Origin of the sequence: Thioalkalivibrio sp. AKL6 (assembly GCF_000376905.1) — a bacterium.
Lineage (GTDB): Bacteria > Pseudomonadota > Gammaproteobacteria > Ectothiorhodospirales > Ectothiorhodospiraceae > Thioalkalivibrio > Thioalkalivibrio versutus.
This window is the reverse complement of the sequence record NZ_AQXS01000007.1, coordinates 111,584-169,254: the sequence shown is the minus strand read 5'-3', so window position 1 is coordinate 169,254 and position 57,671 is coordinate 111,584. Positions and strand designations below refer to the sequence as shown.

General features: G+C 64.4%; 49 protein-coding genes, 1 tRNA gene and 2 pseudogenes (2 of these 52 running past the window's edge). 37 read left to right on the top strand and 15 right to left on the bottom strand.

What is annotated here, in order from left to right; translation table 11 throughout:
• Positions 1-1,357 carry the 5' portion of a DNA mismatch repair protein MutS gene (gene mutS, locus D575_RS0102365; protein WP_019612106.1) on the bottom strand. It extends 1,241 nt beyond the left edge of the window, so only the first 1,357 of its 2,598 coding nucleotides appear in the window; the start codon lies at positions 1,355-1,357; the stop codon falls past the left edge of the window.
• Between the two features lie 562 nt (positions 1,358-1,919).
• Here mutS and D575_RS0102360 point away from each other — a divergent pair.
• The 9 genes from D575_RS0102360 to D575_RS0102320 all read left to right on the top strand — a co-directional run bounded on the left by D575_RS0102360 (position 1,920) and on the right by D575_RS0102320 (position 13,190).
• A complete protein-coding gene (locus D575_RS0102360) occupies positions 1,920-2,222 on the top strand; it encodes a PilZ domain-containing protein (protein ID WP_018144308.1) in 303 nt (100 codons plus the stop codon).
• A 7-nt stretch (positions 2,223-2,229) separates the two neighbouring features.
• Positions 2,230-2,763 carry a CinA family protein gene (locus D575_RS0102355; protein ID WP_018144307.1) on the top strand — a complete coding sequence of 178 codons (534 nt, stop codon included), beginning with the start codon at positions 2,230-2,232 and terminating at the stop codon, positions 2,761-2,763.
• 450 nt (positions 2,764-3,213) lie between these two features.
• On the top strand, positions 3,214-6,669 hold the full coding sequence (locus D575_RS0102350) for a mechanosensitive ion channel domain-containing protein (protein ID WP_018144306.1): 3,456 nt from the start codon (positions 3,214-3,216) through the stop codon (positions 6,667-6,669).
• A gap of 228 nt (positions 6,670-6,897) precedes the next feature.
• The gene (gene recA, locus D575_RS0102345; protein ID WP_018144305.1) at positions 6,898-7,944 is read left to right on the top strand and encodes a recombinase RecA; all 1,047 of its coding nucleotides are present in this window, start codon (positions 6,898-6,900) and stop codon (positions 7,942-7,944) included.
• Positions 7,919-8,407, top strand: coding sequence for a regulatory protein RecX (locus D575_RS0102340; protein ID WP_026182017.1), 489 nt, complete (start codon positions 7,919-7,921; stop codon positions 8,405-8,407). Before recA ends, D575_RS0102340 begins: the two co-directional genes overlap by 26 nt.
• A gap of 127 nt (positions 8,408-8,534) precedes the next feature.
• Positions 8,535-11,144, top strand: coding sequence for an alanine--tRNA ligase (gene alaS / locus D575_RS0102335; RefSeq protein ID WP_018144303.1), 2,610 nt, complete (start codon positions 8,535-8,537; stop codon positions 11,142-11,144).
• Between the two features lie 292 nt (positions 11,145-11,436).
• Positions 11,437-12,681 (top strand): aspartate kinase, encoded by a 1,245-nt coding sequence (locus tag D575_RS0102330; RefSeq protein WP_018144302.1) that lies wholly within the window; start codon positions 11,437-11,439, stop codon positions 12,679-12,681.
• Between the two features lie 68 nt (positions 12,682-12,749).
• The gene (gene csrA / locus D575_RS0102325) at positions 12,750-13,004 is read left to right on the top strand and encodes a carbon storage regulator CsrA (RefSeq protein WP_018144301.1); all 255 of its coding nucleotides are present in this window, start codon (positions 12,750-12,752) and stop codon (positions 13,002-13,004) included.
• A gap of 95 nt (positions 13,005-13,099) precedes the next feature.
• Positions 13,100-13,190, top strand: a tRNA-Ser gene (locus D575_RS0102320).
• A gap of 350 nt (positions 13,191-13,540) precedes the next feature.
• Here the strand turns inward: D575_RS0102320 and cydC are convergent.
• The 3 genes from cydC to D575_RS0102305 form a co-directional block, all read right to left on the bottom strand.
• Positions 13,541-15,226: a thiol reductant ABC exporter subunit CydC gene (gene cydC, locus D575_RS0102315; RefSeq protein WP_026182016.1), complete on the bottom strand. Its 1,686-nt coding sequence runs from the start codon at positions 15,224-15,226 to the stop codon at positions 13,541-13,543.
• Positions 15,219-16,838 (bottom strand): thiol reductant ABC exporter subunit CydD, encoded by a 1,620-nt coding sequence (gene cydD, locus D575_RS0102310; protein ID WP_026182015.1) that lies wholly within the window; start codon positions 16,836-16,838, stop codon positions 15,219-15,221. The genes cydC and cydD overlap by 8 nt, the downstream gene beginning before the upstream one ends.
• Before the next feature lie 102 nt (positions 16,839-16,940).
• Positions 16,941-18,326 carry an NAD(P)/FAD-dependent oxidoreductase gene (locus tag D575_RS0102305; RefSeq protein WP_018144298.1) on the bottom strand — a complete coding sequence of 462 codons (1,386 nt, stop codon included), beginning with the start codon at positions 18,324-18,326 and terminating at the stop codon, positions 16,941-16,943.
• 368 nt (positions 18,327-18,694) lie between these two features.
• Between D575_RS0102305 and D575_RS0102300 the strand changes: the two genes are divergently transcribed.
• The 5 genes from D575_RS0102300 to D575_RS0102280 all read left to right on the top strand — a co-directional run bounded on the left by D575_RS0102300 (position 18,695) and on the right by D575_RS0102280 (position 24,386).
• Entirely contained in the window at positions 18,695-20,101 is a 1,407-nt protein-coding gene (locus D575_RS0102300) for a cytochrome ubiquinol oxidase subunit I (protein WP_018144297.1), read from the top strand.
• Between the two features lie 3 nt (positions 20,102-20,104).
• The gene (gene cydB / locus D575_RS0102295) at positions 20,105-21,109 is read left to right on the top strand and encodes a cytochrome d ubiquinol oxidase subunit II (RefSeq protein ID WP_018144296.1); all 1,005 of its coding nucleotides are present in this window, start codon (positions 20,105-20,107) and stop codon (positions 21,107-21,109) included.
• 151 nt (positions 21,110-21,260) lie between these two features.
• Entirely contained in the window at positions 21,261-22,742 is a 1,482-nt protein-coding gene (locus D575_RS0102290) for a sigma-54-dependent Fis family transcriptional regulator (RefSeq protein WP_018144295.1), read from the top strand.
• A gap of 173 nt (positions 22,743-22,915) precedes the next feature.
• Positions 22,916-23,578: a hypothetical protein gene (locus D575_RS0102285; RefSeq protein ID WP_018144294.1), complete on the top strand. Its 663-nt coding sequence runs from the start codon at positions 22,916-22,918 to the stop codon at positions 23,576-23,578.
• 181 nt (positions 23,579-23,759) lie between these two features.
• Entirely contained in the window at positions 23,760-24,386 is a 627-nt protein-coding gene (locus tag D575_RS0102280) for a peroxiredoxin (RefSeq protein ID WP_017941735.1), read from the top strand.
• 127 nt (positions 24,387-24,513) lie between these two features.
• On the opposite strand, the gene gloA is transcribed toward D575_RS0102280, so the two are convergent.
• The 5 genes from gloA to trxB all read right to left on the bottom strand — a co-directional run bounded on the left by gloA (position 24,514) and on the right by trxB (position 30,265).
• On the bottom strand, positions 24,514-25,014 hold the full coding sequence (gene gloA, locus D575_RS0102275; protein ID WP_018144293.1) for a lactoylglutathione lyase: 501 nt from the start codon (positions 25,012-25,014) through the stop codon (positions 24,514-24,516).
• A gap of 321 nt (positions 25,015-25,335) precedes the next feature.
• Positions 25,336-25,911 carry a lysozyme-like domain containing protein gene (locus D575_RS0102270; RefSeq protein ID WP_231367501.1) on the bottom strand — a complete coding sequence of 192 codons (576 nt, stop codon included), beginning with the start codon at positions 25,909-25,911 and terminating at the stop codon, positions 25,336-25,338.
• 714 nt (positions 25,912-26,625) lie between these two features.
• Entirely contained in the window at positions 26,626-27,381 is a 756-nt protein-coding gene (aat, locus tag D575_RS0102265; RefSeq protein ID WP_018144291.1) for a leucyl/phenylalanyl-tRNA--protein transferase, read from the bottom strand.
• A 486-nt stretch (positions 27,382-27,867) separates the two neighbouring features.
• Entirely contained in the window at positions 27,868-29,145 is a 1,278-nt protein-coding gene (locus D575_RS0102260) for a GNAT family N-acetyltransferase (protein ID WP_018144290.1), read from the bottom strand.
• Positions 29,146-29,149: 4 nt separating this feature from the next.
• Positions 29,150-30,265, bottom strand: a complete 1,116-nt coding sequence (gene trxB, locus D575_RS0102255) for a thioredoxin-disulfide reductase (protein ID WP_018144289.1) — start codon at positions 30,263-30,265, stop codon at positions 29,150-29,152.
• 436 nt (positions 30,266-30,701) lie between these two features.
• Here trxB and D575_RS0102250 point away from each other — a divergent pair, with 436 nt between their 5' ends.
• Both D575_RS0102250 and D575_RS0102245 read left to right on the top strand, forming a co-directional pair.
• Positions 30,702-33,596, top strand: coding sequence for a ribonucleoside-diphosphate reductase subunit alpha (locus tag D575_RS0102250; RefSeq protein ID WP_018144288.1), 2,895 nt, complete (start codon positions 30,702-30,704; stop codon positions 33,594-33,596).
• 97 nt (positions 33,597-33,693) lie between these two features.
• A complete protein-coding gene (locus D575_RS0102245; RefSeq protein WP_018144287.1) occupies positions 33,694-34,932 on the top strand; it encodes a ribonucleotide-diphosphate reductase subunit beta in 1,239 nt (412 codons plus the stop codon).
• Between the two features lie 171 nt (positions 34,933-35,103).
• Here D575_RS0102245 and D575_RS0102240 read toward each other — a convergent pair whose 3' ends face one another.
• Positions 35,104-36,075 carry an integron integrase gene (locus tag D575_RS0102240; RefSeq protein WP_018144286.1) on the bottom strand — a complete coding sequence of 324 codons (972 nt, stop codon included), beginning with the start codon at positions 36,073-36,075 and terminating at the stop codon, positions 35,104-35,106.
• A 239-nt stretch (positions 36,076-36,314) separates the two neighbouring features.
• Between D575_RS0102240 and D575_RS13825 the strand changes: the two genes are divergently transcribed.
• The 15 genes and pseudogenes from D575_RS13825 to D575_RS0102180 all read left to right on the top strand — a co-directional run bounded on the left by D575_RS13825 (position 36,315) and on the right by D575_RS0102180 (position 46,964).
• Entirely contained in the window at positions 36,315-36,959 is a 645-nt protein-coding gene (locus D575_RS13825) for a DUF4145 domain-containing protein (RefSeq protein WP_081612084.1), read from the top strand.
• An 89-nt stretch (positions 36,960-37,048) separates the two neighbouring features.
• On the top strand, positions 37,049-37,636 hold the full coding sequence (locus tag D575_RS13820; RefSeq protein WP_081612083.1) for a hypothetical protein: 588 nt from the start codon (positions 37,049-37,051) through the stop codon (positions 37,634-37,636).
• 118 nt (positions 37,637-37,754) lie between these two features.
• The gene (locus tag D575_RS0102235) at positions 37,755-38,117 is read left to right on the top strand and encodes a hypothetical protein (protein WP_018144285.1); all 363 of its coding nucleotides are present in this window, start codon (positions 37,755-37,757) and stop codon (positions 38,115-38,117) included.
• Positions 38,118-38,300: 183 nt separating this feature from the next.
• Positions 38,301-39,134 carry a hypothetical protein gene (locus tag D575_RS14355; RefSeq protein WP_155985169.1) on the top strand — a complete coding sequence of 278 codons (834 nt, stop codon included), beginning with the start codon at positions 38,301-38,303 and terminating at the stop codon, positions 39,132-39,134.
• 186 nt (positions 39,135-39,320) lie between these two features.
• A pseudogene (locus tag D575_RS0102230) lies at positions 39,321-39,716 on the top strand (transposase); the annotation flags it as partial.
• A gap of 175 nt (positions 39,717-39,891) precedes the next feature.
• Positions 39,892-40,653, top strand: coding sequence for a hypothetical protein (locus D575_RS14350; protein ID WP_155985168.1), 762 nt, complete (start codon positions 39,892-39,894; stop codon positions 40,651-40,653).
• A 181-nt stretch (positions 40,654-40,834) separates the two neighbouring features.
• On the top strand, positions 40,835-41,860 hold the full coding sequence (locus tag D575_RS0102225) for a transposase (RefSeq protein WP_018144283.1): 1,026 nt from the start codon (positions 40,835-40,837) through the stop codon (positions 41,858-41,860).
• Between the two features lie 25 nt (positions 41,861-41,885).
• On the top strand, positions 41,886-42,131 hold the full coding sequence (locus tag D575_RS0102220) for a DUF4160 domain-containing protein (protein WP_018144282.1): 246 nt from the start codon (positions 41,886-41,888) through the stop codon (positions 42,129-42,131).
• Positions 42,103-42,360 carry a DUF2442 domain-containing protein gene (locus tag D575_RS0102215; protein ID WP_026182014.1) on the top strand — a complete coding sequence of 86 codons (258 nt, stop codon included), beginning with the start codon at positions 42,103-42,105 and terminating at the stop codon, positions 42,358-42,360. Before D575_RS0102220 ends, D575_RS0102215 begins: the two co-directional genes overlap by 29 nt.
• Before the next feature lie 60 nt (positions 42,361-42,420).
• Positions 42,421-42,696: a BrnA antitoxin family protein gene (locus tag D575_RS0102210; RefSeq protein ID WP_018144280.1), complete on the top strand. Its 276-nt coding sequence runs from the start codon at positions 42,421-42,423 to the stop codon at positions 42,694-42,696.
• A gap of 179 nt (positions 42,697-42,875) precedes the next feature.
• A pseudogene (locus tag D575_RS14510) lies at positions 42,876-43,312 on the top strand (transposase); the annotation flags it as partial.
• Between the two features lie 207 nt (positions 43,313-43,519).
• Positions 43,520-43,693, top strand: coding sequence for a hypothetical protein (locus D575_RS14435; RefSeq protein WP_018144278.1), 174 nt, complete (start codon positions 43,520-43,522; stop codon positions 43,691-43,693).
• A 98-nt stretch (positions 43,694-43,791) separates the two neighbouring features.
• Positions 43,792-44,529, top strand: a complete 738-nt coding sequence (locus D575_RS0102190; RefSeq protein WP_018144277.1) for a transposase — start codon at positions 43,792-43,794, stop codon at positions 44,527-44,529.
• A 630-nt stretch (positions 44,530-45,159) separates the two neighbouring features.
• Positions 45,160-45,651 carry a diguanylate cyclase domain-containing protein gene (locus tag D575_RS0102185; protein WP_018144276.1) on the top strand — a complete coding sequence of 164 codons (492 nt, stop codon included), beginning with the start codon at positions 45,160-45,162 and terminating at the stop codon, positions 45,649-45,651.
• Positions 45,652-46,271: 620 nt separating this feature from the next.
• Positions 46,272-46,964: a class I SAM-dependent methyltransferase gene (locus D575_RS0102180; protein ID WP_018144275.1), complete on the top strand. Its 693-nt coding sequence runs from the start codon at positions 46,272-46,274 to the stop codon at positions 46,962-46,964.
• Between the two features lie 215 nt (positions 46,965-47,179).
• On the opposite strand, the gene D575_RS0102175 is transcribed toward D575_RS0102180, so the two are convergent.
• Positions 47,180-48,298 carry an alpha/beta fold hydrolase gene (locus D575_RS0102175; RefSeq protein WP_018144274.1) on the bottom strand — a complete coding sequence of 373 codons (1,119 nt, stop codon included), beginning with the start codon at positions 48,296-48,298 and terminating at the stop codon, positions 47,180-47,182.
• Positions 48,299-48,661: 363 nt separating this feature from the next.
• Here D575_RS0102175 and D575_RS0102170 point away from each other — a divergent pair, with 363 nt between their 5' ends.
• Together D575_RS0102170 and D575_RS0102165 are read left to right on the top strand one after the other, a co-directional pair.
• Complete coding sequence (locus tag D575_RS0102170) at positions 48,662-49,441, top strand: nuclease-related domain-containing protein (RefSeq protein ID WP_026182013.1); 780 nt, start codon at positions 48,662-48,664, stop codon at positions 49,439-49,441.
• A gap of 62 nt (positions 49,442-49,503) precedes the next feature.
• Positions 49,504-50,220: a nuclease-related domain-containing protein gene (locus D575_RS0102165; RefSeq protein ID WP_018144272.1), complete on the top strand. Its 717-nt coding sequence runs from the start codon at positions 49,504-49,506 to the stop codon at positions 50,218-50,220.
• Positions 50,221-50,344: 124 nt separating this feature from the next.
• Here the strand turns inward: D575_RS0102165 and D575_RS0102160 are convergent, their stop codons facing one another.
• On the bottom strand, positions 50,345-50,818 hold the full coding sequence (locus tag D575_RS0102160; RefSeq protein WP_018144271.1) for an SgcJ/EcaC family oxidoreductase: 474 nt from the start codon (positions 50,816-50,818) through the stop codon (positions 50,345-50,347).
• 527 nt (positions 50,819-51,345) lie between these two features.
• On the opposite strand from D575_RS0102160, the gene D575_RS0102155 reads away from it, so the two are divergent.
• Both D575_RS0102155 and D575_RS0102150 read left to right on the top strand, forming a co-directional pair.
• Positions 51,346-51,684 carry a hypothetical protein gene (locus D575_RS0102155; RefSeq protein ID WP_018144270.1) on the top strand — a complete coding sequence of 113 codons (339 nt, stop codon included), beginning with the start codon at positions 51,346-51,348 and terminating at the stop codon, positions 51,682-51,684.
• A gap of 262 nt (positions 51,685-51,946) precedes the next feature.
• Positions 51,947-52,267, top strand: coding sequence for a hypothetical protein (locus D575_RS0102150; RefSeq protein WP_026182012.1), 321 nt, complete (start codon positions 51,947-51,949; stop codon positions 52,265-52,267).
• Positions 52,268-52,383: 116 nt separating this feature from the next.
• Here the strand turns inward: D575_RS0102150 and D575_RS0102145 are convergent, their stop codons facing one another.
• Positions 52,384-53,166 (bottom strand): class I SAM-dependent methyltransferase, encoded by a 783-nt coding sequence (locus D575_RS0102145; RefSeq protein WP_231367499.1) that lies wholly within the window; start codon positions 53,164-53,166, stop codon positions 52,384-52,386.
• 1,086 nt (positions 53,167-54,252) lie between these two features.
• Here D575_RS0102145 and D575_RS0102140 point away from each other — a divergent pair.
• Together D575_RS0102140 and D575_RS13585 are read left to right on the top strand one after the other, a co-directional pair.
• On the top strand, positions 54,253-55,155 hold the full coding sequence (locus D575_RS0102140) for an EamA family transporter (protein ID WP_018144267.1): 903 nt from the start codon (positions 54,253-54,255) through the stop codon (positions 55,153-55,155).
• Positions 55,156-55,315: 160 nt separating this feature from the next.
• Positions 55,316-55,876: a hypothetical protein gene (locus tag D575_RS13585; RefSeq protein ID WP_038031874.1), complete on the top strand. Its 561-nt coding sequence runs from the start codon at positions 55,316-55,318 to the stop codon at positions 55,874-55,876.
• 258 nt (positions 55,877-56,134) lie between these two features.
• On the opposite strand, the gene D575_RS0102130 is transcribed toward D575_RS13585, so the two are convergent.
• A complete protein-coding gene (locus D575_RS0102130; protein ID WP_018144265.1) occupies positions 56,135-56,467 on the bottom strand; it encodes a cupin domain-containing protein in 333 nt (110 codons plus the stop codon).
• A gap of 43 nt (positions 56,468-56,510) precedes the next feature.
• A protein-coding gene (locus tag D575_RS0102125; RefSeq protein ID WP_018144264.1) for a hypothetical protein crosses the window boundary here: on the bottom strand, positions 56,511-57,671 show its 3' portion. The gene runs 114 nt beyond the window's last position; 1,161 of the gene's 1,275 nt are visible here — the last part of the coding sequence; the start codon falls outside the window, past its right edge — the gene reads right to left on this strand; it ends in the stop codon at positions 56,511-56,513.

Here is a 57,671-nt window from a genome sequence, read left to right as displayed (position 1 = left end):
GCTCGCGCGCCTCGATCTCGCGCAGGAACGAGTCGGCATCGTTCTCCAGTGCGCGCAGGCGATCCAGCTCGGCATCGAAGCCGGCGCGGATCATGCCGCCGTCGGTGACGCGCAGCGGTGGCTCCTCGACTAGGGCGGCGGCCAGGGTCGCGCTCAGCTCGTCTTCCGGCGCCAGGGCCTCGTACAGCGCCTGCAGGGAGGCTGCGCTGGCGGCCAGCGGAGTCAGGGTCTGGTGCAGGGGCGGCAGGCGTTCGAGACTCGCGAGCAGGGCGGTCAGATCGCGCGGCCGGGCGCTGCCGAGGACGATACGCGACAGGATGCGTTCGACATCCGCGCTGCCGGCCAGGGCCTCGCGCAGGGGCGCGGTGGCCCCCGACTCCAGAAGTCCGGTGATCGCGGTCTGGCGCTCGCGGATGATGGCGCGGTCGCGCAGTGGCTGGTGCAGCCACTGCAGCAGCCGGCGCGAACCCATCGCCGAGCGGGTGGTGTCCAGCAGGGCCAGCAGGGATCCGTGGCGTTCGCCGCCCAGGGTGCGGGTCAGCTCCAGGTTGCGGCGGGTGGCCGGGTCCAGCACCAGCATCTGGCTGCGCAGCTCGTGCGCCAGTCCGGTGATATGCGCGAGATCCCCGCGATGGCGGTTTTGCACGTAGGCGAGCAGGGCGCCGGCCGCAGCGATGCCCAGGTCCAGGCCGTCGCAGCCAAAGCCGGAGAGGTCGCGGGTGCCGAAGTGGGTGGTCAGGACCCGGCGGGCCGAGACACCGTCGAAATGCCAGTCCGCGTGGCGCTGGGGGGCGAAGCCCTCGATCCCGGGGATGGGCGCGGCCTGGTCGGGGATCAGGCATTCCACCGGGTCCAGCCGTGCCAGCTCGGCGGCCAGTTCGGTCGCGTCGCGCACCTCCAGCAGGCGGAACTGGCCGGAGGCGAACTCCAGGCTGGCAACCCCGTAGCCCTCCTTGCGGCCCTTGATCGCGGCCGAGCCGGCGGGGCACACCGCGACCATCCGGTTGATGCTGCGGGCCTCCAGCAGGGCCTCTTCGGTGACCGTCCCGGGGGTGACAATGCGCACGACCTCGCGCTTGACCGGGCCCTTCTGTTCTCCGACCGCGCCGGTCTGCTCGCAGATGGCCACGCTCTCGCCCAGCTTCAGCAGGCGCGCGAGATAGCTTTCCAGGGTGTGCACCGGGATCCCGGCCATGGGGATCGGTTGTCCGGCCGATTCGCCACGCCGGGTCAGGGTGATATCGAGCAGTCCCGCGGCGCGCTCGGCGTCATCATGGAACAGCTCGTAGAAATCACCCATGCGGTAGAGCAGCAGCGTATCCGGGTACTCGGCCTTGATACCGAGGTACTGCTGCATCATCGGGGTGTGTGCGGAAAGTGGCGTCTTGTCAGTCACTTGTTAGCGGCTGTCCAGAAAATCGGGATTCGCAATCAGACATTTGTCCAATACTCGGCGGTTCGCCGCGCACGGTATCACGCGCGCGGCGGCATCGGTTGGCAATCCCCCGTGCTCCCGTGCGGGCTCCGTACCCCAACGAGAAACGCCCCGGCCTCAGGGGGGGAGGCACGGGGCGCCGAGCACACAGGGGGGCGGTGCTCTTCAGTCACGCTATCCCGCGCCCATGCGGACCGCAAGCAGGCCAACTAACGCTCCATACCCCTGCCTGTAACGCCCTCAAGCAGGGGGCCGGCGCTCGCGCGGCTGGCATGGCCCTGTGGCGTGGCCTGCCCGCGATTTGCCCGGCTAATGCGACATCTGATCGGCGTATGGGCGGCGGCGCTCATCGGTCCGGCGGCGCTCGATCCGGGCAGACGCGCAGTATACGGATGCAGTGCCCGACATGGCAGCTGGGTCAGGTGCGGGAGTTGTGCCACACTCGGGACAGCGCAAGCGACGCGATGTCAGGGAGGAGGCGAGCATGATCGGGGAAGAGGATCGGCGCGATCACCGGCGGATGCAGGTCAGCACGGCGGCGCGCGTCACCTGGCGCTCCAGTGGCGAGTCCATCAGCGTGCAGTTGGAGGACCTCTCCGCCATGGGTTGCGCCTTTGTGGCGCAGCGCGAGACCGATGCCGGTGTGGGCATTACGGTCTCGGTGCCAAGCCCGGACGGTCGCCTGGAGGGTCTTGAGCGCCACGGCCGCGTGGTGCGCTGCGCCCCCGTCGAGGGCGCATCCGGCAACGGCTGGCGGGTTGCGGTCGCCTTCGATCCGGAGGGATGATCGCGCCATGACGGCAGAATCGAGCACTACCCTCCTGACCCTCCGCGAGTCCGACGCCCCGAGCCTGTCGGCCCTGGTTTATGACCTGAGCGAGCGCCTGATGGCGAAGGGCGAACGCCTGTGCACCGTGGAATCCTGCACCGGCGGCGGCATCGCGCAGGCGATGACGGATATTCCGGGTAGCTCGCAGTGGTTCGAATGCGGCTGGGTGGCGTACTCCAATGCCGCGAAGACTGCGATGGTCGGTGTCCCGGCCGAACTGATCGAGGAGCACGGTGCGGTCAGCGAGGCCGTGGCCCGCGCGATGGTCGAGGGCGGCCTGGCCCGCTGCGACGCGGATCACGCCCTGTCGGTCACCGGCATCGCCGGGCCGGGCGGCGGGATGCCCGAAAAGCCGGTGGGCACCGTCTGCTTTGGCTGGCAGACGCGCGGCGGTCCCGCTCGGGTTCAGACCTGCCATTTCGACGGCGAACGCCATGCCGTTCGGCTGCAGTCGATGCTCCACGCCCTGGGCGAGCTGCTCGCCCACGAGGCGGCCTGACGCTCGGCGAAAGTCCCCTGCATCCCTTCCCGGAGGGGTGCTGGTTGCCGATTTCCGCCGGATCGTCAACGGCAAGCCGAAAAAAGAGCGCCCCGGCCTGTTGGGGGAAGGCTCGGGGCGCGGAGCACACAGGGGGATGGTGCTCGCGGGTAACGCTATTCGCTCCCCGGTCCCATTACAACGCAATTCCGTCACAGACTCCGCCTGCGCGTACGGCCTTGGCACCGGAACGTGATTGGCTGCAACTTCCGGGTCGTGCTCCTGTGCCACCCGTCACCGTCCAGCATGGCGTTCCCCACTGCGCGGATCGCAAACGGGCGAAACGGTGCCGGGCGGTATATGTTGGTGGTTTGGAGATCAAGACCCCCGACAGGCCGGTATCACATGCGGCGTATGGCCGCCGCGCGGGGCGGTTCGGGCTGGGCGAACCGGCAAACGGGCGAGGGAACGATGAACGGGAATCACGTATCCGGTAAACGCCGCGGGTTCGGGAGGCGGGCGATCCATGCGCTGGCCCTGCTGCTGTGGATCACCTCGGGCGGTCCCCATGCCTGGGCGGAGGAGGCGCCATCGCCGGACACGCCGGAGGCGGTCACCCCGGCGGAGGTGGATGCCCTGGAAACCGATCTCGCGGCCTTTCGTGACCGCCTGCCCGAACTGCTGGATGCGGTGGATACGCAGGAGGCGGAGGCGTGGCTGGCCGCCAGTCCACTCGCGGAACTCGAGCAGCGCAGCGCCGATGAAGAGCGGGCAGAAGAGGAACGAGCCCTCTGGGATGAGGCCCGCGAGGTCGAGCAGGCGGGCGTCGAACGGGTACAGGGGGCAATCGATCGCGCGGCGACCGCCCGGGCGCTGCCCGAACGCCTGGATGAACTGGAACAGGCGCTGGAGGGGGTTGGCGCATTCCCCCGGGGGCTCGGCGAGGAGGTCTCGATCCGCCGTCTGGAGGAGGAACTGGGCCGCCTCGGGCGGGACCGCGAGCGTTTGGAGACGGAACTCGAGGATCAGCGTGTCCGTCTGTCGCAACTGGAGGAGCAGGCCGAGGTTCGCGCCGAGACTCTGGAACGCCTGCGCCAGGAGCGCCAGGAACTGGAGGACGCGCCGCGCCCCCTGGCCGAGGGGGGCGAATGGGAGGACGCACGAGAGGCGGTGCAGCAGGCCCGGGTGAGGCGGGCGGATGCCGCCCTGCTGGCCGCCCGGATGGACGCCAATACCCTGCCGCCGCGCATGCAGGCCCTGCGTCTGCTGGTCCGCGGCCTCGAACTCGAGCTGCGCTGGCAGCGCGTCCTGCAGGGGCGGCTGGAGCGGCGGCTGACCGAACTTTCCAGCGAGGAGCTACAGGAGCTGCGGGGCGCGTTGCGTTCGCTGCTGGAGCGCGAACCGGAGGCACAGCGGCACTACGAGTCGGAGATCGAGGAGCTGCATGCGACCTTCGACCACATCGCCGAGGCCCAGGCACGCATCCGAACGCTGCAGCGGGAACGCGACCGTCTGCTCCGGGTGGAGCGTGAACTCGAACAGTCCCTTGGTCATGTCCACGAGCGGCTGGAGATCAGTGGCCTGACCGAGGCGCTCGGCGGGGTCTTCCTGGAGGAGCAGCGGCGACTGCGGGACCTCGACCAGGTGCGTTTCCAGTTGCGCGATCTGGAACGCGAGTTGGCGCGTTCACAGTTGCGCACCATCAGCCTTCGCGAGCGCCTGGCAGCCATCCCGGACGCCCGCGAGATGGAATGGGAAGCCCCGGTCCGGTCAACGCTGCGCGACCTGCGGCGCCAGGCGCTGAATGTCGAGCTGCACACCGAGGAGGCGCGGACCGAGCAGCTGCGGCAAACCGACCTGCGCCTGCGGTCGGTGCTGGAACTGGTAGAGGAGCTCGACCGCACCCTGAGCGAAGCCCTGCTGTGGTGGCCGAGCCACTCCCCGGTGGGGGGCGAGTGGCTGGAGCGTCTGCCGGCCGCGAGTCGCGCGCTGCTGGATCCGGACGCCTGGGCCGACCTGCGCGAGACCTTCCTGCGCGAGACGTTGCACCGTCCGCTGGTGATCGGATTCCTGCTCCTGGTGACGGGGCTGCTGTACCTCGCGGGGCGCAACATCCACCGCCACCTGGAACGCCTGGCGGAGGCCACTCAGCATCGCTACACGGATCGCATCGGCGTCACCCTCAGGGCCCTGGGGTGGAGCGTGCTGCGCGCGCTGCCGGTGCCGTTCCTGTTGCTGTCCGTTGCATTCCAGCTGCATGCGGTGCCGGAAACGGGATTCGGGGTGGAAGTCCTGTCCCGGACCCTGATTACCGTCTCGGTATGGTGGCTCGCGGGCCACCTGCTGCTGCTCTTCATCGGTCGCAATGGTGTTGGAACCACGCATTTCGGCTGGTCCGAGCCGTTGATCACCCGCCTGCATCAACACCTGCACTGGTTTCTTCCGCTGCAGACGTTCCTGTTCCTGCTGGTGGCACTGACCTTTGGCCATCCGAGCGATGCGGTGTTCGATCTCTACGGGCGTCTCGCCTTGCTGGCGGTCATTGTGAACTTCGGGGTGCTGGCGTGGCTGCTCCTGGCACCCAACCACGCGACCGGCGAGCCCCTGATGGACGAGCGCCGTCGCCTGCTGCTGCGCGGGGTGGTCGTGATCGGGATGCTGGGTCTGGTCACGCTCGCCCTGGCGGGCTACCTCTATACCGTGGCTGAGCTGCTGAGGCACCTGATCGGTACCGTGGTCGTGCTGATCGCAGTGGGCCTCGGCTACGGGCTGGCGGCCCGCTGGCTGCTGCTGGGCGAGACCCGGCTGGCGCTGCTGCGGATCCGGGAACGCCGCGAACAGGAAGAGACTACCGAGGGCGCGAGTGGTGGCGAGGCCGGGGTCGATGTACCCGAGCCGCGACTGAGCATGGAGGATGTGAATGCCCAGAGCCGCACGCTGCTGCGGGTGGCGGCCCTGGGCGGAACCCTGGTGGGCCTGCTGTGGGTGTGGTCGGATATCCTGCCGGCCCTGGCCTGGCTGGACGGCATTACGCTCTGGTCGCGCACCATCGAGATTGGCGAGAGCGAGATCACCACGAGTGTCTCGCTGCAGGATCTGCTGCTGGCAACTTTCCTTGGCGTATTGTTCGTGCTGGCCGCGCGCAACCTGCCGGGGCTGGTCGAGATCCTGCTCTCCCGTAGCACGAAGATGGATGCCCCGGGGCGCTATACGTTTACGGTGCTGCTGCGCTACCTGATGGCCGTGGTGGCGGTGATCGTGGTTTTCTCGCTGCTGGGCCTGCGCTGGAGCGAGATCCAGTGGCTGGTGGCGGCGCTGACCGTCGGTCTGGGTTTTGGTCTGCAGGAGGTCGTGGCCAACTTCGTTGCCGGGCTGATCGTGTTGCTGGAGCGCCCGGTCCGGGTGGGCGATACCATCACCGTTGGCGAATACAGCGGGACGGTATCGAAGATCCGGGGCCGTGCTACCACGATCGTTGACTGGGACAACCGCGAGATCGTCGTTCCCAACAAGACGTTCATCTCCGACCATCTGATCAACTGGACTCTGAGCGACACCACCACGCGGCTGGTGATCCCGGTGGGGGTCAGCTATGCGTCCGATGTCGATCTTGTCCGGGAGACCCTGCTGGAGGTCGCCCACGACGACCCGCACGTCCTGGAGGATCCCGAATCGGTAGTGTATTTCCTCCGGTTTGGCGATAACGCGCTGAATTTCGAACTGCGGGTGTTCGTCTGCCAGATGGCGGATCGGCTGGTCACGCTGAGCGGGCTCCACACCGCGATCATCAAGCGCTTCCGCGAACAGGGTATCGAGATCGCTTTGCCGCAGATGGACGTTCACCTGCACGACGACGAAACCCGGAGGCGTCGTGCCGTGCCCCCCGCGGCGGGCCCCGACGAACCCGGAAACCCCATGGATCGGTGACGGGTGCCCGGTTCGTTGGCCCGGGGCCGTGACCCGGGCCAACCCAAGCGTCCTGCCCGCAGGCCAGGCGGCTTGGCTCCCGCGCCGCGTGTGTCTTGTGCAAGTCCTTTGTCCCTGCACGATCACGGGTTGGGTCGCTCTCCGCCCTGTGGGATACTGCGGCCCCGTATCCGCCCCGTCTTGGGCAACGGGTCGGAAACCATCGCAGCAAGTATCGGGAGGCATACCGTGGACGACAATCGCAAGAAGGCCCTGACCGCCGCACTCGGGCAGATCGAACGCCAATTCGGCAAGGGCGCGGTCATGCGCATGGGCGATCAGGAGGCGGTGGACGTCCCCGCAATCTCCACGGGCTCCCTGGCACTGGATATCGCGCTTGGCATCGGCGGTGTGCCGCGCGGGCGCGTGGTCGAGATCTACGGGCCGGAGTCCTCGGGCAAGACGACCCTGACCCTGCAGGTGATCGCCGAGGCGCAAAAGGCCGGCGGTACGGCCGCGTTTGTCGACGCCGAACACGCACTGGACCCGACCTACGCCGAGAAGCTGGGTGTGAACGTGGACGACCTGCTGGTTTCGCAGCCGGATACCGGCGAGCAGGCCCTGGAGATCTCCGACATGCTGGTGCGTTCCGGCGCGATCGACGTTGTGGTCGTCGACTCCGTGGCCGCGTTGACGCCCAAGGCCGAGATCGAGGGCGAGATGGGCGACTCCCACGTCGGCCTGCAGGCGCGGCTGATGTCGCAGGCCCTGCGCAAGCTGACCGCCAACATCAAGCGTTCCAACACGCTGGTCATCTTCATCAACCAGATCCGCATGAAGATCGGCGTGATGTTCGGCAGCCCCGAGACCACCACCGGCGGCAACGCGCTCAAGTTCTACTCCTCCGTGCGCATGGACATCCGCCGCATCGGCGCGATCAAGAAGGGCGACGAGGTCATCGGCAACGAGACCCGCGTGAAGGTCGTGAAGAACAAGATGGCGCCCCCGTTCCGCGAGGCCTATTTCGAGATCCTCTACGGCGAGGGCATCTCCCGCGTTGGCGAGATCATCGAGATGGGCGTGAAGGAAGGCCTGATCGACAAGGCCGGTGCCTGGTACAGCTACAACGGCGAGCGCATCGGCCAGGGCAAGGAAAACGCCCGCCAGTACCTGAAGGACAACCCGCACATCGCCGAGGAAGTCGAAAAGACGCTGCGCGAACGCCTGCTGCCCAAGCGCAACAAGGCCACGGTAGAGGACGTGCCGGTCGATGCCCCGGTCGAGGAGCAAGGCTGACCCGGCCGACCCCGAGGCTGCGCTTGAGGTGGGCCTGCGGTTGCTGGTTCGGCGTGAACACTCCGGTCTGGAGCTGGCGCGCAAGCTCGGTGAGCGCGGCTTCGAACGGGATGCCGTGGACGCCGCGCTGGAACGTGCGCGCGAGCTCGACTATCTGAGCGATACCCGTTACGCGGACTTCATGGCCCGCCACCGTACCGAGCAGGGTTACGGCGAACAGCGCATCCGTGCCGAACTGGCCCACAATGGCATCGGCAACGACACCGTGAACGCGGCCATCGATGCCCTGGAGATCGACTGGATCGACCAGGCCCGTGGCCAGCTCGAACGCCACTTCCGTCATCCCCCCGAGACCCGCGAGGACGAGGCCCGCTATCTTCGCCACCTCGCGGGTCGTGGATTCCCCGGCGGTGTCGCCCACCAGGCCCTCGCCGCCTGGAAGGACGACGCTAGCGACTCCTGACCGAGTGCTTCGTCGCTGAGCTCCTCGCAATGACGAGGAACATGGCCGGAAACGGGGCCCGGCAATACGCGGGTGGGGCGCTTGCGTGATAGCATTCCGGGTTTGACCCCATTGCTATCGGAACCGCATGAAAAGCGCCGACATTCGCCGGAGTTTCCTCGAATTCTTTGAAGGGCACGGACACACGATCGTGCCGTCCAGCCCGCTGGTGCCAGGCAACGACCCCACGTTGCTGTTCACCAACGCAGGCATGGTGCAGTTCAAGGATGTGTTTCTCGGGCGCGAGAAGCGCCCGTACACCCGGGCCGTGTCCAGCCAGCGCTGCGTGCGCGCCGGCGGCAAGCACAACGATCTCGAGAATGTCGGCTACACCGCGCGGCACCACACCTTCTTCGAGATGCTGGGCAATTTCAGTTTCGGTGACTACTTCAAGCGCGACGCGATCCACTACTGCTGGCAGTTCCTGACCGACACCATCGGCCTGCCGCCGGAAAAGCTGTGGGTCACGGTCTACGAGACCGACGACGATGCCTACAAGGTCTGGGCCGACGAGATCAAGGTCCCGGCCGAACGCATCATCCGCATCGGCGACGACCCTGACGGCGGTTCCGACAACTTCTGGCAGATGGGCGAAACCGGCCCCTGCGGCCCCTGCACCGAGGTCTTCTACGACCACGGGCCGGAGGTCGCGGGTGGCCCGCCCGGTTCGCCGGACGAGGACGGCGATCGCTACATCGAGATCTGGAACCTGGTGTTCATGCAGTACGACCGCGATGCGGACGGCACGCTGAACCCGCTGCCGCGCCCGTCCGTGGATACCGGCATGGGCCTGGAACGCCTGGCGGCTGTGCTGCAGGGCGTGCATTCCAACTACGAGATCGATCTGTTCCAGGACCTGATCGCGGCCGCCGCACGGGTAACCGGTGCGACCGAGAAGGATTCCGCCTCGCTGCGCGTGATCGCGGATCACATCCGCTCCATCGCCTTCCTGATTACCGACGGCGTGCTGCCTTCCAACGAAGGGCGTGGCTATGTGCTGCGCCGCATCATCCGCCGCGCCGCGCGCCATGGCTTCAAGGTCGGCGCGCAGGACGCCTTCCTCTACCAGACCGTGGGCGACCTGGTGCGCGCGATGGGCGAGGCCTTCCCGGAACTGGCCGAGGCGCAGGCCCAGGTCGAGAAGGTCCTGGAAAAGGAAGAGCGCAAGTTCCTGGAGACCCTGGACAAGGGCATGAAGATCCTGGAAGAGGACCTGCGCGATCTCGAGGGCAAGGTGATCCCCGGCGAGACCATCTTCCTGCTCTACGACACCTACGGCTTTCCGGTGGACCTGACCGGCGACATTGCGCGCGAGCGCGACCTGGAGCTGGACATGGAGGGCTTCGAGTCCGCCATGGCCGGCCAGCGTGCACGGGCCCGTGCGGCCAGCCACTTCTCGATGGACGACGGCGGTCTGCCGCAGGTCGATGTCGCGACCGAATTCTCCGGCTACGAGACCGTGGACGACGAGGGCCGCGTGCTGGCGCTGTACCAGAATGGCGAGGCCGTCGATCGCCTGGAAGTCGGTGCCGAGGGGCTGGTGGTACTGGACCGCACGCCGTTCTATGGCGAGTCCGGCGGCCAGGTGGGCGATGTCGGTACGCTCAGCGGTTCCGGCGTGCGCTTCCAGGTCTCCGACACCCGCAAGCAGGGTGCGGCGCACATCCACGTAGGCCAGGTCCGCGCCGGCACGCTGGAGCGCGGCCAGACCCTGCAGGCCGCCGTGGAAGGCCCGCGCCGCGAGAACATCCGCCGCCACCATTCGGCCACTCATCTCCTGCACAAGGCGCTGCGCGATCAGCTGGGCGACCACGTGCAACAGAAGGGATCGCTGGTGGACCCGGATCGTTTGCGCTTCGACTTCACCCATATGGAACCGCTGACCGACGAACAGCTGCACTCCATCGAGGCCCAGGTGAACGCCGAGATCCTGGCCAACGAGGCCACCGATACCAACGTCATGGACATCGACTCCGCGATGGAGTCCGGCGCGGTCGCGCTGTTCGGCGAGAAGTACGGCGATCAGGTGCGGGTGCTGAAGATCGGCACCTCGGTGGAGCTGTGTGGCGGCACGCACGTGGATCGCACCGGCGATATCGGGTTGTTCCGCATTACCTCCGAGGGTGGGGTGGCCGCGGGTATCCGGCGTATCGAGGCAGTCGCCGGCGAGGTCGCCCTGCGCTGGGTGGACGAGCAGATCGGCCACCTGGACGCGATCGCCGATCGCCTGCGCGCCGGGCGCGGCGAGGCGGCCGACAAGGTTGCCCAGCTGCAGGAGCGCACTCGCGAGATGGAGAAGCAGGTCACGCAGCTGAAGGGCAAGCTGGCCAGCCAGGCCGGCGACGACCTCGGCTCGCAGGCCAAGGATGTCGACGGCATCCAGGTACTGGCTGCCAAGGTCGAGGGCGTGGAGCCCAAGGCCCTGCGCGACATGGTCGACCAGCTCAAGCAGAAGCTCGGCAAGGCTGTGGTGGTGCTGGGCACCGCGACGGGCGAGGGCAAGGTCAGCCTGGTGGCAGGTGTGACCAAGGCCGAGACCGGCCAGTTCAAGGCTGGGGATCTGGTGGGCCATGTCGCTACGCAGGTCGACGGCAAGGGCGGCGGCCGTCCGGACATGGCGATGGCCGGCGGCCAGAGTCCGGACAAGCTGGACGCGGCCCTGGCCTCGGTGGAGGCCTGGGTGCGCGAACGCGCCTGACCGCCCCGTATGCTGCGATCCCCGTCATCGCTTGGCGCGTAGCGCCGCGGCGATCTCCGCGGGCAGCCCGGGTGCCGGAGGGTTCGGCGGGATCCGGTGGTTTTGGACGGAGGCTGCCATGGCCCGGTTGGGGCCTCGCAATGGCGGGGCCCTGCGCGGGGTTCGCCGGGGCGGTGGGCTTTAATGCGGCGGCCAGTTGGTGTTTAATGCCCGCTTCTTAAGTAAACGCTAATGGATGGGGTGCGCCCTGTCCGGACGGTCGCAAGGACCGGGCACGGAACGGAATCTTGAAATGGCGTTGCTGGTACTCAAATTTGGCGGCACCTCGGTGGGCTCGCCCGAACGCATCCAGGCGGTGGCGGAACGCGCGCTGAAGCTGCGCGAGGAAGGCCATCAGCTGGTGATCGTGGTCTCCGCGATGAGCGGCGAGACCGACCGCCTGCTGGGCCTGGCGCACGCGCTGAATCCGCGCGCGGACGGTCGCGAACTGGATGTGCTGCTGTCCACCGGGGAGCAGGTCACCATCGCGTTGCTGGCGATGGCGCTGGAGGCGCGGGGCTGTGATGCGCGGTCCTACACCGGGGCGCAGGTGACCATCCGTACGGATAGTGCGCACAACAAGGCCCGTATCCGCAGCATCGACGATGCCCGGGTGCGTGGCGATCTCGAGGCCGGGCGCGTCGTGGTCGTGGCCGGTTTCCAGGGCGTGGACGAGGAGGGTGCGATCACCACCCTGGGCCGCGGCGGATCGGATACCACCGCGGTGGCGCTGGCCGCGGCGCTGAAGGCCGACGAATGCCGTATCTATACTGATGTCGACGGCGTCTACACCACCGATCCGCGGTTGGTGCCGACGGCCCGCCGCCTGCAAAGCATCACCTTCGAGGAGATGCTGGAGATGGCCAGCCTGGGCTCCAAGGTGCTGCAGATCCGCGCGGTGGAATTTGCCGGCAAGTACAACGTCCCTTTACGAGTGCTGTCCTCGTTCGAGGAAGGCCCGGGAACCCTGATTACCACGGAGGAGGATGCGCAAGTGGAACAGGCGCTGGTTGCGGGTATCGCGTTCAATCAGAACGAGGCCCAGCTGACGGTTCAGGGCGTCCCCGATCAGCCGGGGGTCGCGCATCGCATCCTCGGCCCGATCGCGGACGCCAATATCGAGGTGGACATGATCGTGCAGAACGTCGGGGCGGATAATTCCACCGACTTCACGTTCACCGTCCATCGCAATGACTACGACAAGGCCCTGGAGATCCTGCAGGCGGCCGCGAAAGCGCTGGGCGCCCGCGAGGTGTCCGGGGATACGCACATCGTGAAGATCTCGGTGGTCGGGGTCGGTATGCGTTCGCACGCGGGCATCGCCAGCAAGATGTTCGAGGCCCTGTCGCGCGAAACCATCAACATCCGGATGATCTCCACCTCGGAGATCAAGATCTCCGTGGTCGTAGATGAGAAGTACCTCGAACTTGCAGTGCGTGCATTGCACGATGCGTTTGAACTCGAACAGACCCCAGTCGGTCAACAGGAGGACGGTTAAGGATGACAGACCGTAAAACGGTTACCGGACGACCGACTCCGTCCGACACAGGCACTGCGGAGAAGAGCATGCTCATTTTGACTCGGCGTGTGGGCGAGACCCTCATGATCGGCGATGATGTGTCCGTCACCGTCCTGGGGGTCAAGGGCAATCAAGTCCGCATCGGCATCAACGCACCCCAGGACGTCGCGGTCCATCGCGAGGAAATCTTTCAGCGCATTCAGCGTGAAGCGAACGTCGCCAGTGGTGAGGGCGGCGGCGAGAATTCCAGTGGCGGTGGTACTGGGGCGGGTGGTGCCGCGGCAGGCGCACGCGACGACTGAACCTCCCGTAAGGAAAGCGAAAGGCCCGGAGGCTGCGATCAGCCTTCCGGGCCTTTCATTTGAAGGCCCAAGGCCTTATCCTGTGCCGCGTTTCCGGAGAGTTGGCCGAGTGGTCGAAGGCGCTCCCCTGCTAAGGGAGTATGGGTCAAAAGCCCATCGAGGGTTCGAATCCCTCACTCTCCGCCAAATCCTGCGAAGGGGCCCGAGTGGCCCCTTTCGTACGTCTGGCCCCCGAGATTTCCGGGATTCGAACCCGAGATACAAGAACGATGGTTCGACCGGTGGCGCGTAGCGACACCGGAACGCCGCAGCGTAGCGAAGGCGGCCCGAAGGGCGACCGGCGCAGCCGGGCGTAATCCTCACTCTCCGCCAAATCCCGCGAAGGGGCCCGAGTGGCCCCTTTCGCACGTCTGGCCCCGGCGTTCGTCCCCCAGCCCGTCCCCCATTGCTTCGTGATCCGAACCTGTTTGTGCGGCCACCGAAAGTCGGGTGCCGGTGTGTCGGGCACGTTTCGCTGCGAGGTCCCGTCGCCGGCCTTAGCTCCGGCCGAGCGGTTTCGCGAGTTCGAGGCGCGGCCAGCGGGCCGGCAGTTGTCCCGGGGCATGGGTGACGAGGATGCACTGACGGTCCTGCAGCCAAGGCAGCAGCCGTTCCACCACTCGTTGTTGCGTGGGGGTATCCAGACCGGAAAAGGGCTCGTCGAGCAGGATGACAGGCCGGTCCTGAAGGACGACCGCCGCCAGGGCGAGACGGCGGCGCTGACCGCCGGAGAGGGACGCGCCGCCCTCGCCGATGCGGTAGTCCAGACCCTCGTCGGTACCGCGCACGGCCTCGGCGAGATCGACCTGTTCCAGAGCCTCCCACAGTGCGGCATCGCTCAAAGACCTGTGCACCGGCGACAGGATGCTTCGGAGAGTCGTGTCCGGCAGTTGCAAGCCCTGGGGCAGGTAGCTGATGTGGCGGTAGCGGGCATCGGTCGGGATTCTTGCCAGATCGTCGTGGCCGAGCGCTACGGTACCGGCCAGGGGCGGGAGTTCGCCGGCGAGGGTGTCCAGCAGCGTGCTCTTGCCGTGCCCGCTGGCCCCGCTGATCACCAGGGGATAGCCACGCGCGGGTTCGAGGTCCAGGGGGCCGAGCAACGGGCGCTCGCGGCGAAAGCCAATGGTCAGGCCCTGTGCGTGTAGCGCCGGGGCCTCGTCAGGCGGGGTCGGGTCCACGTACTCGGCGGGTGCGGGGGTATGGGTGGGGGCCGCCTCCAGATGCTGCACCCGCCCGGCGGCCTCCAGGCTCTCTCCGGCACGCCACCATGCCCCGGGCAGGCTGCCCAGGACCTCGCCCAGGCCCAGGGTCATCAGCGGCAGCAGCACCGCGACCGGCGCGCTCAGTACCCCGTCGCGATACCAGCCCAGTGCCAGCACCAGCATCAGCAGGGCGGAGGCGCCGACCACGGCCTGCACGATCTGCTCGGAGCCGACCCCGAACGCCTCCTGCGTCCGTTGCCGGCGCGCGTAGGCGTCGTTTTCACGGCGCAGGCGGGCCTCGTGCTCGCGGGCACGGTCGTAGGCCAGCAGTTCGGCCAGGCCGCCGATGTAGTCAAACAGTCCGACGCGTTCGCCGGCCCGGGCCTGCACCAGCGCGTGGCTGCGGCGCTGCCCGGCAAGGGCGAGCACGGCGGAGACCGCGAGCGTCGCGACGCCGGAGGTGGCGAGTACGACCGCGGCGGGCCAGGGTGCCAGCCAGACGGCGATGACCAGCGTGACCACCAGGCTGATCGCGGCCGCGATCATGGGGCCGACCACCCGCAGGGGCATCGCATCGAGGGTGTCGATGTCGCCGGTCAGGCGCGTCTGCAGGTCGCCACTGCGGTAGGCGCGAATGCGTTCCATGGGCAGCGCGGCGAGGCCGCGGAAGCTGTGGCCGCGCAGGTCGGCCAGGCTGCGCAGCACCGCCTCGTGGCTGACCAGGCGTTCGAAGTAACGCGCCAGGGTGCGACTGATCGCGGCGGTACGGATGCCGCCGGAGGGCACGTAGAGGTCGAGTGTGGCCAGCAGGCCTGCGCCGGCCAGGGCGGTGGCGGTAATGAACCAGCCGGACAATGCCAGCAGGGCGATGCCGGCGATCCAGGTCAGCGCCAGCAGTCCCCAGGCACCCCAGTACCAGCCCCGGCGCTGGCGGAATACGCGGTGCAGAAAGGCCAGTTCCGCGCGGGGACCGTTACGCATGGCGCGCCCCCGGTGTCGCCGGCGCCAGGTCCAGGCGTTGCGGGCAGCGCTGGTGAATGGCGGCATGATGACTCGCGATCACCAGCGTCAGGCCACGGGCCTCGGCCAGCCGAAACAGCGTGTCGAGCAGGGCCTGTTCGGTGTCCGGGTCGAGTGCACTGGTGGGTTCGTCGAGCAGCCAGAGCCGATGCCCCGAGAGCAGGGCGCGCGCCACGGCGACCCGCTGGGCCTGACCGCCTGAGAGCCCGTGCCGGGCCTCGCCGATGGCGGTATCCAGGCCGTCAGGGAGCTCCGGTGCATCTACGGGCAGCCCGGCCTGCTCCAGCGCCGTGGCCATCTCCGCATCGGCGATCGTTGCATGGCGGGCGAGCTGCAGGTTCTCGCGCAGGCTGCCGTGGAACAGATGGGCGTCCTGGTCGATCCAGGCGAAGTGCCGGGCCAGAGGATGGCGCCGGACGCGGCCTTCGGCGGGTGGCAGGAAACCGGCACACACCGCGAGCAGGGTGGACTTGCCGCTGCCACTGGGCCCGGTCAGCGCGAGATGCGCCCCGGTTTGAATCTCGAGGTCGAGAGCCTTCAGGACCGGCGTGCGCTGACCCGGGTAGTGCACCGTGACGCCCTCGAGTTGCAGCCAGGGGCCGGTCACGTCCTCGCTATTGAATTCGGTGGCCTCGGCCAACGCCTCGGGGCCGGTGGGTGATGCAAGCGCGGGGGCGAGGCTCTCCGCCGCCGCCAGGGCGCCGGCGCGGTCATGGTAGCTCTGGGCGAACTGGCGCAGCGGCAGGAAGTACTCCGGCGCCAGCAGCAGGACGAACAACCCGGTGAACAGGGTGATGTCGCCGGCCGGGCCGTAGTCGATGGCGCCGAACAGGGCGAAGCCGATGTAGATCGCGACCATGCCGATCGCGACCGCGCTAAAGAATTCCATGATCGCCGAGGACAGGAACGCGACCCGCAGGGTGCGCATGGTCAGGCGCCGTTGCTGGTGGCTGCGCTCGACGACCTCCGTCTCGGTCGCGGCGATGGCACGGGCCCGGCGCAGCCAGTCCAAGGTGCGGATACGGTCGAGAAAGTGCCCCGCCAGGCGGTTCTCCTCCTCCTGCTGACGCCGGTGGATCTGTTCCGCGCCCATGCCGACGATCGCCATGAACGCCGGGATCAGCGGAGCGGCGAGCAGCAACAGGAGGGCGGCGAGCCAGTCCAGCCAGAGTGCCGCGACCAGGATGGCCAGCGGCGTCAGGATGACGGCCTGGCGCGCCGGCAGGTAACGGGCGTAGTAGCCGGTCAGGTCATCCACCCGCGTCTGGAACTGCTCCGCCCAGGCGCCCGCGGTGGTCTGCCCGGCCAGCCGCGCCGGTCCGGCTTCCCGGGCCTGTTGCAGGAGATCGGCGCGCAGCTGCTGCTTCACCGCAAAGGCGAGCCGGTGACCGGCCAGATCCCGCAGGGCCTGGGCGGCATAGCGCAGGGCGAGCAACCCGAGGCCCGCGAGCAGGATGCCCGGGAGGTACGGGGCCTCGGGGGCGAACAGGGTGCCGTGGACCGCCCAGGCCACGAGCCCCGCCAGGGCAATGGTGGCCAATGTCGCCACCAGCGTGCTGGTGGCACTTAGCACAAGCCAGCGGCGGTGCAGCCGCTGGCGCGCGCGCAGCCATGGGCCCGGCGAGGTCCGGGCGTCTGTCGCCTCCGCGTCTGTTCCGGGCACTTGCGTCATCGACTATCGCAGATAGCGCCCGCGCAGCATGTTGAAGTACAGCGGCTTGATCATGTGGACCTTCAGGCGCCACCACATCCAGCTGGGTTCCCCCTGGTCGAGGAAGCTGAAGGTCGGCACCTCCTGCAGGCTGTAGTCGAACTCCACCAGGGCGGCCTTGCCCACCTCGGTGATCAGCGGACAGGAGGTGTAGCCGTCGAACTGCCGCGAGGGCTCCCGATCCTGGATCACGTCCACCAGGTTGTCCGGCATCACCGCGCCATGCGAACGCACGGTGGATGCGGTCTTGCCGATCGCGGTCGCGACCACGTCCCCGGCCCCGAAGATGTTCGGGTAGTCCGTGTGCTGCAGCGTGCGGTCATCCACCGCCAACCAGCCACCGGCCGCCAGGGGCCCGTCCTCCACCGCCAGCCCGGCGTCGCGAACAAAGTCGTGCGCGCGCATCGGCGGGGTCACGTGAAGATAGTCGTAGTCCACGGTCTCGCGCCCGCCGTCACGGGTCTCGAACTGGGCCTGGCGGGCGTCGACGTCCACCGCCACCAGGGCGCCACCGTCGTTCACGCTCACGCCGCGTTCGGCGTACAGGTCGCGCACCATGTGGTCGAAGCGCTGCACGCTGAACAGGGTGTCCGATGCCGTGTGATAGTGGAAATCGGCCCCGTTGCGCTGACCGGCCGAGCGCAGCAGGTCATCGGCGATGAAGGTCGCCTTGATCGGCGCACCGGCACACTTGATCGGCGTATTGGGGATGGTGAAACGTGCCACCCCGCCGTTCTCGCCGAACGCATGGATCTGCTCGTAGGCATCGCGTGCGGCCTCGGCGCTGGCGTACAGGCTGGTCAGGCCGGGGCGGCCGATATCCTCGCGGCGCAGCCCCTCGATCGCCTCGTAGTCCAGGTGCAGCCCGGTCGCGACCACCAGAAAGTCGTAGTCCAGCCGATCGCCGTCGGTGGTCTCGACCCGCTGCGATTCGGGATCAATGGCCGCGACCGCGGAGCGGATCCATTCCACCCCGCGCGGGATGTAGCGTTCGTTGCGGCGCTGGACCTCGCCCACCGAGTAGACGCCCGCGGCCACCAGGGTCCAGCCGGGCTGGTAATGATGGATCTCGCTTGGCTCGACAATCGTGATCCGGGCCCCGTCCAGCAGGTCGCGGAGGCGGGCGGCCATGGTCATCCCCGCGGCACCTCCGCCCAGCACCACGATGCGGGCCTGGCTGGAGACCGCCGCGCGGGCCGGGGCGGCCTGTACGCCGGTCGCCGACACTAGGCCGGCGGCGCCAGCGATCTTCAGGAAATCGCGCCGGGACAGGCCCCGCAGCGTCTCGTCGGCCTGACGGGCCAGGGCCTTTTCAATCTCGGGATGCTTCGGGTCTTCGGGATGATGCATGGCTCTCTCCGCGTATCCGTCTGCCGCGCCGGAGACCGGGCGGGTCAGTTGCGATGGTCGCGCCGTCGACCGGGCGCTTCGTGTGACGGATTGCTTACAAGTTGCATGCCAACACCGGCAGGCCGCTCCACTGGGCCTTGTGTGCCGGTATGGGCGGGATCGAGCTGCCGGTTATGGCAGTCATCTGGGATCAGACTGCCAAATATGGCAGAAACGGGCCGGTGGCTGCTTGTGCCCGCCGGGCGGAAAACACCGGTTTGTAGCGTGCAGCCAGCCATCGTGGTGCGAACAGGCAGTCTGGCACGGTACTTGTTAGGAGGTTCATCGATACGTCATGTCGGCGTGCCCCTGACTACGGAGGAAAGGCCATGGAGCTCGACCCCATACTGCTATCGCGAATCCAGTTCGCGTTTGTCGTTTCATTCCACGCGATCTTCCCGGTCTTCACGATCGGGCTGGCTTCGTTTATCGCGTTTCTGGAATTTCGCGCCTGGAAGACCGGCGACACGCTCTATACCCAGATCTCGAAGTTCTGGATCAAGATCTTCGCGGTGGTGTTCGGCATGGGCGTGGTCTCCGGGCTGGTCATGTCGTTCCAGTTCGGCACCAACTGGAGCGCGTTCTCCTACGCCACGGCCAATTTCCTCGGGCCCGTGTTGTCCTACGAGGTGCTGACCGCGTTCTTCCTGGAGGCGGCCTTCCTCGGCGTGCTGCTGTTCGGGCGTGACCGGGTCCCGCAGGGCGTGCATCTGTTCTCCGCGCTGATGGTGGCGCTGGGCACGTTCATCTCGTCGTTCTGGATCCTGGTGGCCAACAGCTGGATGCAGACACCGGTCGGTTTCGAGCTGCAGGACGGTGTGTTCCACGTCACCTCCTGGATCACGGCGATCTTCAACCCGAGCTTCTGGCCGCGCTTCTTCCACATGGGCCTGGCCTCGCTGCTGACGGCGGGCTTCGTGGTCGCCGGGGTCTCGGCCTGGTACCTGCTGCGCCAGCGCGACGTGGTGATGAATCGCAAGGCCCTGGGCACCACCATGTGGGTGCTGCTGTTCGCGGCCCCCGCGCAGCTGGTGGTCGGCGATATTCATGGCCTTAACACCTTCGAGCATCAGCCGACCAAGGTGGCGGCGATGGAAGGCGTGTGGGAGACCGAGCGCGGTGCCCCGCTGCTGCTGTTCGCCATCCCAGACTCGGCCAACGAAACCAATCACTTCGAAATCGGTATCCCGAAGATGGCGAGCTTCATCCTGACCCACGAGCTGGATGGCGAGGTGCCGGGTCTGCTGGAGGTCCCCGCGGAGGAACGCCCGCCGGTGGGCATCACCTTCTGGTCGTTCCGCGTCATGGTCGCGATCGGCATGGTGATGATCCTGTTTGCGCTGGCCGGTGCCTGGCTGCGCTTCCGCCGCCGGATGTACGCCTCCCCGCTGTTCCTCAGGGGACTGTCCTGGATGATCCCGGCGCCGTTCCTCGCGGTGGTCGCGGGCTGGTTCGTGACCGAGACCGGCCGCGCGCCCTGGCTGGTCTACGGGGTGATGAACCACGCCGAGGGCATCACGCCGGCCCTGACCGGCGGCATGGCCCTGTTCACCCTGATCGGCTACATCGCGGTCTACGCCGCGGTGTTCACCGGGGGGGTCTACTACCTGGTGCGCATCGTGCGCCAGGGCCCGGAACCGGCCGATGCCACGCACGCGCCGGCGCACGCCAAGCGCCCGCTGTCGGCCGCCGATACCTGGATCGATGACGCCGCGGTCAGCGGTGAAAGGAGCTAAGTCATGGAAACCACACTTGATATCACACTGATCTGGGTCGTCATCATCGCCGTGGGCGTGATCGCCTACGTGCTGATGGACGGGTTCGACCTCGGGGTGGGGATCCTCTTCCCCTTTGCCCCGGGGGAGACCTCGCGCGACGTGATGATGAACTCGGTCGCCCCGGTTTGGGACGGCAACGAGACCTGGCTGATCCTCGGCGGGGCCGGGCTGCTGGCGGCCTTCCCGCTGGTCTACTCGGTGTTCCTGCCGGCGCTTTATATCGGGGTCTTCCTGATGCTGGCCGGGCTGATCTTCCGCGGTGTCGCCTTCGAGTTCCGCTTCAAGGCGCATCGCTCCAAGGGGCTGTGGAATGCGGCGTTCGCGATCGGCTCGGCGGTGGCGGCCTTCGCCCAGGGCGCGGTCGTGGGTGCCTACATCCAGGGCTTCGAGATGGACGGGTTCAGTTTCGCCGGCGGACCGCTGGACTGGCTGACGCCGTTCACCGTGCTCACCGGGATCGGACTGCTGGCGGGCTATGCCCTGCTGGGCGCCACCTGGCTGATCGTCAAGACCGAGGGTGATACTCAGGCCTTTGCCTATCGGGTGGCGCCGTGGATGCTGGCGGTCGTGCTGCTGGTGTTCGGCGCGGTGAGTCTCATCACGCCGTTTATCGATCCGAAGGTGATGGAACGCTGGATGGGGACCTGGCAGTACCTCTGGGTGCTCCCGGCGCTGGCGCTGTTCTCCGCCTGGGTGCTGATTCGTGCGGTGCGCCGCCGTGACGAGGGGATCCCGTTCGTCGCCACGATTGCCCTGTTCATCACCACCTATCTCGGGTTGCTGGTGAGCAAGTGGCCGTACGTGGTGCCGCCGGACTACACCTTCTGGGATGCGGCCTCCTCGCCGGATGCGCAGCTGTTCATCCTGGTGGGGGCGCTGTTCGTGATCCCGATCATCCTGGGTTACACCGCGTGGACCTACTGGGTCTTCCGCGGGAAGGTGACCCCGGAGACCGGCTATCACTAGGCGGGATCGCCCATCGGTTGTCACAGGGCCTTTCCGGAATGTCCGAGTCCGCCATTCAGGGCATCGAGCCACGCGTCTGCAGGAAGTCGGCGCCGTGGCACGACCCGAATGGCGGACCTTCCTCTCACGAGCTGCATACGGGGGTGATGGCATGCCGTTGAACATCGCTCGTCTGAACGTGTCTATCGGGCAGCGTGACGGCGTCGGTTCCGGTGTCGGATACGCCTTCCAGGACCCCTTTGTGCGAGGCGACGTGACGAGCATCCCGAAGAAGGAAACGGCACCCCTGGATCCCGATGCCGGGACCCTGCGTCAGGTGCTGGATGTATTCCGTGAACCGGCCATCCTGCTGTCCCCGGACTATCGCATCCTGGCGGCCAATGGCGCCTACCAGCGCATCTACGGGACCGACCGCGATGGCTCCGGCCGCACCTGCTTCGAGGCCTCGCACGGGTTCCGGCGCCCCTGTGACGAGGCGGGGGAGTCCTGTCCTCTGCGGGCGGCCCTGGGCAGTGGTCACAGGGAGCGCGTGCTGCACGTGCATCACACCGAGGCCGGGCGCGAGCACGTGGACGTCGAGTTGCTGCCGATCCGGGGCGAGGGCGGGGAGATCCGCTACCTGATCGAACGGCTGCACCACATGCCCGTCTCGGCACCGCAGGCGGGCAGTGGCGGGCTGGTCGGTCGCTCGAAGGCCTTCAATGCCATGCTGGGGATGATCAGCCGGGTGGCGCCGAGCAATGCCTCGGCCCTTCTGCTCGGCGAGTCCGGCACGGGCAAGGAACTGATCGCACGCGCCATTCACGAAGCGAGCCCGCGGCAGAAATTGCCGTTCGTGCCCGTGGAATGCTCCGGCCTCACCGAAACCCTGTTCGAAAGCGAGTTTTTCGGCCATGAACGGGGGGCGTTTACCGGGGCGACCTCGGCCAAGGCCGGGCTGGTGGAGGCGGCGGCCGGCGGCACCCTGTTTCTCGACGAGGTGGGGGATATACCGCTAAGCCAGCAGGTCAAGCTGCTGCGGCTGCTGGAGACCCACGCCTATCGCCGGGTCGGGGGTGTCGAGTCGCGGCGGGCGGATTTTCGCCTGGTCTGCGCGACCCACCGCGATCTCGAATCCATGGTCCGGGCCGGCGAGTTTCGCGAGGACCTCTACTACCGCATCAACACCTTCCCGATCGAGGTGCCCCCGCTGCGCGCGCGGGCCGAGGATCTCCCGTTGCTGGTAGAAGCGCTCGGCGAGCGCCTGGATCTGGCCGTGCCGCCGCGCCTCGAAGAGGAGGCCCTGAGAATCCTCAAGCAGTATTCCTTCCCCGGCAACGTGCGCGAGCTGCGCAACATCCTCGAGCGTGCGGCATTGCTGGCGGACGGCGAGGCGATCCGGCCGGAACATCTTCCGGATCGCGTGCGGGAAGGAGGGCAGTCCCCGAGCGGGGCGGAGACCGGCGGACTGGACGGGTTGCTGCATCCGCAGTCACTGCGCCCGCTGGACGAGATCGAGCGCGAATACCTGCGGCACGCGGCTGCGGTGTACCCCGGGGACCGCCGGGCGCTGGCGAAGACCCTGGGGATCAGCGAGCGCAGCTTGTACCGGCGCCTGAGCCAGCTCGAGGACGACGCCAACGAGCGGGACTGAAATCGCCCGTCCGGGCGGGCCTGGTAACGCGCCCCGCCCGGCTTGAAGCGGCGTCCGCCGCAGCGGTCGGACGCCCGGCACGGGCCCGTCACCAAGGATGGGGCTGCATGCATACCGCCAGACGAATCAGTAAATAGCGATAAACCGATACACCCGAAAGACTGGAGTCTCAGATGAAAAAGACCGCAATGACCCTCTCCCTCTCCCTGTCCGCCGCGCTGCTGGCCAGTCCGATGCTGGCCTCGGCCGAGCCGCTGTCGTTCGGCGAGCACCAGACCATCCGCTCGATGGCCAGTGCCGGCATCGGCCAGGCCATCGTGAACGAGATGGGGGCCGGTTCGATGGCCGTGATCAACAACCCGTCCGCGGTCTGCGGCGCCCTGGCCGGTGGGCTGGGTGCGTCGATGCTGTCGGCCGATCCGCAGGCCGGCTTCCGCATCGCCACCCTGCGCTCCGCTGACGACGCCGCGGCCGCGGTGCGCGTGACCGCGGACAAGGACGTGGCCTATCTCGCACTCGGGGGAAATCTCGCGCGTGACGAAAACGTGGCCCTGGCCCACGCCTATCTGCAGGAACTCGCGGCCTCCGAATGGGACGGCACGCTGGTGCTGCATATCTCCTCCTGGATGCAGAAGCAGGTCCAGGCCGTCGCGGAGGCAGACACGGCCGTGGCCGACTATATTCAGGGGATCAACATGGTGGCGCTCCAGCCCGACCTGGATGCGGGGCAGGCGGTGATGCTGGGTGTGAACTTCGACGGCGAGAGCTTCACGACCGAGGAGATGGGTCGCCAGGACATGCGCGAGGACCTCGTGGAGCTGTTCCGCCGCATGTGAGTCAGCGCGCGGTGGGCCGGAGGGGCGCAAACCCTGCCCGGCTCATCGTTAGGGGAAAACTATCGGGACGTTAATTAATTAGTAATTCACGAAATTCGGAAGGGCGTATAAAGTAGAACGTACATGGAGGCAAGGCCCCATGAGCTTCCGAATCACTATCTAAACCGAAAGGAGTTACATCATGGCACTGCGTTTGGGCGATACCGCACCGAATTTCCAGATTGATACCACCAAGGGCAAGATCGATTTCCACGAATGGATCGGCGACTCCTGGTGCTTCTTCTTCAGCCACCCGGCCGACTTCACCCCGGTGTGCACCACCGAGATGGGCCGCACCGCGCAACTGGCCAAGCAGTTCGCGGACCGCAACACCAAGCCGCTGGGTCTGTCGACGGATACCGTCGAGGAGCACAACAAGTGGATTGAAGACGTCAACGACACCCAGGACACCACGCTGGAGTTCCCGATCGTCGCGGATGCCGACAAGAAGATCTCGGAGCTCTACGAGATGATCCACCCGGGCGAGAGCGAGACCGCCGCCGTGCGTTCGGTCTACATCATCGACCCGAACAAGAAGATCCGTCTGATGATGACCTACCCGATGTCGGTGGGCCGCAACTTCGACGAGATCCTGCGCGTGATCGATGCGCTGCAGACCGGTGACAAGCACGGGATCGCAACCCCGGCTGACTGGACCCCGGGCGCTCGCGTGATCATCCCGCCGACGGTCAGCAACGAGGACGCGCAGAAGAAGTTCCCGCAGGGCTTCGAGGAGATCCGTTCCTACCTGCGCTACACCAAGGTCTGATCCGGACCAACCAGCCGCCTCGCCCGGTTACGGGCGGGGCCGTTCTCCCCAGGTGGGAGCAAGGGGCCGCAAGGCCCCTTTTTTGTGCCCGCCGATCGCGGGCGTGCGGGTGCCCGCGATAGCCGGGCTAGCGCCCGAGTCCGGTCAGGCGGGCGGGTTCGAGGATCTCGATCCAGTAGCCGTCGAGGTCCTTCACGAAGGCGATGTCCTTCAGGCCGCCCTCGTCGGGGCGCTTCACGAACTCCACGTTGTTCTGGTCGAACCAGCGCACGGCGGCATCCAGGTCCGGGACCGAGAAGCAGATGTGGCCGAAGCCCTGCGGCTCGGCATTGCCGTCGTGGTAGTGGAAGTCCGCGTCGTTTTCGGTGCCGTAGTTGTAGGTTAGCTCGAGGATGCCGCGCTGGCTGAACATCCAGCGGGTGGCCTCCCCGCCGTCCTTCGGCGGCTGCGGTTCGTCTTCGCCAAGCTGCGCGAGGAAGTAGAGCGTGAACTCGAACTCCGGGAAGTCCAGGGTCTTGACCAGCTGCATGCCGAACACGCGCTGGTAGAAGTCCAGCGCCTTCTGCGGGTCCTTCACGCGCAGCATGGTGTGGTTGAAGCGAAAGCCTGCGGTGGGATTGTCGCTCATGGTGCGTCCTTGTCTCGGCCAAAGGGGGTGTCCCGGAAGACTGGAACACAGGCGGCGAGGTTCCCTCAAGTGCGGCCGTCACGCGTCGGAGGTTGGGGCGGGGCGGTTGGGTTCCGTCACTGCGAGGAGGCCCCGCCGACGCGTCAGTTTGTCGGGATTACTCCGGCGCCGGGACAGCGTCGGGCGATCGCTTCGCGGCGCTCGCGATGACGGGATGCTGGACGTGGGGCGCGTGCCCGCGTCCAAAAGCACCGTCATCCCGGAAACCGCGCAGCGGTTATCCGGGATCTCCCGGGGCAGGCATGGCGTTCGTCGGTTCGGCTACTGCCGGCAGAACGGCCAGACCTGGTAGAAACGCCGGCAGCGGAACTCGGATTCGCAGCTCTGTAGCTGGGACTCGTAGCGGTCGGCGCGCTGCGCTACTTGTCGGGCGGCGGCCCGGACCTGCGGCTTGCTCTGGTAGCTGCCGCGGTTATAGCCGCCCTGGCCCTCATGGTAGGCGAGGTAGAGGTGTTCCGAGTTGTACAACGACACGCCGGTCATGCGCTGGGTGCGGGCGTTGTACCAGCCGATGAAGTCGGTCGCGTGCTTCATGTGCGAACGTCGCGCGAAGCGGCTTCCGGCATCGTCCTGGTACTCGCCCCAGACCGGGTCCTGGGCCTGGGCATAGCCCCGGGCGGAGGAGGGGCGGCTCCACGGGATGAAGCCCAGCAGGCGCTCGCGGTCCGGGCGCACGTGGCTGCGGAAGGAGGACTCCTGCTGGATGAACGACATCTGGGTCGCGATCGGCGTGCCCCATTCCTGCTTGGAATCCCGCGCATGATCGTACCAGCGCGGCTGCTCGCGGAAGATCTCGCAGATGTTGCTCTGGTCATCGGGCGGGGAGGGCGACAGCATGGAACACCCGGCGGTGATGGCTGCCAGCGCCAGCAGCAGCCCGGCCCGCAAAATGGCGACGACCGCCCGCCGCACCTTCCTTGATTCTGCCTTGTCCACCCGAATCTCCCGCCCGGTTCCCCAATGGCCCGCGAGTATAAAGCACTCGCGACGAGGGCAATGGGCGCGCCGTGCACCGAGCCTGCTTCCGGAGCTTGCCGCAGCCCCTGCGGGGCCGAGCAACGACAGGGTCGCGTCACCCGCCATCGCGAGCGGCTGTAAGCGATCTCCCGACGCGGTCCCCGGGCCGGGGTGGCCCCCGAAAGGACTGCCACTTCGGCTGCACCTCCTCGCCGTGACGGGAGCGGGGAGACGCGGTCCCGTCACGCCCACATGCCCGTCATCGCGAGGCGGGCAGCGCCGCGGCGATCTCCGTCCGGGGCCACCGGAATCGGCCGTCGTACGTGGTGTCTGGGTTCATCGAATCCGGCCGTCTTTGTGGGAGAGACCCTGCCCGAGAGACGCCAGGCCGGATCTCCCGGTAGGAGCCTGCTTGCAGGCGAAGCCCCTGCCATTGTTGGACGCGGGCAGGGGCGTTCGCCTGCAAGCAGGCTCCTACGGGCGTGTTCCAGCCGGGATCGAGGGGGGGCAAGGGTACAGGTCGTACGCCCTGGTTCGACCGGTTCGTTCGAGATGTCGCGGACGCGGGCAGGGGCTTCGCCTGCGAGCAGGCTCCTACCGGGGGGTGTTCCAGTCGGGGTCGAGGGGGCTCAGGTTCGGGTCGGTCCGCCATGGGCCTGGCTCGACCGGCTCGCGGGCGATTTCGCGGATGCGGTCGATGAACGCCTTGCGGGGCAGGGTGATGGCCCCGAGGTTGCGCAGGTGGGCGGTCTCCATCTGTACGTCGACCAGCGGCCAGCCCCAGGCGACCAGGTGGCGGCACAACCAGGCCAGCGCCATCTTGGAGCCATCCCGCTCGCGCGAGAACATCGACTCGCCGCAGAACAGCCGCCCGACCGCGACGCCATAAAGCCCGCCGATCAGGCGCGGGCCGTCCCACACCTCCACCGAATGCGCGTGGCCCGAGCGGTGCAGTGCGATATAGGCCTGCTGCATGCTGGTGGTGATCCAGGTGCCATCGGCGTAGTCGCGAGGGCCGGCGCAGGCCTCGATGACGGCCTCGAAGGCGCGATCGAAGCTCACCGTGTAACCGCGATTGCGGATCGCCTTCTTGAGGCTGCGATGCAGGCGGAAGTGGCCCGGCTCCAGTACCGCGCGCGGGTCCGGGCTCCACCACAGGATTGGCTGCCCGGCCTCGAACCAGGGGAAGACCCCGGAGCGATAGGCATTCAGCAGACGCGGCACGGAGAGATCGCCCCCGGCGGCCAGCAGCCCGTTGGGCTCGCGCAACGCCTGCGCCGGGTCCGGAAATGGCGCCTCCGGATGCTCCGGATCGAGCCAGGGCAGGGTGATCTGCGGGCCGCCATTCATGGGGCGCCTCCGTGCAAGACCCGAGATGGGAGGCCCGGGTCTTGTAGGAGCCTGCTTGCAGGCGAACGGCCTGTGGCGGAACCCGGCGCGGGCAGGGGCTTCGCGGGCGAGCCCGCTCCTACGGGGCGGTCGGGGATCCTCGTGTGTGCCCACGGTGTGGCGGGCAGGGGTGCCGCCGAGGGTCGGAGACCCCGGCTCGTCGCTGCGTTGTGCCCGGGATGACGGCTCGCCGTACCCCGGCGGCATGGCAGGGCCTGTAGGAGCCTGCTTGCAGGCGAATGGGGTGTGGTGGAGTCCAGCACGGGCAGGGGGTTCGCGGGCAAGCCCGCTCCCACAGGGCGATCCGGGATCCCGGAGTGCGGAGAAGGTCCAGTTGGCGAGCCGGTTGCCTGGGTCGGGCGATCCCGGCTCTTCGCTGCGCTACGACCGGGATGACGAGGTGGGGCGCTGTGGCCGGGATGACGGCCGCAGCGAGCCGGGCTCGGGTTAGCGGTCGGGCACATCATCGGGATGGGCCTGGCGATAGGGCGAGTGTTCGTGCAGGCGTTCGCACTGGGCGCGCATCATCTGGGCCTCGCGCTCGCAGAAGTCGCGCACGGGCTGCTCGAAACCCTCGGTCAGGATCATGTGGGCGGAGTAGGTGGGTGTGGGCAGGAAGCCGCGCGGGATCTTGTGCTCGCCCTGGGCACCCGGCTCGAAGCGGGCCAGCCCCTCGCGGATGCAGAATTCGATGCCCTGGTAGTAGCAGGTCTCGAAGTGCAGGTCGGCCAGCTCCTCGGTGCAGCCCCAGAAGCGCCCGTACAGGGTGTCGTGGCTGCGATAGCAAAGCGCCGCGGCGATGGTCTCGCCGTCTCCCTTCGCGTCCGGTTCCGTCGCATCCGGATCCGTCGCGCTGGGGCGCCGGGCCTCGAACAGCACCACCTGGTCGCCAAGCTCGGCCGCGGTCTCGACAAAGAAGGCCTCCGACAGCGTCGGGATGCCCATGTGCTTCTCGAAGGTGTCCACGTAGAAGCGGTGAAAGCGCGCCCAGTCCTCGGCCTCGCCGGTGGCGCCGGTCAGGGTGCGAAAGACGATCCCGGCCTCGTGGACGCGGCGGCGTTCGCGCTTGATGTTCTTGCGTTTCTTCGAGCTGAGCGCGCCGAGGAAGGCGTCGAAGTCCGCGTAACCGCCGTCCGGGGCGTTGGTCCAGTGGTACTGGCAGCCCATGCGCTCGGCCAGGCCCAGCTCGCGGGTCACGTCCAGATCGTCCTGGTTGGGGAACAGGATGTTCACGCCGGAGGCGTTCAGCTCGCGCCCGCGAGTGGCCAGCGCGCGCACCAGCAAGGTGCGCAGGTGATCGAAGTCCGGCGCCTCCGGGTGCACTAGCAGGCGCGGCCCGGTGGCCGGGGTGTAGGGCACGGAGACGACCAGCTTGGGGTAGTAGTTCAGCCCGTGGCGGTTCCACGCGCCTTCCCAGGCGAAATCGAACACGAACTCGCCGTAGTTGTTGGTCTTGGCGTAGGCCGGGGCCGCCGCGACCAGCTGGCCCTCGCGGAAGATCAGTACATGCTGCGGGAACCAGCCGAACTGCCGGCCCAGGCACTCGTGGCGCTCCAGGCCCTCCAGGAAGGCGTGGCGCAGGAACGGCTCGGTGCCGCCGGTCAGGGCATCCCAGGCGGCCGGGTCCACCGCGGCCAGGCCGTCACGCAGCTCGACGCGCTCCGCCGTGTTGCCCGTGGCGTCCTCCGGCGGGTCCGGTGCCTGGGTGTCGCCCTCGGCGTTCACGCGATCAACCGAGCTTGTCCAGGTACTTCTCCGCGTCCAGTGCGGCCATGCAGCCAGTGCCGGCGGAGGTGACCGCCTGGCGATAGACGTGATCCATCACGTCGCCGGCGGCGAACACGCCCGGCACGGAGGTGGCCGTGGCGTTGCCTTCCAGTCCGCTTTGCACCTTGATGTAGCCGCCCGCCATATCCAGCTGGCCCTGGAAAATGTCGGTGTTCGGCTTGTGGCCGATGGCGATGAACACGCCCATCAGCTCGAGATCCTTGGTCTCGCCGGACTCGGTGCTCTTGAGTCGCGCACCGGTCACGCCGGTCTCGTCGCCGAGGATCTCTTCCAGGGTGTGGTTCCACTCGATGGTCACGTTGCCGTTCTTTTCCTTCTCGAACAGCTTGTCCTGCAGGATCTTCTCCGAGCGCAGCGAATCGCGCCGGTGCACCAGGGTGACCTCGGAGGCGATGTTCGACAGGTACAGCGCCTCCTCGACCGCGGTGTTGCCGCCACCGATCACCGCCACTTTCTGGCCACGGTAGAAGAAGCCGTCGCAGGTGGCACAGGCGGACACGCCCTTGCCGGCGAAGGTGGTCTCGGACTCCAGCCCCAGGTACTGCGCGGAGGCCCCGGTGCAGATGATCAACGCATCACAGGTGTACTCGCCGGAGTCGCCGATCAGGCGGTAGGGCTGGTCCTTCAGCTGCACCGTGTGGATGTGGTCGAAGATCACCTCGGTATCGAAGCGCTCGGCGTGCTTCTGCATGCGCTGCATCAGCTCGGGGCCCTGCACGCCCTCGTTGTCGCCGGGCCAGTTGTCCACATCGGTGGTGGTCATCAGTTGGCCGCCCTGTTCCAGCCCGGTGATCACGACCGGGTTCAGGTTGGCGCGCGCGGCGTAGACGGCGGCGGTCCAGCCGGCCGGGCCGGAGCCCAGGATCAGCAGCGGGCAGTGACGCGGCGCCTTCTCGCTGCCGCCCTTTTTCGGCTGGGTCGCGGTGTCGCTACCGGAGGAGAGCGAGACGGCGCCGGCGGCTGCCTGCATGGCACCCGTGGCGACGGCGGCCTTGGGGGCGTCCTTCTTGCCGGCCTGCTTGCTCTTCTTGTCGGATGGGTCCTTGGCGTCGCTCATGCGGTACTCCCTGTCGATACGATGAATACGGCTGGCGTTGCCGGCCCGGCCGGCAACGCAAAAAAGCGGGTTCGATAAGGCGGGGATTATTGGGACGCGGCGGGTCTTTGTCCAACATCGCCACGCCGGACGTGGATGCCCCAAAGCGGTCCCCGCGCGCGATACCGATTCGGTAATCGCGGGCCATAAAACATTTTCATGTTCGCGTGGGCCGTGGGCACCCGGCGGGGAGTCACTACATCGGCGTTTGGTGGATAACCGGGGTGCCTCGCCAGGAATGGCGACAGGACGGGGAATGGGCGTTTTTATCCACAGCTTGCCCACGGCTTGTGCGCGGTTTGTTCTTCCGGGAGCCACTATATCTAGTGGCTATGCAGTTCTCGATCCCCGATCTATAGTATCTCACGTTCGATCCAACACCAGCGCGAGGCCCGTCATGCACAGCGATTCCCATACTGCCACAGCCCAGCAGGGCACCCAGTACCCGCCGCAAGCCGAACCGTCGGCCGAGGTCCTGGCGACCAGCCCGGGCCAGCACCAGGTGATTCGCCGCAATGGCAAGGTGACCGGCTTCGATGCCTCCAAGATCGAGGTCGCGGTGACCAAGGCCTTCCTCGCGGTGGAGGGCGGCAATGCCGCGGCCAGCCGTCGCATCCACGAGGTGTCGAAGGAAGTGGCCGGGCAGGTGGTGGACAGCCTGTTCCGCCGCGCCGGGACCCAGGGCATGACGGTCCACATCGAGGATATCCAGGACCACGTGGAGCTGGCGCTGATGCGCAGCGGCCACCACAAGGTCGCGCGGGCCTACGTGATCTACCGCGAGCAGCAGTCGCAGAAGCGCGCTGCCGAGGCCGCCGAGCAGGGTGCGGACGAACAAGCCGAGGCCGCCACGCTGAACGTGACCCGGGCCGACGGCACCCTGGCCCCGCTGGACGAGGACCGCCTGCAGGCGGTGGTCGCCGAGGCCTGCGCCGGCATCGAGCAGGTGGATGGCGAGAAGATCCTGACCGAGGCCCGCCGCAACCTGTTCGACGGCGTGGCCGAGAAGGATGTCTCTACCGCGCTGGTGATGGCCGCGCGGGTGATGATCGAGAAGGAGCCGAACTACTCCGAGGTCACCGCGCGGTTGCTGATGGACGCGCTGCGCCGCGAGGCCCTGAGCTTCGTGCACGGCCGCCCGGAAGAGGCCACCCAGGCCCAGCTGGCCGAGCGCTATGCCGATTACTTCGGTGCCTACATCAAGCGCGCCGCCGAGCTGGAGCTGGTCGACAGCGAGCTGACCCGCTACGACCTGGAACGCCTGGGCGCCGCGCTCAAGCCCGAGCGCGACCTGCAGTTCACCTACCTGGGCCTGCAGACCCTGTTCGATCGCTACTTCATCCACTCGGACGGCATCCGCTTCGAGCTGCCGCAGGCGTTCTTCATGCGCGTGGCGATGGGCCTGGCGATCAACGAGATCGACCGCGAGGCGCGCGCGATCGAGTTCTACAACCTGCTGAGCTCGTTCGACTTCATGAGCTCCACGCCGACCCTGTTCAACTCCGGCACCCTGCGTCCGCAGCTCTCCAGCTGCTACCTGACCAGCGTCCCGGACGACCTCGACGGCATCTACAGCGCCATCCGCGACAATGCGCTGCTGTCCAAGTTTGCCGGCGGGCTGGGTAACGACTGGACCCGCGTGCGCGGCATGGGCGCCCACATCAAGGGCACCAACGGCAAGTCGCAGGGCGTGGTCCCGTTCCTCAAGGTGGCCAACGACACCGCGGTGGCGGTGAACCAGGGCGGCAAGCGCAAGGGCGCGGTGTGCGCCTACCTCGAGACCTGGCACATCGATATCGAGGAGTTCATCGAGCTGCGCAAGAACACCGGCGACGACCGCCGCCGCACCCACGACATGAACAGCGCCAACTGGATCCCGGACCTGTTCATGAAGCGTGTGGCCGAGGACGGCGACTGGACCCTGTTCTCCCCGAACGAGGCGCCGGACCTGCACGACCTGATCGGTGCCGACTTCGAGAAGCGCTACAGCGAGTACGAAGAGAAGGCCGCGCGCGGCGAGATGCGCGTGTACAAGACCATGAAGGCCGTCGACCTGTGGCGGAAGATGCTCGGCATGCTGTTCGAGACCGGCCACCCGTGGGTCACCTTCAAGGACCCGTGCAACCTGCGCAGCCCGCAGCAGCACACCGGCGTGGTTCACAGCTCCAACCTGTGCACCGAGATCACCCTGAACACCTCGGACGACGAGATCGCGGTGTGCAACCTGGGCTCGATCAACCTGGCCGCGCACATAGGCGACAACGGCGAGCTGGATCAGGCCAAGCTCGAGCGCACCGTGAACACCGCCATGCGCATGCTCGACAACGTGATCGACTACAACTACTACTCGGTGCCGCAGGCGCGTCGCTCCAACATGCGCCACCGCCCGGTGGGCCTGGGGATCATGGGTTTCCAGGATGCGCTGTACAAGCTGCGCCTGCCGTATGCCTCCGAGGCCGCCGTGGAGTTCGCCGATGCCTCCATGGAGGCGGTGTCCTACTACACCATCCAGGCCTCGACCGATCTGGCCGAGGAGCGCGGGCGCTACGAGAGCTTCCCCGGCAGCCTGTGGAGCCAGGGCATCCTGCCGATCGACTCGATCGAAAAGCTGGCCGAGACCCGCGGCGACTACCTGCAGATGGACACCACCCAGCGCCTGGAGTGGGACAAGCTGCGCAAGCGGGTGAAGAAGGTCGGCATGCGCAACTCCAACACCATGGCGATCGCGCCGACCGCGACCATCTCCAACATCTGTGGCGTGTCGCAGTCGATCGAACCGACCTACCAGAACCTGTTCGTCAAATCGAACCTGTCGGGCGAGTTCACCGTGATCAACCCGTACCTGGTGCGCGATCTGAAGGACCGCGAGCTGTGGGACGAGGTCATGGTCAACGACCTCAAGTACTACGACGGCTCGGTGCAGCCGCTGGACCGCGTGCCGGAGGACCTCAAGGCCCTGTACGCCACCGCGTTCGAGCTGGACACCCGCTGGCTGGTCGAGGCCGCCTCGCGCCGGCAGAAGTGGATCGACCAGGCGCAGAGCCTGAACCTGTACATGGCCGAGCCCTCCGGGCCCAAGCTGGACGCCCTGTACAAGCTGGCCTGGGTGCGCGGGCTGAAGACGACCTACTACCTGCGCTCCATGGGTGCGACCCACGTGGAGAAGAGCACCGTGGCCGACTCCTCGCGCGCCAACAAGCTGAACGCCGTCTCCGGCGGCCAGCAGGCGTCCGAGCCGGAGGCGCCCAAGGCGTGCTCCATCCTCGATCCGGACTGCGAGGCCTGCCAGTAAGGCCCGCCCGCGAGCGGGCACCGAATACGTACGACCAAGCAAACTGAACAAAGGCCCGGCCACCGCGCCGGGCCGCCACCGAAAGAAGAGGGACACTATGCTTTCCTGGGACGATCCGATTGCCGCCGTAAAAGGCGAAGGCCAGAAACAACCCGCCGTACGCCCGGGCATGGGCTTTCAGGAGAACGAAGCCCTGATGAGCACCGCCGGTGCCGCGCCCAGCGTCCCGCCGGAGCCGGAGAACGCCGGCCAGCCGCTGGCCGAGCCGAACGAAGAAGCCCTGACCGGCACCGGCCTGGAAGACATCGAGATGGGTGCCGAGCGCATCCGCGTGGATGACAAGAAGATCATCAACTGCCACGCGGACCTCAACCAGCTCGTGCCCTTCAAGTACAAGTGGGCCTGGCAGAAGTACCTGGACGGCTGCGCCAACCACTGGATGCCGCAGGAAATCAACATGAACGCGGACATCGCCCTGTGGAAGGACCCGAATGGTCTGACTGAGGACGAGCGCACCATCGTCAAGCGCAACCTGGGCTTCTTCTCCACCGCCGACTCGCTGGTGGCGAACAACCTGGTGCTGGCCGTGTACCGCCACATCACCAACCCCGAGTGCCGCCAGTACCTGCTGCGCCAGGCCTTCGAGGAAGCAGTCCACACCCACGCCTACCAGTACTGCGTGGAGTCCCTGGGGTTGGACGAGGGCGAGATCTTCAACATGTACCGCGAGGTGCCCTCCGTCGCCGTCAAGGCCGAATGGGCCCTGCCGTTCACCAAGCACCTGGCGGATCCGAACTTCCGCACCGGCACGCCGGAGGCGGACCAGAAGCTGCTGCGCGAACTGATCGCCTTCTACGTGGTGTTCGAGGGCATCTTCTTCTACGTCGGCTTCGTGCAGATCCTCTCCATGGGCCGGCGCAACAAGATGACCGGCGTGGCCGAGCAGTTCCAGTACATCCTGCGCGACGAGTCCATGCACATGAACTTCGGCATCGACGTGATCAACCAGATCAAGGTCGAGAACCCGCACCTGTGGACCGAAGACTTCAAGAACGAGATGCGCACCCTGATCCGGGACGCGGTCGAGCTGGAGGCGCAGTACGCCCGCGACACCATGCCCCGCGGCGTGCTTGGCATGAATGCGCAGATGTTCGAGGAGTACCTGCACTTCATCGCCAACCGCCGCTGCGCCCAGATCGGCCTGGCCGAGATGTACCCGGGTGCCGACAATCCCTTCCCTTGGATGAGCGAGGTGCTCGATCTCAAGAAGGAGAAGAACTTCTTTGAGACGCGGGTTACGGAGTATCAGACGGGTGGGGCGTTGAGCTGGGATTAACCCGGCGGGGCCGAGACCCAAAGAAGCGGAGCCAGGGAAATGGCCATGCAGCAACAGAAGAGGGCGCCGCAAGACGGCGCCCTCGTTGCGCTTGGCGGCCTGGAAGCGACGACGGGTGTCACGCAATCGTTCACACTGAGGCCTTTGTATCGGGTTACACCCCCATCGTTCTTACGGCAGATGATCCAGTGGGCTTCGTACGCCCGCGAAGCGATCGCCCAGCACATGCGTGTAAATCTGGGTCGTCTCCAGGCTCTTGTGGCCCAGAAGCTCCTGCACCGTCCGAATATCCGTACCGCGCTGCAGCAACTGCGTCGCAAAGCTGTGCCGGAGTGTATGGCACGAGCCAGGACGAACCAGCCCAGCGCCACGCATCGCACGACTAACGGCGCGTTGAACCGCCGATGGATGGATATGGTGCAGCACCACTCGCCCATCGTTGTCTACGCACGGTCGGCTCGCCGGCACAAGCCATTGCCAGCCCAGCGCTGTGCCTGCGTTGGGATACTTCCGCGCGAGTGCATGCGGCAGCGAAACCGGGACTCCCGGTACCTGGCGTTCACTCCATTCCGCTTCCAGCTCCCGAATCCTTTCGCGGATGGATTCCGTGCAGCCCGGTGGCAGCAGGGTGACCCGATCCTTGTCGCCTTTGCCGCTGCGAACGGTGATGGACCCGCGTCCAAAATCGAAGTCACGCACCCGGAGACGACAGGCTTCCGTGACGCGCAAGCCTCCTCCGTACATCAGCGCCCCAAGAAGCCACATTGGCCCCTCGAGTCGCGCGAGCACCGCTATCACTTCCTGGTGCGACAGGACCACCGGCAGGCGGCGGGGCCGGCGGGCGCGCGTGACCTCGCCTATTTCGCCCAGTGGCTGCTCAAGCACATGCCGATACAGGAACACGAGTGCGTTCAAAGCCTGGTTCTGCGTGGTGGCCGCGACCTTGCGTTCCACCGCGAGAAACTCCAGGAACCGCCGAACTTCCGGTCCGCCCATCGTGGCGGGATGCTGGATGCCGTGAAACCGAATGTAGTACCGAATCCAGTAGCAATACGTCTTTTCCGTCCGCGGGCTGTACCGCCGGGTGCGCAGCGTTGTGCGCACCCTCTCCATCAATCGGGGTCCCTTCGAAGTGGCGTCCATGCCAAGCCTCCACTCAAACAGTATACTGTCGATATATACAGTACATTGCCATGTGGCGCAACGGCCCTGCGAGATATCCACGGCGTAGGTCGCACCAAAAAACCGCAAGACCCGGATTGTCGGGGAGAATCGCGGATTCCTGACCCAATCCAATATCCGAATGGACACGCGCGCACGTTCATTTCATATCCGTGCGCGCTACCCAATCACTGTTATGTTGGTAGAGGATTCTGTACAAAATGGAAGAACAATCAATTGGGCACTGCCCGCATTGTGGCAATAAGGCACCACAAGAGTTAAAAGGGTTGTGTTCTCATCTGCATAATCAGGATGGCTCCCATCATTTTTTTCTCACGCAGTGCCTAACTTGCGCAGAGGGGCTATTATACAGGCATGTTGATCCTGGCAATTCTATGCCTCGAATATCCCACGGTAATTTTGAGCTCTCTGAGTATGAGTTGGTTTGGCCTACTCCGGCAGGATTACATTCTTGCGTCCCTGACTCGGTTAAAAATGTATACCTAGAAGCGGCAGCTATAAAAAGCTTGGCACCAAACGCCTTTGCGAACCAGATTCGTCGTGCTCTTGAAGCTGTATGCAAAGATCGCGGCGCCACACAACGCGTTCTAGCTCAAAGCTTAAATGAACTAGCAGCCCGCGGAGAAATCCCTCAAACTCTTTCAGAAATGACGGATGTATTACGAAAACTTGGTAACGTGGGCTCTCATGCCGGAGATGAAACGATAGCTCCGGAGTATGTTGATGTAATTGATGAGTTTTTCAGAGCAATCATTGAATATGTCTACATAGCTCCGCACAAGGTTAATGAGTTTAAAGCTCGGTTGGCCTATGCACAGAAAACAGGGACGCAGCCAGCAACATAACCATGCCAGTCACGGCGACGTCTACTACATTGCGGCTTCGCCTCCATTTCGTAGCCGCGCGTGCTGAGCGGCGTTATGTGTGAAGCCACATGGAAGAGATGAAAGAACATATAGAGATGTATGAAGGTATTCAGCCTCCTCATCTCGCATTCTATAGTGAGGCCATTAGATTCAATTTAGTGGCTGCTATCTCGTCTGTTGAATTTCTTGTGGAGTGCTTGAAAGAAACTAATACAATGGAAGACCCTTCTGGTTTAAACAATGCAATATTAGATTCAATTCAAAATATACTTTTGCATACTGCTAGTGTTTCCAAGTATTTTTGGCCGATAAATAAAGGTGTGCACAAAGTTCACAAGAAAAGGGCTCAAACTCTACGGCGGATTTTTAAAGTCAAAGAAAGCAGTGTTCTTCAGAACAAAGAGTTAAGGAATCACCTAGAGCATCTAGACGAAAATTTGGACAAATACCTTTGGTCTAAACCAGTTGTGGGTAATGTGTTTCCGGCGTATGTTGGGCCAGAAATGCCAAGAAACGAGGTTCCATATCATTTCTTTAGAGCCTTTTTCACGGAGTCAGGTATTTTTGAGTCGCTTGGTGTACGGTTAGATCTTCAACCAATCATAGATGAGCTCTATGAAATCTACAGAAGTACGTTTAACGATGAAAACACATAACAAGGCAAATTCACACGGACAAATTTCCGCAACGCTCGTTTGTGACGTATGCCACAAGCCTCACGTTTCTCCAATTTGCCGGTGATTTGCGGCGTTATGTACTTAGAGGATGCCGAGAATGTCTTGGGACGTGGCGCTAATCTCCGCGGGTGCTGGCTTGCTGGCCGGAGCGATCGGCAGTCTCGTTGCGCCATGGGTACACTGGGCTATTGAGAAACGCCGCTCGCAGTTCCTGTATCGCCAAGAACTTGTCCGAACTTGGCGAGCGGAGATTGAGTCTTTCAGTTGGGACCACGGCGACTTCGGTGACAGCACGACTTACGCAGCAATGCGGCCGCATATGCGCGAAGAAGTGATCAAAAAATTCGAAGCACAGAGAACGCTGCACGTGCCACCCGACGGAGGCCGCGGCCAAAAACTCCACAAGCAGTGGGCCTCGGATGAGGTTGCTCGAATTGAGAAAGAGTGGGGCCTAGTGTGACCGCCGCACATAACAAAACGCCCGAGCCGACGCCGTGACACGTTGGCGTTTTTCGTCGGGCGCTTACGTCGGCGCAGCTCAGCTTATCGTTAGAGGCATGGAGGAACTGTGCCAGTATCAGAAAAAGTAAAGAGAGTAATTTGGTCTAAAGCCGCTGGGAAGTGCTCGATTTGCAGAGAGGACTTGTTGCTGGACGGTGAGGTTGAAGAGTTGACCCACTTGGTTGGTGAGGTGGCTCATATAGTAGCGGAAAGGGAGGATGGCCCACGGGGAATTTCTGATATTGATATAGTAGCTAGAAATTGTGAGCGGAACTTGTTGCTACTTTGTCTTGGGCACCACAAAGTGGTGGATGATGATCCGGTCACTTATCCTGTGGGCAAGCTTTTGGAAATAAAGAATGCGCATGAGAACTGGGTTTCCACAAATCTGGCGAGCAATCCGGTTTGGGATACCAAGCTTCATCAGATGTACTACATCAATGTACCCAGGCTTTCTTTGCTATGTGCCCGATACGGATATTCGCTTGACCTGTCTCGTTATGGTCGAATTGAAGCATTGAACGAATTAGGCTGGGAACTAAATGGTTTAATGGGCGGCTTCAGTAAGCTGTTAAGTGCAGTTGAATTAAGTGCAGTGCCGATTGAAACGGCCCTTGCTCAGCCAGATAGAATGAGGGGTATGTGCGTAAGTTTTGACCGTCGCTTCAGGACAAAAAATATATCCATGCCCGGATGTGCCTCTGAGTACAAGACGCAATTTAGAGGTGATCTCAAAAAAGACCCTCATATTTATACAAAAATCGGCGACTATAAAGTAGTCGCGTACATTGATAGACGCTGGGTGACAACTACCACCGCGTTCTGTCAGTTCCGGCCTAGTTCCGGTCAAAACGACTTTGCGGGCATTGCTTTTGTTAATAGCGTAGATGCAACTGCTAGAATAGTGAGCATAACTCCGTATGTCATTGGAATGCCAAGTAACGACTTTATTGAGGCCTTTTATGGCAGCCTCTAACAAGTGGCAGCAGTCGGAACGTTTTTCCGCTCCTGCGTCGTTCCAAAACGTCTGCTGTGCCAGGGATATCGGGGTCGGACCTCGGTAACCTACGGAAAAACAGCGGTAAACCGGTCTAGAAAGGTCGCGATTCGACTTTAAAGCGGTCATTTCGGCCATCAAATGGGCATTCCAGGGAGGGAAGCCATGCCACGGGCGAATCGCCATCATCTGCCGGGCCATGTCTGGCACGTTACCCATCGTTGTCACAAGCAGGAGTTTCTGCTGAAGTTCGCCCGCGACCGGAGGCTCTGGCGCTACTGGCTGTACCAGGCGCGTCAGCGTTACGGACTCTGTGTGCTCAACTACATAGTGACCTCCAACCATGTACACCTGCTGGTGCGGGATGGGGGCGGAGGCGAGATTGCGCGTTCCATGCAGTTGATCGCGGGCCGGGTTGGCCGGTCATACAACCGACGCAAGGCGCGCAAGGGCGCTTTCTGGGAAGACCGCTACCATGCCACTGCCGTGCAGACCGGGACCCACCTCGCGCGCTGCCTGGTGTACATCGACCTGAACATGGTCCGGGCGGGGGTGGTGAGGCGTGGCGGAAGAAGGGGACACCCATGGTTTCTTCTACTGCGCATTGATTAGGAGGTTTGCGTGGATAGGGGTAATAAGCGTTGGGGCGATGCTTGACCCGCTGCGCATTCTTTCTTCCTCAAGGCTGCGCACCGCCCAAACGTGCTGAATGTGAGAGTTAAAACAAGGACAATCCATGATCGAAGCTCATTCACTTAACGGAATTAAAAAGAAATTAGCGGCCGATCTTCCCCGGACCATTGTCGGTTTGAAGCGAGAACCTGTTCATGAGATCGGGTGGATGACATCTTTTGAGTCAGATGGCCCAACTCGCTATCAAAAGGTTCGCTTTGAAGAACAATGCGATTCGAAGCTTGTAGGGATATTGTTAGCCCATCCTAATGCGCCGACGGCCCAACAAGAAATTGTCGGTCATCTGTCTCATTTTCACCTTCGTTCGGGGGAGGCGGTCGATTTCTTTTGCGTGGGCTACGGTGCTTTTTGGCCGCGGTCCCACTATGTAGATCAAGCGGTAGTGGCCTCCATTGACGGAACGGATTGGTATTTTAGCGAAGTAGCTTTCTCTGAGGTCATTGACGAAATCGAAAGAGAGACAAAATGGAGCTATAGTGGCGAGACTGAGCTAATTTTGCTCTCGGCGCATAAGGGTTTCGATAATAAAGCCGAATTAGATTTCGGGAGTGCTATTGTGTGCAATTTGGAGAGAATGGGCGCTGACGGGGCATTTACTTCAGTTCGCGCGTTTTTTGCTCAAATATTTAGATTCGCCAAGTGCAAAAAAGCTAGGGATCCGGCTTGGGCCTTCAGTGATCATGCTGGTGTCGGAGTCGGTAAGTCGGTGATAAAGGATGGAATTCTTGGGATTTTGCCAAGTGCGTTGCGGCAGCGGTACAGGCAGGCAGAGCATTATGCCGTGCGGGACATCGGCGATCTTTAACATTCCTGCGCATAACGGGGTCGGGGCTCGGTAACCCAGTAAAGAGAAGAGGACACCCATGATTTCTTGACGGTCTGATGCGGAAGAAGGGGCACAAGGAGAGGACACCCATGATTTCTTGACGGTCTGAGGCGGGCTGTCTAGGTTTGTGGGGAGTGCATGGACCAGGGAGGGTCCGGAGATGACGCGAGCCAGGAAGGAGCTCGTCTCGATCGAGGCGACGCCGTATTACCACTGCATTTGTCGCTGTGTTCGCCGCGCGTTCCTGTGCGGCGAGGATTTCTGTTCGGGCAAGAATTACGAGCACCGGCGCGGCTGGGTGCTGGAGCGGCTGCGCGCGCTTCAGGGCGTGTTCGCGGTGGATATCTGCGCCTATGCGGTGATGTCGAACCACTATCACCTGGTGGTGCGCTTGGATGCAGACCGCGCGACGGCGTGGAGCGAGGGCGAGGTGATGGAGCGCTGGGAGCGCTTGTTTTCGTTGCCGCTGCTGGTGGCGCGGTACCGGGCGGGGCAGACGAGCACGGTGGCCGAGCGCGAGCGTGCGCAGGCGCAGATCGCCCTGTGGCGGGAGCGCTTGCAGGACCTTTCGTGGTTCATGCGCAGCCTGAACGAGCATCTGGCGCGGCGCGCCAATGCGGAAGATGGCTGCAAGGGCCGCTTCTGGGAGGGCCGCTACAAGAGCCAGGCGCTACTGGACGATGCGGCCGTGCTGACCTGCATGAGCTACGTGGATCTGAACCCGGTACGGGCGGGGATGGCGGACACGCCCGAGGCGTCCGATTTCACTTCGATCCAGCAACGTATCCGAATGTTGGCTTCCAAGTGCGACAGGCAGGAGAGAGAGGCTTCTGACGAGGCCCAACCCAGCCTGACGGTCCTGGGTCGAGAAGGCGATGACCCGCATGCCAATGTGGTGGTGTTTACGACCGAGGATTACCTGGAGCTGGTGGACTGGGCCGGGCGCGCGATCCGCGACGACAAGCGCGGCGCCATCCCGGAGCATATCCCGCCAATCCTGGAGTGCCTCCAGATCGATCCGGTGCAGTTCGTGCGGCATGTCGGCAAGGGGCGGGGTACCTACCACGTGGCGGCGCTGGGGTGTGTCGAGCGCATGCGTGCGGCGATCCGGCGGCTCGGCCGGCGAAGTATCAAGGGCATCGGGCTTGCGGGACGGATGTTCCTGGCGCCATCTGGGTGCCGTTGATTGCCTCGGTTAGCGGGAGGCCTCAATGCCGACGGTGTTCAGGGATGGACCCTACCGCTACTACTGGTTCAGCCAGGAGCCGGACGAGCCGCCCCACGTGCATGTAGACCGGGGCACGTGCTCGGCAAAGTTCTGGTTGCGCCGCGTCGCGCTGGCGCGGAATATGGGGTTTCCGGCGCACGAGCTGCGACGGATTCGAGAGGTTGTCGAGCGTCGGCAACCGGAGTTGTTGGAGGCTTGGAATGGGTTCTTTGGCCACGAACGCGGATGAGCGTGTTGCCTCCGTGGATTTCACCGAGCATGACCTGGTGGTCGGCCTGATGGACGGTCGACGGATTTCGGTCCCGCTCGAGTGGTACCCGCGTCTGGCGCACGCAACACCTGAGCAGCTCCGGACCTGGGAGATCTGTGGCGGGGGCTACGGAATCCACTGGCCTGAACTCGACGAAGACCTCAGCACCGAAGGACTGCTGCGAGGTGCTCCGGCACCCGCCCGCTGAGGCTTATTGGACCATGGGCCGGTATTTTCGACCTTTCGTCACCTTACGAGCGAGCCAGGCATGAACAAGACCAAGAAGGTCCCTGAGTTCCAGGACGAGGGAGAAGAGCGGGCGTTCTGGGAGAGCCATGATTCCAGCGAGTACGTCGATTGGAACCGCGCCGCGGCGGTTGAGCTCCCGAATCTCAAGCCTTCTACCCGGACGATCTCCCTGCGCTTGCCGGAGTCGCTCCTCGACCGCATCAAGATCGAAGCCAACAAGCGCGACATGCCCTACCAATCCCTGATCAAGGCGTGGCTGGCGGACGACGTGGACGAAGCCCGCAAAAAGGACTAACGGCGACGACAGCGGGGCGAGGAGATACGGGGGTTGTCGAGCGTCGGCAACCGGAGTTGTTGGAAGCCTGGAATGGGTTCTTTGGCCATGAACGCGGATGCTTCTCTGTCGACTTCCCGTAAATTCGGTCCATTGAAAACTGGAGGTCTCCGGGCACACTAGAGCCAAAGGAGGCCGAGATGCGCAAGAGTCGGTTTACGGAGAGTCAGATTGTTCAGACGCTGAAGCAGGTCGAAGGCGGCCGGAAGGTGAAGGACGTCTGTCGGGAGATCGGGGTCTCTGAGGCGACCTACTACCAGTGGAAGTCGAAGTACGGTGGCATGGAGGCTGCGGACGTCCGACGGCTGAAGGAGCTGGAGGACGAGAACAACCGGCTCAAACGGATGTATGCCGAGCTGGCCCTGGAGAACACGGCCCTGAAGGACGTGATCACAAAAAAGCTCTGAGCCCGGACGATAAGCGCCGTGTGGTCACTGCGTTGACGCAGGACCACGGGCTGAGTCAGCGCCGGGCCTGTCAGGCGGCAGGGGTTGCGCGGTCGGTGGTGCGGTACCGCAAGCAACCGGACCGGGACGATGCGGTGATCGCGCTACTGCAGGAGTTGGTGGAGCGCTATCAAAAGATAACGGGGTCGGACTTCAAGATAACGGGGTCGGACTTCGGTAACCTACGGAAAAACCGAGGTAAACCGGTCTAGAAAGGGCGCGATTCGAGCTTAAAGCGGTCATTTCGGCCATAAGAAGAGGACACCCATGATTCTTGACGGTCTGAGCGGGCCGGACTAGGTTTCAGGGGGAGTGCATGGACCAGGGAGGGTCCGGAGATGACGAGAGCCAGGAAAGAGCTCGTCTCGGTCGAGACGACGCCGTATTACCACTGTATTTGTCGCTGTGTGCGCCGCGCGTTCCTGTGTGGCGAGGATTTCTATTCGGGCAAGAACTACGAGCACCGGCGCGGCTGGGTGCTCGAGCACAATGACGGGGTCGGACCACGGTAACCCTCGGAAAGATCGAAGGAAAACGGTCGAGGAAGGGTGTGGTTGAGGCTTATCGTAGGCATTTTGGCTATCAAATGGGACTTCCAGGGAGGGAAGCCATGCCACGTGCGAATCGCCATCACTTGCCGGGCCATGTCTGGCACATCACTCACCGGTGTCATAAGCAGGAGTTGCTGCTGAAGTTCGCCCGCGACCGTCGGTTGTGGCGGTACTGGCTGTACCAAGCGCGGCGGCGCTACGGGCTCTGTGTGTTGAATTACATCGTGACGTCCAACCACGTGCATTTGCTGCTACGGGATGAGGGCCGTGGCGAGATCCTGCGGGCCATGCAGTTGATCGCGGGGCGAGTCGGTCAGGCTTACAACCGGCGCAAGGGTCGGAAGGGGGCGTTCTGGGAGGACCGCTACCACGCAACGGCGGTAGAGAGCGGCACCCATTTGGCGCGTTGTCTGGTGTACATCGACCTGAACATGGTCCGGGCGGGGGTGGTGCAGCATCCCTCTGACTGGGAAGCCAGCGGGTATCGGGAGATCCAGGACCCGCCGGATCGATACCGCGTAATGGACCAGCAAGCGCTGCTGGAGTCGCTGGAGATGGGTTCGTTCTCAGAGCTGAGGGAATGCCATCGAATGTGGGTGGAAGAGGCGCTGGCTTCGGATCGTGCCAGCCGGGACGATCGCTGGACAACGTCCGTCGCCGTGGGTAGCCGGCCGTATGTGGATGAAGTGCAGAGGGCGTTGGGGATACGTTCGCCGGGGCGCGAGGTGGAACAGGCGGGGGATACCGCGTGTGTTCGTGAGGATGCCGCGAGTTATGCCATGGACGGGCGGTATTGACCATGAAAATGGCGGATAGGGCATTCATGGACAGGGGGCGGGCACAATAATGTCGGTTAAAACAGTCAGGTAGCGAGGTCCGACCCCGGCCTCCGGCCTTCCCACGGCAGCGATGCGAAGCATGCGCTTCTCCCTTCAGGTGACGTGTACCCGTCACGTTAGCCCAAGGCCATAATTGGTCGCCGCAGGGCGTCAATTGTTGCAGAAGCGAAGAAGGGGAACCCATACCTATCGCCGCTTCCAGCCGATTCCACGGCGCTCCGCAACGACTGTAACCGAGGGGAGACCCGAAGGCTTTTTCGGTCAGGTAGTAACCACAAAAAGCGAGTGGACAAGTGCATTCGGCGGCGAACCGACGAAAAGTTGACACTACCTGTTGGTTCTACGATTGACACGCTCACAGGGGGATTATCCATGTCACGATCCGGTGACGACCGCACTGCTGCGGCCGGACGGGTGCGCTCGGGCTCGGCCAGCCGGCAATCAGGGAAGGTTGAATCATCGATCCCTGCGGCGGGGCAGCAAGATTCGATTGGCGCGGGGACCCTCGAATGGGAACTGGGCATGTGCGCGCTTCCGGCGTTCCGGCCGGACGCCTTGGGGGCAGATTTTCGCCCACGGAGCCAGGCGATGCGCAAGGCTCAACAGCAGGCCTGGGCGCGGCATTTCGCCTGCTACGACCTGGTGACCGGTCTGCCCCGGCGCTCGGTGCTGGCGGAACGCCTGGCGGAAAGCCTTTTCCAGGCCGGGCGCAGGGGGCGGCATGTCGCTCTGTTGCTGGTCGACGTCGAGCCGCTCGAGGGGATCCGGAACCGCTGGGGGTGGCCGGCGGCCGACGCCGTGCTGCAACACGTAGCCGAGGCGCTGGCACGATCGGTGCGCGGTGCCGATACCGTGTGCCGCTGCGGTGGCGAACGGTTCAGCATGATCCTTTCCGACGTCGACTCACCCGCCATGGCGATGGCCGCCGCGGACCGTATCCGCGAGGTGCTTGGCAGTCTTTCGTTAGACGAGATCGATGGAGGCAGGCTTGACTCGCGTATCGGAGTCGCCGTGTCCTCGCTCGACGGGGACGAGGCCGCCGCATTGATCCGCAGAGCCGAACTGGCGGCCACATACTAGGAGCCCGTGTAGCGGGCGCGGAGAAAGAGGTGGAGAAAGAGGACACCCATGGGCTTTCGGCCCGAGCGTGACGCACGGCGCTAGTCCGAGCTTGGGGGCAGGGCAGCCCATTCGTTGGCATAGAGCGGCAGGGAGTTCTGGAAGGCTCGGCAGTAAAGAAATGGAAGAGGACACCCATGACTTGGCTCTCTGAGTGGTGTGTCCGGTGCCGCATCGCCCAGGGGGCTGGGCTCCTACGCGCGCGGCCGGGGCGGGACGCCGGACCAGGTCAGACATAGCGGGGTCGGACTACGGTAACGTGCGGAATAACCGAAGAAAATCGGTCGGAAAGGGGCATAAGTACGGCTTAGAGCGGTAATTTCGGTCATCAAATGGGACTTCCAGTGAAGGAAGTCAGGCCAAGGGACAGAGGCTGACACCGGTGCCCCACTCGGACTTATTTTCCTGGCCGATGTTGCGCCCCGTGATGCCGCGGAGCTGGCAGCCCGGTTTCGGGAACGCTATATCCTGATGAAGCTGCTGCGCGCCACCGCGCGCGGCCGCGGTTAGACGCGTACTACTACGTCATTGCCGGACGCCAATCGCAGATTCGTCGACGTATTAGCGGGAGTGACTGTCCGATGCCCAGGGTGGCCCCATTCGACGCGCACCATCAGCGCTATGAGGCGTGGTTCGACAAGCACGAACCGGCCTATCTCTCCGAACTGCTGGCCCTGCGCGCGTTTGTGCCGTGGGTAGGCCGGGGGCTCGAGATCGGCGTAGGGTCGGGACGCTTCGCCGCGCCGCTCGGGGTGCAGGTGGGCCTCGATCCCTCCCCGGCAATGCTGGCCCACGCGGCTGCCCGGGGTATCGAGATCGTGGAGGGGACGGCCGAAGACATGCCCTTTGAGGCGTGCAGCTTCGACTATGCCCTGGTGGTGACAACCCTGTGCTTTGTCGACTCTCCCGCGCGCATGCTTGCCGAGGCGCAGCGGGTGCTCCGGCCTGGTGGCCGTCTGGTAATCGGCTTTATCGACCGCGACAGTCCACTGGGGCAGGAGTACCTGGCGCATCAGTCGGAGAGCGTGTTTTACCGCGACGCCACTTTTCATTCCGCGGACGAAGTGGAACAGCTGCTTGTGCATGGCGGCTTCTCGATCGATGGGTGGGTACAGACCCTTGCGGGGCCGCTTGCCGGGATGCGGGATATCGAACCCCTGCGGCCGGGGCGCGGTGAATGCGCGTTCGTCGTCGTGGCGGCTACCCGCAACGCCGGAGCGGCCGAAAGCCCCGGGCCGCCTGTGCGGCCCGGGGCTGGTGGGCGCCGGGAATAGGAGGAGCGGCGTGGGACCACGCCAACGGTGGAACAGGAAAAGAAAATCGTCGGATCAAGGCCCGAATTCGGGCTTAAAGCGGCAATTTCTGTCTTCAAATGGGTCATTCCAGGGAGGGAAGCCATTCCAATCGCCAGCACCCTCAGGGCCATATCTGCCAAAGGATAAGATTCATGACCACATGACGGGGGCGGACCTCGTTACCATCCACAGGGTCAATTCGACCGCCGCGCGATCAGGTCCGCCACCGCGCGGATGAGCTGCCATTGGCCGATAAACCCCACGCCTTGCGGGTCGATGTGGGAAAAGCCGTCGATCAGGTGCAGGTCGGCCTCGCCGATTGCACGGGCGAGGCGCGCGCTTTCGGTGTGCGGGATCATGACGTCGGTCCGACCGTGGATCAGGATGGCACCGTTGGAAAGATGCGAGAGGTCGCGGTCGGCCAGGGACAGCATCTCGATGGCCGCCTGCGCGCTGGCCGGCAGATCATCCAGGAGCTCCGGGACGCGGTCTTGGTCATCGTTCAGGATTAACGCCAATAGGCTTCGCCCCTCATCGCCGAGATCATCGGCCACGTCGTCGATGGGGGCCTTGGGGTCGCCCATGCGCCGGCGCGCGATTTCTTCGAGAATCGCGCGGTCTTCGCGGTCATTCAGCATGTGCAGATTGCCGCGCAGGAAGATCCACTTCGCCTGCGGGTCCGGCGTGCGCGTTTGCCAGTGGGCGGATCCGGGCTCCCGGAAGGCCCCTGTGGTGGAGAAGGTGATCACGTTCTTCGTGTCGTAGTAGCCGCCGATCGCGACCAGGAAGTCGATGGCCTCCTCCCCCTCCGGCGTCAGCGTCGCCAGGACTGCAAGGCCCACGGCATAAGAGATCGCCGCGACCCCCACGTCTTGTTCATCGGCTGCGCGCTCCACTTCCAGACGGGCCAGAAGGGCCGCGGCATCACCGATGGCAGCGGCATCCTCGGGGCGCACACTGAGGTCTTTCGAGCCCTGCAGGTCGGGCACCAGCACCAGGAAGCGCGCTCGCGCCAGCGTAGTGGCGAGTTGTACCAGCCGGCGGTCGTCCTTGCCCTGTGGCGTGAAGCCCGGCACGAGGACGATGCGGGCCCCCACATCCTGCTGGGGATGATAGAGGTCGGCCGCGATGTCACCTTCGCCCGTCTCGAGCGTGAGCGTTTGGCGCATGGGCTCGGGGGTGCGGGCCTTCAGCGTGCTCGGTCCCGCGCCGGCCTCGATGTCCTGGAGCACGCGCGTTGCCTCCCAGCTCTGGGTGCTGATGCAGCTGGTCAGCATCAGGAGACTCAGCAACACAGCAGCGATGCGAAGCATGCGTTTCTCCTGTCAGATGAGCGGTACCAGTCCCGCCGGTACCATAAGTCTATATCCGGAGTGGCCGGGTCGGACCTCCAGGCGTAGGGTGCAATGAACAGGTTGCGCCCTGATCGGCAAAGGGTTTTGGCCTTGGAGTGGCCATTTTCGGCCATGAGTGGGGCTGTAAGGTGCGGGGTCTTCGGCGAGGTGTGAAGCGTCCGATTCGGTGCGTACGGAGCGGTCGACGGCGCGGATATCCAGCTGTGCCTGGATCTGGCGCAGGAATGAGTGGCTTCCCAAGAAGAAGAGGGCACGCATGATCTGTTTGCGGCCGATGCTTGGTTCAGCTTTACTCGCCCGGAGGGCCAAGAAGGGGATGTGATGGATATCAATCTGGGCGGGGCATTTCTGGAGGGGATGCTGCGATTCTGGTGGGCCTGGATCCTGGTCGTGCTGTTCGCCATCGGTCGGCTGCCGATGGTCAAGGGCTGGGTGGGTGAGCGTGTGGTTCGCCTGATTCTGGCGGTGGGCCTGGACGGCAAGGCGGGGCACGCGCTTCACGATGTCACGCTGGAGACGGGCGACGGGACGACGCAGGTCGACCATGTGCTGGTGTCCCGCTTCGGCATTTTCGTCATCGAGACGAAGAACATGCGCGGGTGGATCTTTGGCGGTGCGCGGCAGGCTCAATGGACGCAACGTTTCTACCGCCGGTCGTTTCGCTTCCAGAATCCGCTGCGCCAGAACTACCGGCATGAACGGGCGATTTCCGATGCGCTGCAGGTCGAGCCCGAGAAGATCCATTCGGTGGTGGTCTTCGTCGGCGGCAGTCGTTTCAAGACGCCGATGCCCGATAACGTGGTCCGGGGCCTGGGGCTGCTCGGCTACATCCGTTCGTTCCGCACGAAGGTGTGGAGCGATGACGAGGTGCAGGCCCTGGTGGACCAGCTGAAGGGTCGCCGGCTGGAGCCTTCTCGGCATACGCACCGGGCCCACGTGCAGCAGCTACGCGAACGGCATGAGGCCCCGGCCGGGCCGGCCTGTCCGAAATGCGGCGAGGCGATGATGAAGCGGAAGGCACGTCGCGGCTCCAGGGTTGGCCAGGAGTTCTGGGGGTGCACGCAGTATCCCGGCTGCCGCGGAACGAAGCCGGTCCAGTAGTCGGACTCAATCTGGCATCGTGGAGGCGTTCGATTCGTTCCGGAAATGAAAAGGAAGGGGCCATGGCGAATACCCGGTACGTGACCGCGAATCGATTGACCGAGGAGTCGAAGGCGATTCAGGCGAAGGGGCGGAATCTGGTCCTGATCCTGGGCCTTCCGGTCGCGGTTGCGGCCTTCTTCATTCATCCGCTCGTAGGGCTCGTAGCGCTTGCGGGCGTGGCGGCCCTGTATGGCAGCATCGGTGGCAGCGCGGTGATCGAGGCGGGGGCGCGCGGCGAGGATGCGGCCCTGGACTGGCTTTCGAAGCTCCCGGATTCATTCGCGATCTTCAATCAGGTGGATCTGCCCAGCAAACAGTCCCGCACCGGGATGGTGGAGACCGACTTGGTGGTGACCGGACCGGAGGCGGTGTTCGTGATCGAGGTGAAGCACAACAACGGGGCGATCGACTGTGACGAGAGCCGGCCGCAATGGACCGTGAGCAAGACCGGGCGGGGCGGAAACCGCTATGGCAAGGAGATGCGCAATCCCATCAGGCAGGTGAAAAAGCAGGTGTGGTTGCTGAGTGAATATCTGAAGAGCCGCAAGGCGAAGCGCTGGATCCAGCCGATCGTGCTGTTCACCCACCCGGATGTCTCGCTGGGGCGTTCGTCCGACCTGTCGGTACCCGTGCTCACCGGCCCCGAGGTGGTCGAGTACATCCGGAACTTCAAGCCGGAGCGGCCGCGCCCGGTGAAGGAGAACACGGTGCAGGCCATCGCGACCCTGAAGGGCTGAATCGGCCAGAGAAATAGCGGCGCCGGACCACGCTAAGAGTTGAATATCTATGGGGTCAGACCTTGCCGTTTGCCCCTGGAGGGTTCCGGCGGGAACGAAAGGCCAGGTCTGATCCCGACGGCTGCTATGGGTGCACGGCGGTGTTCTGTCCGAACTGGATCTGCCAGCCGTGGTGATCGTGGCGTTCGAACAGGAAGCTCATGCGCGTGTGCAGCTCGCCGTCGCCGCGGTCCGGCAGGCCTTCCGGCATGGATTCAATGCCCGAAACCCGAAACATGACCTCCGCGAAGGCGGTGTCGTCGCCGAGCAGGATGATGTCCTGTACGTCGACATTTAGCGATGTTCCGGCAAAGGGGCCCTGCAGCAAGTCCGTATGCCGTTGTGCATTGCTCGAACGGTCCTCGAGGCGCGTGCCGACGAGATTGATTACCCCGGCGTTCTCCGCATAGTCGCGTGCCCAGGCCTCGCCATCGCCGGCTTCCCATGCGGCCCCCTTGGCCTCCAGGATGCGCTGGATCTCGCCGTCGTCGGCCCAAGCAGGGGCCGCCATGAGTGCGGCCAGGGGCAAGGCGATCAGTAGGAACGGTTCCCTGGACATGCAAGCTCCGGATGGTGTTTGTGACAGGCGCCCCTGTGTACAGGAGTGGCGGCCTGAGTGCCAGTGAGCCCGCGCTATGGGGTCTACTGCGGATTTGGCAGGCCGGCGTCGCCAGAGGAGCAGCCGCGGCGCCTTCCCGCACAAATAGGCCCCGCCGCGTCGGCTTGAGTGGCGCAATGGATATGCGCGCCGCGCGTGGTTGTGAGGCGTATTTGTGTGTCCCCGCACAGACGGGCGAGGGCTGGCTACGCAGAGTTTTCGGGTGGGTTGGCAATGTCACCGACCAGTCATTCATGAGGATTGCGGGATGGATTGGAGTTATACGGGCAACCAACCCTTAGCGCGCGTGGCGACGTGTCTCGAGCCCCTTCGGGCTTGGGGCCCCTATCCCGCAATGCTGCGTTGGATCCCGTGCCGGAAGAATGACTACTGGTCTGCGTGACACGTCTGGTCCCGGGAACAATGGGGCACCGACGCGGACGGGGCCGTTGATCAGGAGGGCCTTCAGGGGCTCTCAAGGAGAAGACATGAACAAACCAGCCATCCTGCAACCCGAGGCGAACTCTCGGGTGGCGAAGCAGTGCGAGTATCTCGCGGAGCAGTACGGGGCGCAGGTGTTGCGGCCGCTGTACCAATCCCTCAGGGGGTCCATCGGCGACGAGACTCTGACCGGCCTCGATGCGCCCGGCCGGGATGCCAATCCGGTGGATCAGGCCTGGTTTCTGGTGAAGCTACTCGGCGCCGATGATGCACTCCGGGCGATCGAGGGCGCGGTACGCGAATACGCCCAGGATCCAAGGGCCTCGCTGGAGTCGCATCTGCACGTGGTCGAGGCGTGGGGTGAACCCAAGGCCAAGGCGGGTTGAGCATGGATCGGCGTTGGCGGTCCTGCCTGAACTGGCGGGCGCGCTTGCCCGTCAGAAAGAGGAGAAAGAGGACACCAATTGGGAGAAAGAGGACACCCACGGTCTTCGATATGTTTGAAACCGTACGGACGCCAGCCTGACATCGGCCTATTTTTTCGAGCGTGGAAAGCGGCCCGGCATCAAAGCAAAGGTCGGAAGGCGCCCCGCACGATGGGCATAAATCTCGTGACACTGCGCGGGATATTCGGATGGAAGGAGTGACATGATGGCCAGAGACAATTTGCCGACCGTGGATTGGGAACGTGGCGAGAACACGGACCGGGTGAAGATGCAGGTAATGCGCGAGGAGCCCGTCATCCTCGAGATGCCATCGGGCATGGACTGGTCGGTGGACGGGGGTGAGTTCAAGTGCACAGCCGATCCCGACAGAGGGATGCAATGCGACTGCGAAGGCGGCCTGTTGCGGAAGCTGGCGGAGCTCAACAATATGCCAGAGCTGAAGGAAATCGCGGACGCCTGCGAGTATTCGAGTTCCCGCGTCGATATCGACCCCGCCGGTGGGCGCATCATCATCCATGACTGACTCGCCCGGCAGTCACAATGAAGAAAAGCGAGGAAGGGGCGGCCGTGTTCTGTTACTGGGTGCAATCACCGCCGCCTGGCAACAGGCGGGGTGCACGCTATAGCAGACGCAGCCCGTTAGTTGTTGTGTTCGGGCGTGGCAAAGAGGCTGAAAGCCAACGGCCGACCTAATGTGGGGTCCGGCGGTAGTGGAGCCGTTGGGAGCTCCGAAAAAATTCCGGTATCAAGGACAATCTGTTTGTGGACAGGCCCGTAATAAATGAAATACATAATCCGGGGGCACGCACGGTAGGACGCCACGATATTATCGAAGACACCTTTCGTCACGGTGGCATTAAATGGATCGAACATGTAGATGACAAGAGGGCCCTCGGGGATGGGGAATGTTGTGGCATCCGCCAAGATTGATTCCGGGCGATTGCCAAGCTTATGGCGGCCGCAGTAGGAGTCGATATTATTGTTCGCCTCGGCATGCAGCGTCGTAGAAAACTCAACGCCGACAACCCGCTTGAAGGGGAGCTCGGACGCCAGCAAAAGCGTCCGTCCGCGACCGGATCCAAAGTCAACGAATGTGAAATCCTCCGGGTTGTTAGGGAGATAAGAGAGCATCGCCATGAAAGGCTTGGCGGCCGTCGCCTTGTAGATTGTGGCGAATTTCTTGTTGGGGCTGTCCGTATCCAGATGCTCCCGCTTCACAAGACCTCCGGTCTTGATGCCTAAATGGCGATCTATGCTCGCGTCTCGCCACATGTTGATGGAATACCTTATATTTTTTGCAGCCAATTGGGCCAGGGTACGTCCTCCATGGCCTTGAAGGGTTTCCCAGCTTCGCCTGAGAGCCCACCTGAGCGAGACCACTGACTGCGTGCGAAACTCCGTTAACGGGTGTTTTTCGGTCATCTGTGCAGGCTCCATATTTATCCGAAGCGGAAGTCTGATGGGGCTGAGACTGGCCCTTTTATCTCAGGGTAAAAGTTAGGCGCACACGGCCCAAGTATTCCGACAATAGCGCCTGATTCGAGCCATTGGCGATAGCTGGGAGTCGATGATGTAGCAAAGAGCGCCCCTGCCACCGGCCCGTGAGCGGCCGAGCTCCACGGCGTTAAGTGGGAACCGTGGGGGGGCTATCAATGGGATCGTAGGTCCCACCAGATTTGTGTAGACGTACTCGGATCGCTGCACGTTCCATTGCCGCTCGTTTTCAGCGGCGTGCATGCGGAACGCTTCAGCCTTCTCCCAATCCGTGGCTTGCCGGTGTCGCAGTTCCGGTCGTAGCTGCGCTGATTCCTCGAAGCGCGCCTGTTCGGGTTCGGGCAGATTCTTCAGGTACGGATTGGGCGGGCCCCGGCTGGGGGTTTCCTCCACACCTTCTGCATTGGCAGGACCGGGTTCATCCTGCTGTGCACATGCCGAGGCGGCGAATGGCATACCGGTCAGTACCATGCGATAGCGGGTTTTTATGTGGGTTGGTTTGATCAATGGGTCCCCTGCGGTCATCCGGGCCCGGGCTTGAGCTATTCCAGCAAGCCGGAGCCACGTGCCGACGAAAGGATTCAAGCGAATCCCATGCCAAAATCGGGGAAACCCGAAGAAACAGACAGGTACGAGAAACCGGGGGCCGGAATCGGTTCTCGTGTGTGCCTTTTTGGAAAGAATCCTGACGGTCTGTGTGGCGGTCTAAAGCGGAGAACGTTAAATGAGAGCGCCCAATGAACAAGGACGATTCGATTACCGAGTTCCTGGGCGAAAGCGTCTGACCTCGTTCATTTATGCCCCATAAGACCGCGCAGCCAGCGCTGGTATATTGTGCGACTGATCGCTGGCGTTAGGCTGCAGCGTTTCGCTGACCGATCGTATAGTCAGTGCGAAATATGTTGCCGACCAGCAGATCGACGGGTCGGGACTCACTCACGACCCACGATAGGGACTGGCTGAATGGCACAGGGCGCACCGACCCCGCTGAGGTCGCTTTCATCCGAAAAAGTGGTGGGTCTGAGCACGCTGTTCGTCGCCCTGGCGGCGTTTTCCTGGGGGCTGTCCGGCGGGATTGGGGGCATTCTCACGGGCCAGGGTTGGGATCCGGTGGTGGTGTCGTTCTACCGGGGCGCGATCGGGCTGCTGTTCGTGCTCGCCTGGCTTGCGATTCGCCCGCATGGCAGCGGATTGGCCAGTGGCCGCATGTGGTTCTGGTCGGCGATCGCCGGCCTGGGGGTCGCGGGCAACTTCACCTTCTACTTCCTGAGCATCGCCGAGGGCAGTGTCGCGGTGGCTGCGACACTGATGTACTGCGCGCCGGTATTCGTTTATCTCGTCTCTTTTGCACTCGGGCTCGAAAAACCCACCCTGTTCAAGTGGGTCGCGATCGCGATGGTCATGCTGGGTGTGGTACTGCTGACGGGTATTTACGACGTCGGTGCCGGTGACGTGACGCCGATCGCCGCCGGGGCCGGTCTGGCTTCCGGGCTGTCCTACGCGGTCTTCATCTTCGGCTTCAAGTTCGCGGCACCCCACGGCAGCCCGCAGGCGATTCTGGTGATCGCGTTCGCGGTCCTGGTCGTCATCCTGTTCGGGCTGGGCGATCCCGAGCAGACCGTGGCTGTGCTGAGCACGCCGAGCTGGCCGTTGTTCGTGGTGCTGGGCGTGCTGGGCGCCGGGTTGTCGTTCATTTTCTACATCATCGGCCTGAACCACACGGCACCCGCTGTCGCGTCCATCGTGGCGATGGTCGAGCCGGTGACTGCGTCGCTGTTCGGCGTGGTGTTCCTGAGCGAGACCCTGGGCGCACTCCAGGTCTTTGGCATGGGACTGATCCTGCTGACCGTGACCACCCTGAGCGTCTATTCCAGCTCGCAGAAGCAATCGGTTCCGCCCCAGCCACGCGCGGACTAGCGCTTGGACGCGACTTCGTCGCTCTACGCGCTACCAAAGTCCGACCATGGTCCCGGGGCAACCCGGGCTGGTCATGGTGCGGGGCCCGCACCGCGCCTCTCTCCCGCCTCTTCCAGACGGCCTGTTGGTCGGTAAACGTATGATTGTTCGAGGATGCACGATGAAACCCAGGCTCATTTTGATCATGCTTCCAGCCCTGTTGGCAGGCTGTGGTGGTTCCGCCGAACCCTACAAGGACCGAGAGGCCGCCTATGATCGGTCTTCTGAATGCCATCAGGCTCGCGAAGACTCGGAAGACTGTCGGTTGGCTTACGAGGCACTAATCGAGATCGAAAGAGGATCGACCGAGGACGGCGAAATCGATGCCTACAAGGAAAAGTATTGCAGTGGGCTGAGCCACGATGATCTTCTCTGTGAGGTTGGGAAGGTGATTAGCCTAAGAATCGATCAGGAGCAGAGCGCGCGGGTTCAGGCGAGGGTCGAACATTATTTAGGCAATCGATCCGAGCTTAGAGATCAATATAACGAGTGCGGAAGTATGTACTACGAGGAGGCCGGTCTGGAACGCGATGGTGCCTGGATCGGGGCGGCGGGTGTGCGCAAGCTGCATCGAGCCAAGAGTGCGTTCAGCGAGGAATTTAACGAGGAATGCCGGGTGGCGGCGGATGCGGCAAATCGCCTTAAGATTGAATTTGCGCATTATTTCGTAAAGGTTCTATGAGGTTGCGCGCCAAGGGCGAGGGGCGCTCCGATTGCGGCGTTTGCCGCGCGCGAGATGAGGCGTCGTACGGGCGACAGCAATGGGCTCGGTCAGACTTGCGGAGCGCTGCGCGGGGTGTTGGGCCCGGGGGCTCTACTCGAGCGCGCAGAGGCAGTCGGTTCCGTCTCAAGCAGGCGCTGAGTGGTGCCTGGGCCTGGAACCGGCCCGGTGCAGTCCGGGATGGTGGCGTGGAATCACGCCAAATATTGGTTGATCTGGCTAGCGCGGGTGGTAGATGGTCACCAGGACTGACGCGTCTTCCAGCGCCTTGAGGGCATGGGGCTGACCCCCATTCAGGTAGACCAGGGCGCCGGCGGTGAGCCGCTGGAGTTGGTCTTCCCCGATGCGGAAATCGACCGAGCCTTCCAGGCATTGGACCGTGATCTCTCCGGGTACGGCGTGCTCACTGAACTCTTCGCCTTTGGGGAGCACGACGCGGAAGACTTGCAAGTGTTCCGAACGCAGCAGTGTTGCACTTTTTGATCCGCGCAGTTCTTTCCCCAGGGGGCGAACGTCCACGATCTCTCCGGGTGTGGCGTGGTGCAATGCCATGTTGTGCTCCAGCAGTTTTCTACAATGGCGGGCCGCGCAGGCCTCAGCGGAGTGGGCGCACCTCGGCAATGTCGGACAGCGCGATTGGCACGACCATGTAGCCGCTGCCGAAGCGTCGGCGCACACGGATGTGCTCCTCCTCGATTCCGAGCAGTTCGCCATCGCGGGCGCGGCCGTCGGCGAGCTGGATGCGGATATTGCGGCCGATGTGGTCGCCCAGGGCATTCAGTGCGATGTTCGGGACAGGCGATAAATTGGGTGCCGTGGCCGAGGCGGCCGGGCCCGTGTTCAAGTTCGTATTCTCGGTCGTCGTCGGTCTGGCGGGGCCCGGGGTGACGGGGCGCAGATCGACGCGACCGTAGTGTTTTCCGGCCACGGTCAGGCTGGACTCGACCCGACGTAGCAGGTGGGTCGGGGTGTCGGCGTTGGCCCAGAGGAGCGCCGGGTTGTCGATCGGGCCAATGCGCAGCGAAACGTCCTTGGGATCCTCGATGAAGCGTCCGTAGGCATCGACCATGCCGGGCCCGGGCTGCACGCCGAAGGGTCGCCAGGCCTCGACCCAGGCGCCTTTGTGGTGCTCGGTATAGTCCTCGAGAGCCATCTCCATCTCGTTCGCGCAGAATTCCATCAGTGCAGGGTAGTACCCCCGGTCCGCGTACCCCACGGTCAAGGATTGTAGCGAGGCGGTCACTAGCGCCGGAGCGAGATCGCGAACCCGGTTCGAGGTGGCCTGGATGTCGAAGTGTCCGGTGGAGGAGCCCTGGCCCAGTGGGCCCATGCCGAACGTGCTGTGCACGGTCAGGCTGTTGCGGTCCTCTTCGAGATGGTAGTGGGCGCCGAAGTCCAGCGGGATGTCGCGATAGCCGAGGGCGGCCATCAGCGCATCCGGCGGGGCGGCCTGATAGGCCCCGCAGCCGGCAGTGTCGAGCCACAGCGCAGGCGTGTCGCCCTGCGCGCCTGCGGCGATGCCGGCGGGCAGGGTCAGCCCGTGCACGGAAAACCCGAGCTGCCGCGGTAGGCGTCGGGCATCCAGCGTGTGCCGAAGCCGGGCGAGCCGCCACAGGTTTCCGGCTTCCAGGGTGATGCGGTCTGCGCGCATGCGGCCGATGGCCGTGTTGTTGGGTTCAAACAGCAGCCCGTTGACGTGCAGTTCGCCCCCGAGGCCGATACCGACGTCGGAGTAGTGCAGCGTGCCGAGCGGCTG

Coding starts and splice junctions, on each gene's coding strand:
- D575_RS0102360 (WP_018144308.1), top strand. CDS start 1,920: ATGATCGGGGAAGAGGATCGGCGCGATCACCGGCGGATGCAGGTCAGC.
- D575_RS0102355 (WP_018144307.1), top strand. CDS start 2,230: ATGACGGCAGAATCGAGCACTACCCTCCTGACCCTCCGCGAGTCCGAC.
- D575_RS0102350 (WP_018144306.1), top strand. CDS start 3,214: ATGAACGGGAATCACGTATCCGGTAAACGCCGCGGGTTCGGGAGGCGG.
- D575_RS0102340 (WP_026182017.1), top strand. CDS start 7,919: ATGCCCCGGTCGAGGAGCAAGGCTGACCCGGCCGACCCCGAGGCTGCG.
- alaS (WP_018144303.1), top strand. CDS start 8,535: ATGAAAAGCGCCGACATTCGCCGGAGTTTCCTCGAATTCTTTGAAGGG.
- D575_RS0102330 (WP_018144302.1), top strand. CDS start 11,437: ATGGCGTTGCTGGTACTCAAATTTGGCGGCACCTCGGTGGGCTCGCCC.
- csrA (WP_018144301.1), top strand. CDS start 12,750: ATGCTCATTTTGACTCGGCGTGTGGGCGAGACCCTCATGATCGGCGAT.
- cydC (WP_026182016.1), bottom strand. CDS start 15,226: ATGCGTAACGGTCCCCGCGCGGAACTGGCCTTTCTGCACCGCGTATTC.
- D575_RS0102305 (WP_018144298.1), bottom strand. CDS start 18,326: ATGCATCATCCCGAAGACCCGAAGCATCCCGAGATTGAAAAGGCCCTG.
- D575_RS0102300 (WP_018144297.1), top strand. CDS start 18,695: ATGGAGCTCGACCCCATACTGCTATCGCGAATCCAGTTCGCGTTTGTC.
- cydB (WP_018144296.1), top strand. CDS start 20,105: ATGGAAACCACACTTGATATCACACTGATCTGGGTCGTCATCATCGCC.
- D575_RS0102290 (WP_018144295.1), top strand. CDS start 21,261: ATGCCGTTGAACATCGCTCGTCTGAACGTGTCTATCGGGCAGCGTGAC.
- D575_RS0102285 (WP_018144294.1), top strand. CDS start 22,916: ATGAAAAAGACCGCAATGACCCTCTCCCTCTCCCTGTCCGCCGCGCTG.
- D575_RS0102280 (WP_017941735.1), top strand. CDS start 23,760: ATGGCACTGCGTTTGGGCGATACCGCACCGAATTTCCAGATTGATACC.
- gloA (WP_018144293.1), bottom strand. CDS start 25,014: ATGAGCGACAATCCCACCGCAGGCTTTCGCTTCAACCACACCATGCTG.
- D575_RS0102270 (WP_231367501.1), bottom strand. CDS start 25,911: ATGCTGTCGCCCTCCCCGCCCGATGACCAGAGCAACATCTGCGAGATC.
- aat (WP_018144291.1), bottom strand. CDS start 27,381: ATGAATGGCGGCCCGCAGATCACCCTGCCCTGGCTCGATCCGGAGCAT.
- trxB (WP_018144289.1), bottom strand. CDS start 30,265: ATGAGCGACGCCAAGGACCCATCCGACAAGAAGAGCAAGCAGGCCGGC.
- D575_RS0102250 (WP_018144288.1), top strand. CDS start 30,702: ATGCACAGCGATTCCCATACTGCCACAGCCCAGCAGGGCACCCAGTAC.
- D575_RS0102245 (WP_018144287.1), top strand. CDS start 33,694: ATGCTTTCCTGGGACGATCCGATTGCCGCCGTAAAAGGCGAAGGCCAG.
- D575_RS0102240 (WP_018144286.1), bottom strand. CDS start 36,075: ATGGACGCCACTTCGAAGGGACCCCGATTGATGGAGAGGGTGCGCACA.
- D575_RS13825 (WP_081612084.1), top strand. CDS start 36,315: ATGGAAGAACAATCAATTGGGCACTGCCCGCATTGTGGCAATAAGGCA.
- D575_RS13820 (WP_081612083.1), top strand. CDS start 37,049: ATGGAAGAGATGAAAGAACATATAGAGATGTATGAAGGTATTCAGCCT.
- D575_RS0102235 (WP_018144285.1), top strand. CDS start 37,755: ATGTCTTGGGACGTGGCGCTAATCTCCGCGGGTGCTGGCTTGCTGGCC.
- D575_RS14350 (WP_155985168.1), top strand. CDS start 39,892: ATGATCGAAGCTCATTCACTTAACGGAATTAAAAAGAAATTAGCGGCC.
- D575_RS0102225 (WP_018144283.1), top strand. CDS start 40,835: ATGACGCGAGCCAGGAAGGAGCTCGTCTCGATCGAGGCGACGCCGTAT.
- D575_RS0102220 (WP_018144282.1), top strand. CDS start 41,886: ATGCCGACGGTGTTCAGGGATGGACCCTACCGCTACTACTGGTTCAGC.
- D575_RS0102215 (WP_026182014.1), top strand. CDS start 42,103: ATGGGTTCTTTGGCCACGAACGCGGATGAGCGTGTTGCCTCCGTGGAT.
- D575_RS0102210 (WP_018144280.1), top strand. CDS start 42,421: ATGAACAAGACCAAGAAGGTCCCTGAGTTCCAGGACGAGGGAGAAGAG.
- D575_RS14435 (WP_018144278.1), top strand. CDS start 43,520: ATGACGAGAGCCAGGAAAGAGCTCGTCTCGGTCGAGACGACGCCGTAT.
- D575_RS0102190 (WP_018144277.1), top strand. CDS start 43,792: ATGCCACGTGCGAATCGCCATCACTTGCCGGGCCATGTCTGGCACATC.
- D575_RS0102185 (WP_018144276.1), top strand. CDS start 45,160: ATGCGCAAGGCTCAACAGCAGGCCTGGGCGCGGCATTTCGCCTGCTAC.
- D575_RS0102180 (WP_018144275.1), top strand. CDS start 46,272: ATGCCCAGGGTGGCCCCATTCGACGCGCACCATCAGCGCTATGAGGCG.
- D575_RS0102175 (WP_018144274.1), bottom strand. CDS start 48,298: ATGCTTCGCATCGCTGCTGTGTTGCTGAGTCTCCTGATGCTGACCAGC.
- D575_RS0102170 (WP_026182013.1), top strand. CDS start 48,662: ATGGATATCAATCTGGGCGGGGCATTTCTGGAGGGGATGCTGCGATTC.
- D575_RS0102165 (WP_018144272.1), top strand. CDS start 49,504: ATGGCGAATACCCGGTACGTGACCGCGAATCGATTGACCGAGGAGTCG.
- D575_RS0102160 (WP_018144271.1), bottom strand. CDS start 50,818: ATGTCCAGGGAACCGTTCCTACTGATCGCCTTGCCCCTGGCCGCACTC.
- D575_RS0102155 (WP_018144270.1), top strand. CDS start 51,346: ATGAACAAACCAGCCATCCTGCAACCCGAGGCGAACTCTCGGGTGGCG.
- D575_RS0102150 (WP_026182012.1), top strand. CDS start 51,947: ATGATGGCCAGAGACAATTTGCCGACCGTGGATTGGGAACGTGGCGAG.
- D575_RS0102145 (WP_231367499.1), bottom strand. CDS start 53,166: ATGACCGAAAAACACCCGTTAACGGAGTTTCGCACGCAGTCAGTGGTC.
- D575_RS13585 (WP_038031874.1), top strand. CDS start 55,316: ATGAAACCCAGGCTCATTTTGATCATGCTTCCAGCCCTGTTGGCAGGC.
- D575_RS0102130 (WP_018144265.1), bottom strand. CDS start 56,467: ATGGCATTGCACCACGCCACACCCGGAGAGATCGTGGACGTTCGCCCC.